Below are 41,810 nucleotides of genomic sequence, written 5' to 3'. Positions count from 1 at the left end.
AGCATCCCGCACGACCGCCTGATGGCCCGCGTCGAAGAGCGAATCAGCGACGGTCGACTGCTGGCCTTGCTACGAAGTTGGTTGAGCCAGGACATCGTCAGTGACATGAACCGATGGACACCCACGTCAGGGACGCCACAAGGCGCGATCATCAGCCCCTTGTTGGCGAATCTCTACCTGCACCCACTGGACCAGGCAATGACTCAGCACGGCTACCGCATGGTGCGGTATGCCGATGATTTCGTCATTCTCTGCCACAGTGAGCAGGAGGCCCGACAAGCCCTAGCCCATGTCCAGGACTGGGTGGCGGCGAATGGCCTGATTCTGCATCCCGACAAGACCCATATCGGCGATTGTCGGCAACAGGGGCAGGGTTTCGACTTCCTGGGCTACCGCTTTGAGGCGGATCGCCGCTGGGTGCGCAAGAAGAGCCTCAAGGCCTTCAAGGATAAAGTGAGAAGCAAGACGCGGCGGACGGAAGGCAAGAGTCTGCGTCAGGTCATTGCCTCACTGAACCCGATGCTGAGAGGGTGGTTTGGCTACTTTCGGCACGCCTACCGGACGACGTTCCGTTCATTGGACGGCTTCATTCGTCGGCGGCTGCGGGCCATGCTGCGCAAGCAGGAGAAGCGTCCGGGGCGTGGCAACACCCGGTCGGACATACGACGCTGGTCCAATACGTTCTTCGCGGCCGCGGGGCTCTTCACCCTAGCCGGAGCCTGGCGGCATGCGAGCCAATCCCGATGAGGAAACCATCGACTGGAGAGCCGTGTGCGGGAGAACCGCACGCACGGTTCGGAGGGCGGGGAGGGCTCAGCCCTTCCCGACCCCTATCAATGAGCCCGGTTTCCCACAATTAATCCCGGCCTCTCAATGCTGACTGCCGAACGGATTTACGCCAGTTTACGAAGATCCCTTTATTTGCAGGTGGCTTGTCAAGGACCAAAGGTTGACGATTCTGGGGGCATGGGAACCAGGTTTATGGTACACAGGCAGTAACGATATATGGCAAAACGGCACTGCCTCGACTGATGCGACGCATCGGATTCGGCCGTCGTTTGTAAGGGAAACACATGAATCGCAAGCTGACACTCGCCATGCTGCTCTCGCTCTCCGCCACCAGTCCCATGGCGCTGGCTGTTGGGCTGGGGGAGGTGGACGTGCGTTCGACCCTCAACGCGCCACTGCGTGCCACGGCGCCTCTGGTCGATGCCGCTGGCATTCAGCCGGAGTTGCTCAATGTTTCGGTGGCCAGCGAGCGGGCCTATGATGCGGCGGGCCTGGATCGAACACCGCTTGCCGCCAGTGTGAAACTCAGCGTTGAGCGTCGTCAGGGGCGACTGTATGTCGACCTCACCACCGATCGCGCAGTGCGTGAGCCCTGGCTCGACCTGCTGCTGCAGCTGGAGTGGCCGTCGGGTCGGATGGTGCGTGAAGTGACGCTGCTGCTCGACCCCCCCAATTACGCCGAAATGCCGGCCCTGGTGACCGCCAGCTCACGGAGCGTGGCGGCTTCCACGCCGCCTACGGTAGGTCCTCGGTCGGAGTCCTCGGCAGCCTCTTCGGAGGTAGCCCGGTCGGCCGCTTCCACAAGCAGGGGGCCTGCCTGGGTACGCAGCGGCGATACCCTCTGGGGGGTGGCGGGTCGCCTGAGGCCGGATAGCGGCGTCAGCATGAAGCAGATGATGGTGGCGCTGGTGGCGGCGAACCCCGAGGCCTTCCCTTCCGGCAATATCAATTCCATGCGTGCGGGTGTCACCCTGTCGGTGCCCGATCGCGCCGCAATCGCTTCACGCTCACCGGCGGAGGCGGAGCGTGTCGTCAGTGCCATGAATCAGGCCTGGGCCAATCGCGGCAGCGGGGCCCCGGCGCGGGTGCCGCTGGACGCCACCCGAGGCGTCGCCGAACGCGCCGTCGCCGCCACCCAGGAAGCGCCCCGGCAGACCGAGGTCGCCTCTGCGGAGGCGAGCGGATCAGCGGCGACTGCTGATGCGTCTGTCACCGATGCGTCTGCTACTGACGTCGCTCAGGCCGAGCCTGCGGCTGCCGAGGAGGGTGATTCCACCGATGAGCGCGCCGAGCCTCGCCTGACCCTGCTTACCGACGCCCAGGTGGCGGCGGAGCAGGGCGACATCGAGACGGCCGATACGAAGCCATCGGCAGAGAGCGATGGTGACGGTGTGGTTGAACCCCCGGCAACGGCCCTGGCCGACGCCTCCTCGCAGAGCGAAGTCGACTCGGCGCTCTCCGAGTCAGAGGATCAGCGCCTGGCGCGCCTGGAGGAGCGCTGGCAGCAGAGTCAGGCTCAGCTTGAGGCAGTGCAGGCGGAGCGTACTGCGCTCGAGGAGGAGCTCGGCGACATGCGCGATGAGTTGGCAACGTTGCGCGATCAGCTGGCCGCGCTGACGGCCGGCGGCGCTGGCGTCGAGGGCCCGGGTGCCGGAGGCCTGGATATCGCCTCCGTCAATGAGCAGGAGATGCCCTGGTGGGGTGGCTTCTATCCTGGCGAATGGGATCGCAACCTGGTGCTGGGTGGGGCCGGGCTGGCCGCTCTTCTGGGGCTGTGGCTGGCGTTGCGGCGCCGGCGCCCCGGTGGGAAGGAGCGTTCCTCGGAAGCCGGCGTGATACGTGTTGCCACCCCGGGGGCCGCCTCTCCGATCCAGACGCCTTCGCCGACCCAGACGGCCTCGCCGACGATAGCCGCGGCCAACGAGACCACGATGAGTGCCAACCTTCCACAGGCCGAGGCCGTCAACGAGGCCGATATCTATATCGCCTATGGTCGTTACGATCAGGCCCGCGAGTTACTGGAAAGCAATCTCGAGCGTGATCCAGAGCGCGATGATCTGCGCTTCAAGCTGTTGGGTGTCTACTTGGAACTCGGCAGCTATCAGGCGGCCGAACGCCAGGCAGAAAAGCTGATGGTGGCCGGCACCCCCGCCATGGCCGAGGAGACCGAACAGCTGATGGCGCACTATGGCCTTGCCGCTTCGAGGGGGGGCGAGGTGCCGGCTGGCGAGGAGCGAGGTGAGCGCGCCGACTTCGGTGAGGCGGCGGCACTGCCGCCGAGGCTCTTCGACCAGCCGTCCGGCGATGAAGGAATGGAGACCGCGACGTCGCCGCTTATGGTCGGCCATGAAGCGGCCCCGACGGTCAATGAGCCCCTGCCCCAGGAGCGCACGGAAATCGCCGATGACCCTGAGTTCGTAGGGATCGGTGCGCCTGCAGAGCCCCAGGGTGAGTCGTTGGCAGATTCCGACCATGACGATTTCGAGCCTGACGACTCCAGGGCTGAGTCTGTACCCGACCTCGAGTCTGAGGTTGTGCCGGAGTCCGGGCGTTGGTCAGAGCTCGAGCGGGCGAACGGAGCTGGGGCAGGGCAGCAGCCAGAGCTAAAGAAAGAGGCAGCGGAATCAACGCAGGGGCCAGCGTCAGGGCCAGAGATAGGGTTCAAGAAAGAGACGGCGGAGCCAGAGTCAGAGTCTGACGTTGTATCGAAGCCTGCTGGCGCCACCGAGCCCGAGGAGTCTTTGCCGTCGCTCGGTTTGACAAGCCGCCGTGTCGATGACGATCACGAGGTGCTCGACTATTCTCCACCGGTTCTCGACACGCCTGCCCCCTCCCGCGAGGAGACACCCATGCAGCCCAGTGTCGAGTTCACTACCCAGGGGCTCGGGGTGGCCGAGAAGGGCGCCGGCTTCGAGCAGGGCGAGAGCCTGGACCGCGGTGATGTCGAGACGCCGGTCGATCGGACATTTGCCGATGATTGGGAGGTGGAAGAGGTTTCCTTCCCTCCGCTTCAGACGGATAATAGCGAGTTTTCCGTCAGCGCTGCACAGCGCCTGTTCGAAGCCGGTGAAGCTGGTCGGGCCCGTGAACTGCTCGACGAGCTGAGTCGCAATGGCGACCCGGCGACCCGTGCAGATGCCATGGCGCTGCTTAGACGACTGGATGCCTGATCACCGCATGACCCTCTTTCAACGCCTCGACGAACGCACTCCCATGACCGGCCGCCTGGCCATGGGGGTCGAATATGACGGCAGCGCCTACTGTGGCTGGCAACGCCTCAAGCACGCCGCCTCGGTGCAGGCCTCACTCGAGGAGGCGCTGGGCAGGGTCGCAAGCCACCGGGTCAAGGTGCATGCCAGCGGGCGCACCGACTCGGGCGTCCATGCCACCCGTCAGATCATTCACTTCGATGCGCCGGTGCCGCGCTCCCAGAAGGCCTGGGTGTTCGGCACCAATGCCAACCTGCCGCGGGATATCGCCGTGCGCTGGGTGACTGAAGTGCCCGATGAGTTTCATTCACGCTTCAAGGCCCTGGCGCGCCGTTATCGCTACGTGCTGCTCAATCAGCCGAGCCGCCCGGTGCTGGAGCGTGCCAACGTGACCTGGTGCCGCGACCCGCTGGATGCCGATGCCATGCATCGAGCCGCCCAGGTTCTGGTAGGCGAGCATGACTTCTCGAGCTTCCGTGCCGCCGGCTGTCAGTCCAAGACCCCCTGGCGGCATCTGCACTTTATCGAGGTGCACCGCCACGGCCCCCTGGTGGTGGTCGATGTACAGGGCAACGCCTTCCTGCACCATATGATCCGCAATATCGTCGGTGCCCTGGTGACGGTGGGGCGTGGCGAGCGTGGCGATGACTACCTGGCCGAGTTGATGGCGCTGAAGGATCGTAGCCTTGCCGATGTGACGGCGCCGGCCTGCGGCCTGCACTTCGTGGACTCGCTCTATGACGAGCAGTGGGGGCTGCCCAGGGAGCCGCTGGGGCCGAACCTGCTGGCCTTTCTGGGGGAGTGGAGCGGCGAACGTGCGCTTCCGGACTGCCCCATGGTGGCGTATCGTCGCGGCCGCCCCCTGGCGCTCGACCAGGAGGCGACATGATGCGCCGGACCCGGGTGAAGTTCTGCGGACTGACCCGTATCGAGGATGTGGAAGCCGCGGTGGCGGCGGGCGCCGATGCTCTCGGCTTCGTGCTCTGGTCAGGCAGCAAGCGTGCCATCGATGAGCGTCATCTGGCCGAGCTCGCCGCCCGGGTGCCGGCCTTCGTCACTCGGGTGGGGCTGTTCGTCGATGCCGAGCCCGAGTGGGTCGCGTGCTGCGCCCCCCACCTCGATCTGCTGCAGTTTCACGGTAATGAAACACCCGAGCAGTGTGCCGCCGCGCCGCTGCCCTGGATCAAGGCGCTGCGCATGCGCGAGGACCTCGATCTGGCCACTGCCGCCGAGGCCTACGCCGGGGCGCGAGCGCTGCTGCTCGATGCCTATCGGCCGGGGGTGCCGGGGGGAACCGGGGAGACCTTCGACTGGTCGCGGATCCCCTCAAGCCTGGCAAAACCTGTTATTCTCGCCGGAGGCTTGAGTGCAGCCAATGCCGCCGAGGCGATTACTACGGTCGCACCCTTTGCGCTGGATGTTTCCGGTGGAATTGAGGCCGCTCCGGGCGTCAAGGATGTGGCGCGCATGGCGGCTTTCATGGTTGCTGTCCACGATGCCGACAGCCGTTGCTGAGTGCCGCGAGCCCGATTTGCCGACAATCGATTTTCTGTAATCCCCAAGCTCCTGTAACCCAAAGCCCCTATAACCCTAAGCCCAATGGCGATCTGTGAGGTGTCTTTCGTGAGCAAGTTCAGTGACCTGACCCGACTACCGGATGCCCGTGGCCACTTTGGCCCCTATGGCGGCCGGTTCGTCTCGGAGACCCTGAGCTTCGCCCTGGATGAGCTGGAGAAGACCTACATGAGTCTTCGCGATGATCCGGCGTTCCTGGCGGAATTCGACTACGACCTGGCCCACTATGTAGGCCGGCCATCTCCGCTCTATCATGCCGAGCGGTGGTCGAAGCAGCTTGGTGGGGCACAGATCTGGCTCAAGCGTGAAGACCTCAACCACACCGGCGCCCACAAGGTGAACAACACCATCGGTCAGGCGCTGCTCGCCAAGAAGAGCGGCAAGCCTCGGGTCATCGCCGAGACCGGCGCCGGTCAGCATGGCGTGGCCACCGCCACCGTGGCGGCGCGGCTGGGACTCGAGTGTGATGTCTACATGGGGGCCGCCGACGTTCAGCGCCAAAAGCTCAATGTCTATCGCATGCGCCTGCTGGGGGCCAATGTCATTCCGGTGGAGTCCGGCACACGCACCCTCAAGGACGCCATGAACGAGGCGCTGCGGGACTGGGTCACCAACGTCGACAACACCTTCTATATCATCGGCACCGTGGCCGGCCCGCACCCCTATCCGATGCTGGTCCGCGACTTCAATGCCGTGGTCGGTCGCGAGGCGCGCCGTCAGTCCTTCGAGGAGTTCGGCGCCCTGCCCGATGCCCTGATCGCCTGCGTGGGCGGTGGCTCCAATGCCATGGGGCTGTTCTATCCCTTCGTGGAGGATGATGGCGTCGTCATGTATGGCGTGGAGGCCGGCGGCGATGGTGTCGAGACCGGCCGCCACGCGGCACCGCTCTCTTCCGGGGCGCCACGCGGGGTACTCCACGGCAATCGTACCTATCTGATGTCGGATGAAGGGGGGCAGGTCTCCGATACCCACTCCATCTCGGCGGGCCTCGACTATCCTGGGGTCGGTCCCGAGCATGCGCTCTGGAAGGATCTCGGCCGCGTCAACTATGTGGCCGCCAACGACAACGACGTGCTCGAGGCGTTTCGCGAACTGACCCGCGTCGAGGGCATCATGCCGGCCCTTGAGTCGGCTCACGCCCTGGCCTATGCCAAGAAGCTCGCCCCCACCCTGCGCCCCGATCAGAATATCGTCGTCAACCTCTCGGGGCGCGGCGACAAGGACATCATGACGGTGGCAAACCTCGACGGGATCGAATTCTAGATGACGGGCCAGACCATGAATCGTATCGACCAACGCTTCGCCGAACTCAAGTCCCAGGGGCGCCGCGCGCTGATTCCCTTTATCACCGCCGGCGACCCCGGTCCCGAGCACACCGTGGGCTTCATGCATGCCCTGGTGGAGGCGGGGGCCGATGTCATCGAGCTGGGGGTACCGTTCTCCGATCCCATGGCCGACGGGCCGGTGATCCAGAAGGCCTGTGAGCGCGCGCTCAAGCGTGGTGTGCGTCTCTCTCACCTCTTCGAGATCGTGCAGGAGTTTCGCCAGAGCGACACCACGACACCGGTCGTGCTGATGGGCTACCTGAACCCCATGGAGCGTATCGGCCTGGAGGCCTTCGCCGACCAGGCCGCCGCGGCCGGCATCGATGGCGTGCTGACGGTGGACATGCCGCCGGAGGAGGCCGAGGAGCTGGGGCCACTGCTGAAATCTCGCGGCCTCGCCTCGATTTTCCTGGTCGCACCTACCACTTCCGAGGAGCGGGCCGCTACAATATGCGCTCATGGGGAGGGATATCTCTACTACGTCTCCCTCAAGGGCGTTACCGGGTCTGCCATCCTCAATGCGACGGATGTGGCCGACCATCTGGCACCGCTGCGGCGCATGACCGACCTGCCGCTGTGCGTGGGCTTCGGCATCCGTGACGGTGCCTCCGCGGCCGAGGTGGGCAAGGTGGCCGATGGGGTCATCGTCGGCTCGGCACTGGTCAGCCGCATTGCCGAGAATGCCGACACCCCGGAGGCGATTCCCGGCGAGCTCAAGGCGGTGCTCGGCGAGATGCGTCAGGCTCTGGACGCCCTGAGCGCCTAGTGATGACGCCCTGGGCGCTTGAGCAATAAGCGCCTGAGCAATAAGCGCCCGACCAATGAGCGCCTAACCAAGCAGTGGCAACACGAATCGATTCACGCGTCCGGGGGCTTCCCGGGCGCCGACACGAACACGGACCCTTTCTGACATGAGCTGGCTAGACAAGATCGTGCCCTCCATTGGGCGTATCCAGCGCCAAGACCGCCGTGCAAGCGTACCCGACGGGCTGTGGCGCAAGTGTCCCAAGTGCGAGTCGGTGCTTTACCTTCCCGAACTCGAGAAACAGCACAACGTCTGCCCCAAGTGTGATCATCACCTGCGGTTGACCGCCCGCAAGCGCCTCGACTGGTTCCTCGACAAGGAGGGGCGAGAGGAGATCGCCGCGGAGGTTGAGCCAGTCGACCGCCTCAAGTTCCGTGACTCCAAGAAGTACAAGGACCGTCTGACGGCGGCCCAGAAGGAGACCGGCGAGAAGGATGCCCTGATCGCCATGCGCGGTACCCTGGATGGTCTGCCGGTGGTAACCGTGGCCTTTGAGTTCTCCTTTATGGGGGGCTCCATGGGCGCGGTGGTCGGCGAGAAGTTTGTGCGCGCCGCGACCCTGGCCCGGGAGGAGGGGATCCCGCTGATCTGCTTCTCCGCCTCGGGCGGTGCGCGCATGCAGGAGGCGCTGTTTTCGTTGATGCAGATGGCCAAGACGTCGGCGGCGCTGGAGAGGCTCAAGGAGGCCGGGGTACCCTATATCTCGGTGCTGACCGATCCGGTCTTCGGCGGGGTCTCGGCATCTCTGGCCATGCTCGGCGACCTCAACGTGGCCGAACCCAATGCCCTGATCGGCTTCGCCGGTCCGCGCGTCATCGAACAGACGGTACGCGAGAAGCTGCCGGAAGGCTTCCAGCGCAGTGAGTTCCTGCTCGAGCATGGCACCGTGGACATGATCGTTCACCGTCGTGATATCCGCCATCGTCTGGGTCGGGTGCTGCGCAAGCTGACCCATCAGCCCGCCATCGGAGAGCCTGAGCTGGCCGTCAACCCGACTCCCGACCTGGTGCAAGAGGCCGAGCAGGGCGAGTCCCCCGTTGATGCCGAACCGGCGGTCGTCGACGCTCAGGCCGAAGTGCCCGAAACCGGTGCCGAGGACGCCTCGTCAGCGAGTGATGAGGTGCCCGCCGACTCCGCCGACGAGCGGCGCTGACGGCCCATGAACGAGGCGCTGCCCACCACTCTGGACGCCTGGCTGGCGCGTCTCGAGGCTGCCCACCCCGTGGGCATAGACCTTGGCCTCGAGCGCGTTACCGAGGTCGCCCGACGCCTGCATCTACTGGATGGCCCTCTGGCCAGGCGTGTGATCACCGTGGCCGGTACCAATGGCAAGGGGTCCACGGTGGCCATGCTGGAGGCCCTGGCCCACGCCCATGGCCTGACCACGGCGACCTACACCTCCCCCCATCTGGTTCGCTACAACGAGCGACTGCGTCTCGATGGCGAGGAGGCGGATGACGCGACGCTGATCGCGGGGTTCGAGGCGGTGGAGCAGGCACGTCAGGCGGGTGAGCCGATCAGCCTGACCTACTTCGAGGTGGGGACGCTGGGGGCACTATGGGCCATCTCCCGTCGCCCCCCCGATCTTGCCATTCTCGAGGTGGGCCTCGGAGGGCGGCTCGATGCGGTCAATATCGTCGACCCCGATGTGGCGGTGGTGACCACCGTGGCTCAGGATCATGCCGCCTTTCTCGGCACCGATCTCGAGCAGATCGGCCGTGAAAAGGCCGGGATCATGCGTGCCGGACGCCCTGCGGTGCTGGGCAGTCGCACCCTGCCGACCAGTGTGCGCGAGACCGCCGAACGGATCGGTGCCCCTATTCACGCGCTGGGTGAGTCGTTTGTCCGCGAGGGCGAGGGCGAGGGATGGTGCTGGAGGGAAGTGGGGTCAAGGGAAGTGGGGTCAGACCCCAGGGGCTCGGGGTCTGACCCCGCCACCATTCTGAGTGATCTCCCTGACCCTGGTCTTCCCCTGGATAACGCCGCCACCGCGCTACAGGCCCTCAGCCTGGCCGACGTGCCCCTGGAGCCCGATGCATGTCGCCAGGCACTGGCGAGCGTTCGGCTGCCCGGGCGCATGCAGTGGTGGGGCCGGTGGTGCCTGGATGTGGGTCATAACCCGCATGCCGCCAGCTATCTGGCCAAGCGTCTCCAGGCTCGCCCCTGTGGTGGGCGTACCCTGGCGCTGCTGGCGATGCTGGGCGACAAGGATGCCGATGGCGTGATCGCCGCCCTGGCGCCGGTGATAGATGGCTGGGTGCCGGCGAGCCTCGAGGGGCAGCGCGCCCGCAGTGCCGATGAACTGGCCGAACGACTCGCCGCCCAGGGCGAATCCGTGCTGCATCGCGCCATATCTCCCGGCGAGGCCGTGGAGTGGCTGTCGACACGGCTGGGTGACGAGGATCGTGTGCTGGTATGTGGCTCCTTCCTGACGGTAGGGGAGGTGTTGCAGCGGCTGGCGAGTCTCGATCAATCGGTACAGACTGACACGGACCAGAGCTCCAGGGAGGTAGCCCCGTGAAGTATGGTATGCGTGAGCGCCTGAGCGGCGCGGTAATCCTGATCGCCCTGGCGGTTATCTTCGTGCCCATGCTGTTCGATGAGCCGGCCCCGCGTGACGGGCGCCCCGAGCCGTCGATTAGCATCGAGGCGCCCATCGAGGTCGAGCGCCACGATGTGCCCGAGCCCAAACCGCCGGCCAGCCTGTCGGGCGGCGAAACCTCCGGCGAGATTCCAAACCCCACCCCCCGTCTCCTGCCAGACGACGATACGCGCTCATCCCGAATCGCCTCGACAGAGACGTCGGGCCAGAACGGGGCGCCATCCAGCGAACAGGTCTCTGGCGGACAGGTCTCTAGTCAGCAGTCATCTGCCGAGCAGGCCTCCACTCAGGAGCCGGCCGATGCCGCGCCTTCCGTCGATCCCATCGCCGAGCTGGCGCGGGCGGCCGACCAGCGCATGGCCGAGCGCTCCTCATCCTCCAGTCAGTCAGGCAGCGAGTCGGTGGAGCCGACCGTGGCACAGGGGGAGTGGGCCGTTCAGGTTGGCAGCTTCGGCAAGCCATCCAACGTCGAGAGGCTGCTGGCCCAGCTGCGTGACGAGGGCTTCAATGCCTATAGTCGCCCACGGGGCAACGATCTCACGACCGTCTATGTAGGCCCCTTTGCCACCTCGGAGGCCGGTGAGCGAGCGGTCGCCGAGGTCAAGTCGCGGGTCAACCTTCAGGGCCTGCTGGTCCGGGTAAAGGAGTGACATGACCCTGACCTGGCTCGACTGGATCTTTATCGCGCTGCTCGCGGTGACTGGCATCACCGGCCTGCTGCGTGGCCTGGTGCGTGAAGCGCTGGGCCTGGCGGCCTGGGTCGTGGCGCTGCTGGCGGCACGGATGTTCGCACAGCCGGTGGCCGATCTGCTGGCGGGTGTCATCGACAGTCCCGATGGCCGCCTGGTGCTGGCCTTCGTGCTGGTCATCCTCGGTGTTGTCCTGGCCTGCGGCATTATCATTCGCCTGGTGCAGGCCGCCGTGGAGTGGGTCGGCATGGGGCTCGTCAATCGTCTGCTGGGGGCGGCCTTCGGGATGGCCAAGGGAGCCGCCATCCTGGTGCTGGTGACCATCGTGATCGGCCTGACGCCACTGGCCAGGCTCGAGGCCTGGCAGGGCGCGGTGTTGCGCCCCCATCTCGAACAGTTGCGTGAGTGGGCGGTAAGCCACTTCGAGGCCTGGGATGGCCGCATCCCCGAGACGCCGACATCGCTCGATGAGCTCTCCCTGCCGGGTGGTGACGCCACCACGCAGAGAGTCACGACGTCCCCCGAGAGTTAATTTTACCGCGGCGGCCCTCAGGGTCTTCCGCGGTTCTAAAAAGCAGTTACTCATCCAGGACTATTGCAGTTGCACAAAGCAAGGGGCGCTGGGGGTAAGCCGAAGAGGAGGTCCTACGCCATGGATGGCGTCGGTAGCGCCCAGGGAAGGGTTCACAGCGCCTCCTCGCAGGCTTGCCACCAGACCAAGCCCCGAGCTACCTGCGATAGCCTGGCTACCAGTCAAGGCAAGTCCAGGAAAGCGAGGTAAGGTGGAATGTGCGGTATTGTGGGCCTGATGGCCAAGCAGGCGGTGAACCAGGGCATCTATGATGCCCTGACGGTGCTACAGCATCGCGGACAGGACGCCGCCGGCATGATGACCTGGCATGAGGGCCGCTTTCTGTTGCGCAAGAGCAATGGACTGGTACGTGATGTCTTCCATACTCGCCATATGGCGCGTCTGAAGGGCAACCTCGGCATCGGTCATGTGCGCTACCCCACCGCCGGCTCCTCCAGCGAGGCGGAGTCCCAGCCGTTCTACGTGAACTCTCCCTATGGCATCGCGCTCGCTCATAACGGCAACCTGACCAACTCCGAACAGCTCAAGCAGGAGCTGTTTTCCTCCGATCTGCGCCATATCAATACCAGTTCCGACTCCGAGGTGCTGCTCAACGTCTTCGCCCATGAGCTGGGCAAGCAGGGGCTGCATCTGGGGGCGGGTGATGTCTTCGACGCGGTGCGCCGCGTCCACCGGCGCTGTCGGGGTGGCTATGCGGCGGTATCGATCATCAATGGGGTGGGCCTGGTGGCCTTCCGCGACCCCCATGGTATTCGCCCGGTGGTGTTCGGTACCCGTGACGAGGGGGCCGGCCAGGAGGTGATGATCGCCTCCGAGTCGGTGGCACTGGACGTGGGGGGCTTCGAGCTGCAGCGGGACCTGGCCCCGGGCGAGGCGATCTTCGTCGACATGCAGGGCAAGATCTATACCCAGCAGTGCGCGGATGCTCCCCAGCTGACCTCCTGCATCTTCGAGCATGTCTATCTGGCGCGTCCCGACTCTATCCTCGATGGCGCCTATGTCTACGGTACCCGCATGCATATGGGCCGCAAGCTGGGTGATCGCATCCAGAGCGAGTGGCCGGAGCATGATATCGATGTGGTGATCCCGATCCCTGACACCTCCCGCACCTCGGCGCTGGAGCTCGCCCAGCACCTGGGGGTGACCTACCGCGAGGGCTTCATGAAGAATCGCTATATCGGGCGGACCTTCATCATGCCGGGGCAGACCCAGCGGCGTAAGTCGGTGCGACAGAAGCTCAATGCCATCGGCGTAGAGTTCAAGGACAAGAATGTGCTGCTGGTGGATGACTCCATCGTGCGAGGAACCACCTGCAAGCAGATCATCCAGATGGCGCGTGAGGCCGGCGCCCGCAAGGTCTACTTTGCCTCCGCGGCGCCGCCGGTGCGCTATCCCAATGTCTACGGCATCGATATGCCCTCGGCCGGTGAGCTGATCGCCCATGGGCGCAGCGAGGCCGAAGTGGGAGAGCTGATCGGCGCCGATCGCATCTTCTACCAGAACCTGGACGATCTGAAGGCCGCCTGCCGCGAGGCCAACCCGGCCCTGGATGCCTTCGACTGTTCGGTGTTCGATGGCAACTACGTGACCGGTGATATCGACGATGTCTACCTGGCCGCGCTCGAGGCCTCGCGCAACGATGATGCCAAGCAGCAGAGCGCCGGTGACCACGCCCTGGTCGGTACCCACAACCTCGACGATGATATCGACGACTGAGGCTGATCCGCATGCATCACGAACACGATAGCGCCTCCCCCTGGGCGCTGGAGACCCTGGCGATCCGTACCGGCCACGACCGTACCGGCGAGCAGGAACATAGCGAGCCGATATTCCCTACTTCGAGCTTCGTCTATGGCAGCGCCGCCGAGGCGGCGCGCAAGTTCGGAGGCGAGGAGCCCGGCAATATCTACTCACGCTTCACCAACCCCACGGTGCGTACCTTCGAGCGCCGCCTGGCGGCACTGGAGGGGGGGGAGCGCTGCGTGGCGACCAGTTCCGGCATGGCGGCGATCCTCTCCACGGCCCTGGCGCTGCTCTCGGCCGGTGACGAGATCGTTGCCTCACGCTCACTGTTCGGCTCGTCGGTGAGCCTGTTCGACAAGTACCTGGGCAAGCTTGGCATCACCACCCGCTATGTGGAGCTGTCGAACCTCGAGGCCTGGGAGGCGGCGATGACGCCCGCGACCCGGTTGCTGTTCGCCGAGACCCCCTCCAACCCGCTCTCCGAGGTGGTGGATATTGCCGCGCTGGCCGAGATCGCCCATCGTCATGGGGCCCTGCTGGCCATCGACAATTGCTTCCTGACTCCGGCGCTGCAGCGTCCCCTGACCCTGGGGGCCGATCTGGTGATCCACTCCGCCACCAAGTATCTGGATGGACAGGGCAGGGCGGTCGGTGGCGCCGTGGTGGGGCGCGATCAGGAGCTGGAGGAGGTATTCGGTGTGGTGCGGACCTGCGGCCCCTGCCTGAGTCCTTTCAATGCCTGGATCTTCACCAAGGGGCTGGAGACCCTGGAGCTGCGCATGCGGGCCCACTGCCAGAGCGCTCAGCTCCTGGCCGAGTGGCTGGCATCGCACCCGGCGGTAACCCGTGTCCATTACAGTGGCCTCGCCAGTCATGCCCAGCATGCCCTGGCCGCACGCCAGCAGCGAGGATTCGGCGCCGTGCTTGGGTTCGAGGTCGCGGGGGGGCGCGAGGCCGCCTGGTCGGTGATCGATGCGACCCGTCTGCTCTCCATCACCGGCAACCTGGGGGATGTAAAGAGCACCATCACCCATCCCGCCACCACCACTCATGCTCGCCTCAGCGATGCCCAGAAGTCGGCGGCGGGTATCGCCGAGGGGCTGATCCGTGTCGCGGTAGGGCTCGAGGCGGTCGAGGATATTCGTGGCGACCTGGCCCGTGGACTCGACGCCCTGATCTGATTCGGGCTGACACTCCATCATCGCGCCTGGCGCCCGTGCCGTGAGACTCGGCACGGGCGCCGTTGGCTGTGCCGGCCTTGTAATCATCGTTTTAATCGAAAGAAGCATTTGGCTTTATTCAAAAGATTCGAAGGGTGGAATCGGGTAGCCTTTATTCATCGATTACAGGCTTATGGAAATCAGGTCGGGAGGCATCATGTGGCGTAATACCCATCAGGGCTGGGGAGTCGTCAGCATTCTGTTGCACTGGACCCTGGCGGTCGCCATCATCGGGTTGTTCGTTCTTGGTTGGTGGATGACCGGTCTGGGCTACTATGACCCCTGGTATAACCTGGGGCCCTGGTGGCACCGTTCACTGGGCATGCTGGTGCTCTTCGCCACCCTGTTGCGCCTGGTTTGGCGTCTGGTGAATCCCACGCCTCTCGCCCAGGGCCGCCCCCTGGAGCGATTGGCCGCCCATCTCGGGCATGTCGGCCTCTATGTGCTGATGCTGGTGGTGTTGGTCAGTGGTTACCTGATCTCCACCGCCGATGGCAAGGGCATCGCCATATTCGACTGGTTCACGGTGCCGGCGGTGATCAGTGGCCTGCCCAACCAGGCCAGCGCGGCCGGTGAGGTGCACTGGTACGCCGCCCTGGCGCTGATGGTCCTGGCCGCCGGTCACGCCGCCGCAGCCCTCAAGCACCATCTGGTCGATCGCAACCCGGTGCTTCGCCGGATGATCGACCCCCGGCTGGGGCGGCGCTGATCGATTTCGTACGCGAGGAATATTCCTCAACGTGTCTTGTACCAACAGGAGTCAATGTCAATGTTCAAGAAGAGTGTCATTGCCGCCGCGCTGAGCGCTACCGCCGTGATGGGTGTCAGTCAGGCCCAGGCCGCCGACTACGCCATCGACAGCGAAGGGCAGCATGCCTTTATCCAGTTCAAGATCAGCCATCTGGGCTACTCCTATATCCTCGGCAACTTCGAGGAGTTCAGCGGCAGCTTCCAGTACGACCCCGAGAATCTCGAGTCCGCGAGTGCTCAGCTCGAGGTGCAGGTCGCCAGCCTGAATAGCAATCACGCGGAGCGTGACAAGCACATCAAGAGCGATGATTTCCTGAATGTCGGTGAGTATCCCACCGCCACCTTCAACTCCACCGGTTTCGAGCCGAGCGGTGAAGGCGAGGGAGTTCTGACTGGCGAGCTGACCCTGCATGGCGAGACACGGGAGATCGAGATGCCGGTCACCCTGCTGGGTGAGGGTGAGGATCCCTGGGGCGGCTACCGTGCCGGTTTCGAGGGCAGCACCACTCTGGAGCTTGCCGATTATGGCATCGATATGGGTGACTTCCCCGAGCCGATGCATGAGCTCGAGCTCTACGTCACCTTCGAGGGCGTGCGCCAGTAAGCCGCATTTCGCCGTCCTGCGCGAAATAGTCGCGCTAGATAGCTGCGCGAGACATGCCGCGTGGACGCGTGAAAAAGAACCGCCCCCGGCCGAGGCCGGGAGCGGTTCTTGCGTCAAGGGGAAGCGAGTTCCCCCTGCGGGGCAGGCCGCTCGGCCTGCGCTCAGCTACTCCTTCTTCCAGCTATTATCCGCGCGGCGAGTGCAGTACCGCCTCGGGGAAGTGACGCCGCAGGATGCGATTCTGGAACTCATCCACGAAGCGACTGTTGATGATGATGATGAAGCGCTCGAAGGGGCGCGTCTCATCGAGCTGGCGGATGCCATCCACGCTGTGATAGATGCGGTCATCTCGCAGGTGCAGCACTTCGCCAGGGGCCAGGGTGGTACGCGCGATCGGGTGTTGGCCGGCCTTGTCGAGATAGAGATGATTCTCGGCTCCGGTGACATTCTCGCGGTTGACCACCATGATGCTCAGCGCCTTGCAGCCATCGGCATGGATCCCCTGACCCTGCAGGGGATCAACCTGTCCCTTGCCGCGTACGCCGGTGATCTGCATCAGGATGGGCTCGCCCGCCCCGAGGTTCCAGAGTCCTGCCCAGCCGCGGACAAAGGCCTTGACGTCCGGGCGTGAGAGGAACTCGTCGGTCAGCGGCGCATAGTAGCGCAGCTTGTCGGCCATGCTCTCGGCATCGTTGAACGCGCCGCCCTGGGCCATTGGACATTCGCCCAGGCTTGTCACGTCTCCGGATGCTGTCAGGGCCAGCCATGACATGCGCTTCCAGCGCTGGTTGACATAGGGGTCCCGTGGCAGGTCATCAACGAACCCCTGCCAGGCCGCCAGGTCGATCTGCCCGCTGATATCGGCCTGGCTCCAGTCCTGCTGGGCAAGCGACTCATGCACCGCACGGGACCAGTAGTCTGCCTGCGCGGGGAGAGGGTGTGTACCGGTGACGTGGCTGGGCTTGAGGATGTCATGTTTCATGTTGTTTCTCCTGAGATGTTTGGCTCTATGGCCAGAAATGCCGGTCATGCTGCCGGCGGACGTGAATCGCCGCGGGTCGTGCGCACTCTCTCGAGTGGCGCAGCCCCCGCGACGAGCGGGCAGTGTAAGTTCGTACGTCTGTGGCCGGCGAAACTGGCATTGGGCAGGAGAGTGGGGATGAGATATTCTGTCCCGGTGTAGCAGATCTCTTACACGACCTCCCTTGATATTCGAATCAGGGTCGATACAGCGACGAGAGCCGGAATGAGTGGATTCCAATCACGCCTCAAGCACTGGCTGAGACGCCGGCTAGCACCTCGTCACCACCAGGGCTCTCGTTTGGCAGACGAGGTCGCGGCCTCGGTGGATGAAGCCAGGCGGGTCCGCCGGCAGTACCTGGAGAGCGAGCAGCGCTTTCGTGCCCTGCTTGAGAGCCTTCCCAAGGTGGCGGTGCAGGGCTATGACCGGCATCGACGAGTGATCTACTGGAACGAGGCCAGCACTCATCTGTATGGCTATACCGCCGAGGAAGCCTTCGGGCGGACGCTGGAGGAGCTGATCATTCCCGAGGTCATGCGTGATGACGTGATCGCGGCCCATCGTGCCTGGGTCGAGCAGGGGCAGGAGATTCCCGCCGATGAGCTGGAGCTTCGCCACAGCAGCGGTGAGCTGGTGCCGGTCTTCTCGCACCATGTGATGCTCAATGAGCACACCGATGAGCCGCTGATGTTCTGTGTCGATGTGGATCTGTCGGAGCAGAAGCAGGCCCACCGTGAGCTGGACTTCGCCAGACGCTTCGATCGCCTGACCCATTTGCCCAACCGCGAATACTTCGAGGAGCAGCTGTTCGCGGCGGTGAAGGACGCCCAGGTGCAAGGCACGCTGGTGGTGGTGGTCTATCTCGATGTCGACCGGTTCGTGGAGGTCAACGACACCCTGGGCTACCAGGAGGGCGACCGGTTGCTGCGGCAGCTGGCCACCCGGCTCGGCCAACGGCTGCGTTGCACGGATCTGATGTCGCGCGCCTCCGGCGACGAATTCCTGCTGGCTTTCTCCGGAATTAACCGCGAGGAGGATATCCCGCGGCTGGTGCTCAAGGTTCAGCAGGTACTGCGCACCCCCTTTGCGCTGGAGGAGGCGTCGCGCAAGCTGACCGCCTGCCTGGGGGTGAGTGTCTTCCCCGCCAATGGCGAAAGTGCCACCGAGCTGATCCACAGTGCCGATGTGGCCAAGAACCTCGCCAAGCTGAAGGGGCGCGGAGAGGTGGTCTACTTCGACCAGCGCCTTCACGATGAACTGCTCTACCAGCACCGCCTCTCCGACCGGCTCGAGCAGGCCGTGGAGGGAGGCGAGCTGATGCTGCACTACCAGCCTCAGGTGTCGGCGGCGAGCGGTCGGCTCGAGAACCTCGAGGCGCTGTTGCGCTGGTACCCCGCCGATGGGCCGCCGGTATCACCGGCCGAGTTCATTCCTCTGGCGGAGCGTTCCGGCTTGATTCACCGGATCGGTGACTGGGTCATGGAGGAGGCTTGTCGTCAACGTGCGGCATGGCGTAAGGCTGGCCTGGAGGTGGGGCGCATCGATATCAATTTCTCCGGCAGCCAGATGAACAGCCCGGATCTGTTCGCGCGGCTGGATGAGTGTCTCGAGCGCTTCTCCCTTGGCCCTCGGGACATAGGCCTGGAGCTGACGGAGAATGTGCTGATCGACGCCGATCAGCGCGTTCTCGATGGGTTGCAGCGGCTCCATCACCGTGGCTTTCGTATCGCCATCGATGACTTCGGCACCGGCTACTCATCGCTCAGCTATCTCAAGCGTTTTCCGGTGACGGCGCTGAAGATCGATCGTGCCTTCGTGCGTGATGCTCCGACCCAGCCCGAGGATCGTGCCATCATGGAGGCCACCGTTTTCATCGGTCATCGGCTGGGCCTCGAGGTGGTCGCCGAGGGGGTCGAGGATCTCGAGCAGCTGACCCTGATCCGCGAGATGCGCTGCGACCTGGTGCAGGGTTTCTATTTCTTCGCGCCGATGGCGGCAGGGGAGATAGAGCGCCTGGTGATCGGCATGTCCGCCTCTCCCTCGGGCCTTTCCAGCTGAGGGGCGAGCCATTCTGGCGTAGAATCCCGCCCCCCCCCATCCATCGATCCGGAGCCCGTGTGACTCGAACCGACCCTTCCATATCTTCTGACGCTTTTGGCTTTAATGACTCGCTCGGCGTGACCCTGTGGCGCCAGACCTGGCCCATGGCCATCGGTGTGCTCTCGCTGCTGGGCTTCCAGCTGGTCGACAGTGCCTTTATCGCGCGGCTGGGCACCGCTCCACTGGCGGCCCAGTCCTTCACCTTCCCGCTCAGCTTCTTGATCATCGGTGTTCAGGTGGGCATGGGGATCGCCATCGCCGCTCAGATCTCTCGCTCCCTCGGCGCCGGCGACGCCGCCCGTGCACGACGCCTGGGGAGCCTGGTGCTGGTGGTCGGCACGGTGGTCATCGGGCTGCTGGCGCTGGCTCTGTGGGCCCTTCAGGCGCCGATATTCCTGCGGTTGGGAGCCGATGCCTCGACGCTCGAGCTGATTCGCGACTACTGGGCGCCTCAGCTGCTGGCCGCCTGGCTGGGGGCGGCCATCTATTTCGGGTATAGCCTGTTTCGAGCCCATGGCAATACGCGCCTGCCCGGCAGCATGATGGTGATGACCAGCCTGGTGAACCTGCTCCTTGATCCCTTGCTGATCTTTGGCATCGGCTCCTGGGAGGGGCTGGGGTTGCCGGGTGCCGCCTGGGCCACGGTGATCGCCTTCGGCACCGGCCTGCTGGTGCTGGGGTGGCAGGTTGGCCGCACGGACTGGCTGAGCCGGGAGGGGCTTCTCGAGGAGCTGCGCGTATCGGCGCGGCCCTTCGCCGGCATCGCCGGGCCGGCCATGATCAGCCAGCTGATGCCGCCACTGGCGGCGATGCTGGCGATCGCCGTGGTGGCGAGCCAGGGGGAGGCTCAGGTGGCCGCCTGGGGGCTGGCCAGCCGTCTGGAGACACTGTCGTTGATGGTGGTGCTGGCCATGACCATGTCGCTGCCGCCCTGGCTGGGGCGTTGCTATGGTGCCGGAGACTGGTGCCAGATACACCGTTTGATGCGCCTGGCGCTGCGGGTCATCGTTGTCTGGCAGCTGGCGCTTGGCCTGCTGATGGCCGCGGCCGCCCCCTGGGTGGCGCTGGCACTGTCCGGCAACCCCGAGGTGCGCGATGATCTGGCGCTGCTGATCCGCTTCCTGCTGCCCAGCTATGCGGCCCTTGGCATCTGCATGATCGTGGTCTCGGCGGGCAATGCCCTGGGCTGGCCGCTGCGTGCCATGCTGATGTCGGGGGCGCGGCTGTTCATCTTCTACCTTCCCTGCCTGGCGCTGGGGGCCTGGCTGGGTGGGTTCCTTGGGCTTGCCGCCGGGGCTGCCATCGGCAATCTGATGGCGGGCTTCGCCGCCTGGTGCGTGTTACGACGCATCCTGGCCAGCCCCCGGCGGCGCCCACGGGCGGCGTGAGCCTCATGCGTGGTGAACGTCATACATGATGGATTTCCTGGCCGCCATCCGAGAAGCCGGGCGGGGTGTTGGCGCTGACGATCACGCACTCCTCCTCGCCCAGGTTGCGGAAGCGGTGGGGGAGGCGGGACTCGAAATAGTAGCCGTCGCCCGCCGCGAGAACCCTGCTCTCGCCATTGACGGTGATCTCGATCTCGCCCGAGACGATAACGCCTCCCTCTTCACCTTCGTGCTCCAGCATCTCCTCCCCAGTATCGGCCCCCGGGGGGTAGCGCTCATGGATGATCGAGAGCTGTCGCTCGGGTCGGCGTGCCGCGACCAGACGGAATGACAGGTGGCCGTCGCCGATCTCGGTAAGCTCCTCGGCGCGGTAGAACATCTGGGTGGCACCTGGCTCATCGCCGGCGAAGAAGGTGCTGATCGATACCGGCAGGGCGTCTAGTATTTTCTTCAGTGAACTGACCGAGGGGCTGACGCTGTTCTGCTCGATCAATGAGATGGTGCTGTTGGTCACGCCGGCGCGCTTGGCCAGTTCACGTTGCGAGAGGCCATTTGCCAGTCGTATCTGGCGAAGGCGTCCGCCCACGTCGAATCCGCTTTCCGCTTGCATGAGGCATCCTGTCAAGAAAACTGCACATATGATAGCGGTTATCGCCTTCGTCGATAAGGGCCGTCCGACGATGCTGGCCCTGGCGCAGTGAGGTGCTTTTGATGCCCGTCAAGACAATGACTTGCGCCACGCTTCGACATGGCGTCCGGGTCCGGGGTCAGGCATCATGGTGGATGGATAAGGAGGCCTTCGATGACCCCGTTACACGACCTTACCGGATTGATCCTGGCCGGTGGCCAGGGACGCCGCATGGGTGGCGTCGACAAGGGATTGGTGCCATTCGCCGGTCGTCCGCTGGTCGCCCATGTACGCGATCGCCTGGCGGGCCGGGTGGCCGAGCTGCTGGTCAATGCCAACCGCAGCCTTGCTGATTATGACGACTTTGCCGACCGCGTTATCGAAGACGCCGAGGATGGCTATCAGGGGCCATTGATGGGCATCTACAGCGGCCTGCGGGCGGCGCGTACCCCCTGGCTGCTGGTGGTGCCCTGCGATACCCCGAGACTGCCCGATGATCTGGTGAGCCGCCTGGTGACCGGTATCGGCAAGGCCGATATCGCCGTGGCCGGCGATGGCCAGCGCCTGCACCCCGTGGTGGCCCTGATGCGCACGTCACTGGCCGATGACCTGGCCGCGGCATTGGCTGCCGGCGAGCGCAAGATCGACCGCTGGTATGCTCGCCATGACTGGGTACAGGTGGATTTCGCCGAGGGGGAAGACGCTTTCGCCAATCTGAATACTCAAGAGGAAAAGCGCCGCCTGGAGTTGGCGCTTGCCGAGGAGCCGGCCAAGCGATGAGTGAGCCTGTTGACACCCTTACCCTGGACGAACATCTGCCGCTGCTCGGCATCGCCGCCTGGAGTGGTACCGGCAAGACCACCCTGCTCGAGGCGCTGCTGCCACGCCTACGTGAGCTGGGGCTGCGCGTGGCGGTGGTCAAGCACGCGCATCACACCTTCGATGTCGACCAGCCCGGCAAGGATAGTCACCGACTGCGCCAGGCCGGTGCCAGCCCGATGCTGGTGGCCTCCAGGGAGCGACTGGCGCTGATGATGGAAACCCCGAATCAGGAGGAGGCGGATCTTCAAGCGCTGCTCGCCATGGTGGCAACCCAGCGCCCCGACCTGGTGCTGGTGGAGGGCTTCAAGGCCTGGCCGCTGCCCAAGCTGGAGCTGCATCGACCGACCCTGGGCAAACCCCTGCGGGTGGCCGAGGATCCCTGGGTGCGTGCCGTGGCCACAGATGCCCCGCTGGTGTTGCCCGAGGGGGTCGAGCGGCTCGACCTCAACGATCTTCCCGCCCTAACCGAGTGGATCGCCGCCTGGCCGGCGCGCTGGCCCGCCGAGCGTCAGCCGCGCTTGATGGGGGAGGTAACGTCGTCATGACCCTTTCCTGCTTCGAGTTGGGCGAGCGTATGCTGGCCGTGGAGGAGGCCCGTGAAGCAGTTGTGGCCCTGGTTTCGGGACCGCTGCCCGCCGAGCGGGTGGCGCTCGCGTCACTGCGTGGTCGGGTGCTGGCCGAGCCGCTGATGGCCCTCATCGATGTGCCCCAGAACACCAACGCCGCAATGGATGGCGTGGCCTTGGCCTGGCGGCCGGAGGCACTGCCCTCCAGCGGCTTTCGACGGGTCGCCGAGGTGCTTGCGGGACACTCGCTCGAGCGGCCTCTCGCGCCCGGCGAGTGTGCCGGGATCACCACCGGCGCGCCGCTGCCGCCCGGTGCCGATACCGTGATCATGCGCGAGCAGTTGAGTGTCGACACCGACATCGATGGCGAGGTACGCGTCCGGGTCGAGCTCCCCGATCGCGTGCGCCGTGGCCAGAACGTGCGCCAGGCCGGCGAGGACATTCCCCGAGGCGCACAAGCGTTGGCGGCCGGAACTCGCGTGGGGGCCGCCGAGCTGGGACTGATCGCCTCCCTGGGATTCGGCGAGGCGAGGGTGGTGCGTCGGCCGCGGGTCGCGGTGTTCTCCACCGGTGACGAGGTGATGGCGCCTGGTGAGGCACTGCCGAGCGCTGGGATCTTCGATGCCAACCGCTTTGCCCTGATGGCGCTGGTGGAGGAGCATGGTGGCGAGGTGCTCGACCTGGGGATTCTCCCCGACACTCGTGATGCCATTGCCGACGGGCTGTCGCGTGCCGCACGCGACGCCGACCTGGTGCTCTCAAGCGGTGGTGTCTCGGTCGGGGATGCCGACCATACCCGGGCGGCGCTGCTCGAGCAGGGCGAGCTGGGCTTCTGGAAGATTGCCATTCGGCCCGGACGCCCGCTGGCCTGCGGTCGCCTGGGCCCGCGTGGCGTGCCCTTTCTGGGGTTGCCGGGCAATCCCGTGGCCAGCATGGTGACCTTCCTGCAGTTCGCCGCGCCGTTGCTGGCGCGGCTGCAGGGGCGTGACGATGCCTGCCCGCCGCGGCTGATGGCGGTTGCCGAGCAGTCGCTGAGGAGCCGCGAGGGGCGTGTCGACTACCTGCGTGGCCACTACGCCAGTGCCAGCGATGGCCGTCTGATGGTGAGTGATATCGGTGCCCAGGGGTCCGGTATCCTCTCCTCCATGGTGCGAGCCAACTGCCTGATCGAAATAGACGAAGCCCGCGGCAGTGTGGCCGCGGGTGAAAGCGTCACCATTCAACCCCTGTTCCGACTTCCATGAGGTGTCGACCCATGTCTTTGACTCATCTCAACGCGCGCGGCGAGGCCCATATGGTCGATGTTGGCGACAAGCCGGAGAGTCGCCGCGAAGCCACGGCCTCGGGACACATTCGCATGCGCCCCGAGACCTTGGCGCTGCTCGCCGATGGCGGACTCCCCAAGGGGGATGTGCTGGCCACGGCACGCATCGCCGGGATTCAGGCGGCCAAGCGTACCCATGAACTGATCCCGCTGTGCCACGCCCTGGGGCTGTCGAAGGTGGCGGTCGACTTCCACCTTGACGAGGCTGAGAGCTGCGTCACCGTGACGGCCACCTGCCGTCTCAACGGCCGCACCGGCGTGGAGATGGAGGCACTCACCGCGGTATCGGTGGCCTGCCTGACGCTCTACGACATGTGCAAGGCGGTAGACAAGTCGATGGAGATCGGTGCCATCCAGCTCGATACCAAGCGCGGCGGTAAGTCCGGCGACTACCGGCGTGATGCCTTCGCGCCGCGGCCGGCTCCCATTGTTACCGGCGAGGGACAGGCCGGCGAGGTCAGTCTCGGAAGCCGCTGTGATGTCGCCACGCCGTGCATCCGCGTCAAGTGTCTGGCCGAGCTGCGCGAGCGCCTCGGCGTGGGCGAGGTTGCCGTGGAGCTGGATAGCCTGGAAAGCTTCGATGTTGCCGGTCTCAAGGCGGCCCTCAAGGCGCTCGATCCGCGCTTCTCGCGGCTCGATGAGGGGCGGGTGCTGTGCGCCGTCAACCAGGTAATGGCCTCGGACACCACGCCGGTGACCAACGAGGATGAGGTCGCCTTCTTCCCACCGGTTACCGGAGGCTGAACCATGATTCGAGTACAGGAGGCCCCCTTCGATGCCGGCACCGAGCAGCAGACGCTGTTGGCCGGGCGAACCGATATCGGGGCCGTGGTCAGCTTTACCGGCCTGGTACGTGACTTCAATGAGCACCCCGAGGTGTCGGCACTGACCCTGGAGCACTATCCCGGGATGACCGAGTCGGCACTGGAGGCGATTGTCGAGGAAGCGCGTGGGCGCTGGTCCCTGGATGCGGTCACGGTGATTCACCGGGTTGGACGCCTGGCCCCGGGAGACCCTATCGTGTTGGTAGTTGTCGCCAGTGCCCACCGCCGTGCCGCTTTCGAGGCCTGTGACTTCATCATGGATTACCTCAAGACGCGGGCCCCCTTCTGGAAGAAGGAACACTCCGGCGACGGTGACTACTGGGTATCGGAGCGGGATTCCGATCACTTGGATGCCCGCCGTTGGGAAGCTTGAATCGGGAGATTGCACCATGACCACTCTGCCCCGCGAATTGATCGACGACTTTGGCCGGCGCGTCAACTACGTGCGCATTTCGGTCACCGATCGCTGTGACTTTCGCTGTGTCTACTGCATGAGCGAGGAAATGACCTTCCTGCCTCGCGCCCAGGTGCTTACCCTGGAAGAGCTGGCGATGGTGGCGCGTGCCTTTGTCGAGCTGGGTGTGGAGAAGATACGCTTGACCGGGGGAGAGCCGCTGGTCAGACGCGATATCGGCTCTCTGGTCGAGCAGGTCGGCGAGCTGCCGGGGCTCAATGACTTCGCCATGACCACCAATGGGGCCAGCCTGCGCAAGCATGCCAGGCAGCTTCGCGAAGGGGGCCTGAAGCGGCTCAATATCAGTCTCGACTCCCTGGACCCCGAACGTTTCCGTCGCCTGACACGCACCGGAGATCTCGAGCGGGTCATCGATGGCATTCATGCCGCTCGCGAGGCGGGGTTTGAGCGCATCAAGCTCAACGCGGTCATCCTCAAGGGTCGCAACGATGACGAGGTGCTCGACCTGGTCGAGTTCGCTCGCCACGAGAAACTCGATATCAGCTTTATCGAGGAGATGCCGCTGGGCGATGTCTCCGACCACAGCCGTGCCGAGACCTTCTGCTCCAGTGACGAGGTGCAGGAGATCATCGAGAGCCGTTATCCGTTGATTCCGACCACCGAGTCGACCCCCGGGCCGTCACGCTACTTCCGCATGGGTGACAGTGATTCGCGGATCGGTTTCATCTCGCCCCATAGCCACAACTTCTGCTCGACCTGCAACCGTGTCCGGGTGACGGTAGAAGGGCGGCTGCTGCTGTGTCTCGGCAATGAACACTCGGTCGATCTGCGCCGCGTGCTGCGCTCCCACCCCGGCGACATGGATGCCCTCAAGCATGCCATCGTCGCGGCCATGCCACTCAAGCCCGAGCGTCATCACTTCACTACCGATGGTGATGTGCAGGTGGTTCGCTTCATGAACATGACTGGAGGTTGAGGTTCCAGCGAGCGTTTTGACGTTGCCTGCACTTCCTTTAGCGGCGCCCTCGGGCGCCGCTTTTTAAAGATATTATCCGCCGATGAGCGTCGGGTTTTTCTGTCCAGGACGATAGAAATGCTATCGATTTTTCTTGCAACTTTTCCTGCAACTTTTCTTGCCAAGCGGTGGCGACTGCATATACTTTTCACTGCGTAAGGTAACGTTACCGTCTCATTAATTCGGCTCAGGAGGGACTGATGTCCAGCGAAACCCTGGAACGCATCGCTCGAAACAAGAACGTGGCACGCGCCGCGGCACGTCAGCTCAGCATGGAGCAGCTGCACAAGCTCGCCGAGGTGATCGAGGAGGTCATCGAACAGAAAAAGGGTGAGGAGCAGCAGCGTCAGCAGGAGGAGGCCGAGAAGGAGCGCAAGCGTTCCGAGATCCTCGAGGCGATCAACGAGGCGGGGCTTTCCGTGGATGATCTGGTGGTGGAGCCACCGCGTCGCAAGCGGGGACGTCCGCCCAAGAGTGCCAGCAAGGAGTAAGTCATCCCGGGAGGAATCGACCGGGCTGATGGGTTCCCGTCAGCGGGAGTAACGAAGCCGCTCTTGATGAGCGGCTTTCCTATTCATATCAGGGGGAGGTACTACTCCGACTGGCTGGCCGTCGGCGTCTCCATGGCGAGAATCTGCAGGTGAATTTCGGGCAGGCGTCGTAGACGGTCGGCAAACCAGCCCATCAGGCGTGGTTGCAGGGCCAGGCGCAGGTCGGCCAGTGTTTCGACTCGTAGTGAGTTTAGGACATCATCGAGCCATTCACACAGGTCGGTCTCGTCGAAGGCCTGGCTTTCGCTGGCATCGAGCATCAGCCGTCCGATGCGTGTCCAGCCGCCCTCGTCGGTGGCGGCTACCGATAGCGCAAGATAGAGGCTGCCATGGCGGCTCTCCCTTCCTTGCTGGCCACCCAGCCCGGGGAGCGGTGCCACGGCATTCTGATCGACGATGCAGGGGGGCTGCGGGTAACGGCTCTCCAGGGTGAGGCCATCGGCATCGAAGCGGATCATGTCTCCGTTCAGGGGCGACAGCGGCGCCTGGATACCGAGCGCCTCGGCAAGCTCGCGGTGAGCCTGTTGATGGCGGGGTTCGCCATGAACCGGCAGTAGATGGCGGGGTTTCACCCAGCCATAGAGGGTGCGCAGCTCCTCCTGGGCGGGGTGGCCCGAGGCATGCAGCTCGGGGTGGTTGAATTCATCGAGTACCTCGACGCCTAGCTGACGCAGCCCTCTCTTGAGGCGTTCGATCAGCAGCTCGTTGCCGGGAATCGCCTTGGCCGAGAAGATCACGCTGTCGCCGGAGCCCAGCTCCAGGGAGCGATGTCGGCCCCTGGCCAGTCGCTGCAGGGCGGCGCGTGGCTCCCCCTGGCTGCCGGTGGCGATCACCAGTACCTCCTCGGGGGGCAGGTAGCCGAGATCGCTGGTGGGCACCAGGGGCGGGAAGTCATCCAGATAGCCGAGTCCCCGAGCGATGGCCACCATGCGCTCCATAGAGCGCCCCATCAGGCTAACCCGGCGACCACAGCGTTCGGCGGCACGGCCGATGGCGAGCACCCGAGCCAGGTTGCTGGCGAAGCAGGTCACCACCACGCGGCCCCTGCAGCGGGCGATGGTGTGATCCAGCGCCTTGGCCACCTCGCCTTCGCTGCGTGACTCGCCGGGCAGCGGGGCGTTGGTGGAGTCGCCGACCACCAGGTCCACCGGGGCCAGGGCGCGGAAGGTGGCCGGTGATATCGGGGCGCCGAGCAGCGGGTCGGGGTCCAGCTTCCAGTCACCCGTGTGAAGCACGCGATGCTCGCCGGCGGCGATCAGCAGCGAGCAGCTCTCGGGAATCGAGTGGGGCACCGGCAGGAAGCGCAGGGTAAAGGGTCCGGTCTCCATGGCCTCGCCGGGCTCGATCACCTGGATGGCGTCGCTGGCGAGCCCTCGTTCATGGAACTTGGCACGCAGCAGGCCGGCCGCCAGCGGGGTGGCGTAGATGGGGCAGCCCCATTTCGGCCACAGCCAGGCCGCGGCGCCGATATGGTCCTCGTGGCCATGGGTGATGATCAGCGCTCTGGGCGCGATGCCGAGCGTTTCCAGGCTGGCCAGGTTGGGCACCTGAAGTGGCGAGTCGGGAAGGTCCTGGCGAATCATCATGCCGCAGTCCACCGCGATCCAGGCCGCATCCTGGCCTTCCCCATGACCGTAGAGGCTGAGGTTCATGCCGATTTCGCCACAGCCGCCCAGCGGCAGAAAGCGCAGGGGAGGGCGGCGGCGAGGGCGGATCTGGACTCGAGACTTGAGCATCACGAAGGAGGCTTCCTGGTATATGACAGTTTCACTATACGGGAAGGCCCCCGGAGGTCACAACGCGCCCCCCGGATACAGGCGTCAGCTCGAGCCGTCCAGCGACACCTGGTTGGCGAGCACCTTGCGCAGGAAGTTGCGGGTGCGCGGGTCCCGGGGAGCACCGAAGAGCTGGTCGGGTGGTCCCTGCTCGACGATGCGCCCTCCTTCCATGAAGATCACCCGGTCCGCCACGTCCCGGGCAAAGCTCATCTCGTGGGTGACCACCAGCATGGTCTGGCGCTCTGTGGCCAACTGCTTCATCAAGCCGAGGACTTCCTCGACCCACTCCGGGTCCAGCGATGAGGTCGGCTCGTCGAAGAGTATTACCTCGGCCTGGGCCGCCATGGCGCGGCCGATGCCGACACGCTGTTGTTGGCCACCGGACAGCGAGGCGGGATAGGCGTCGGCCTTGTCGGCCAGCCCGATGCGCTCCAGGATCTCCCTGCCGCGCGCCAAGGCCTTCTCCTTCGGCCAGCGGTTGACCACGATCAGCCCTTCGGCAATGTTCTGAAGCGCCGTCTTGTTGGCAAACAGCGCATAGTTCTGGAACACGAAGGCGGTTCGCCGGCGTGCCGTGAGGATATCGGCACGGCTGGCCCGGGTGACATCGACATCGAGGTCCCCGATGGTCAGCCGGCCGGCATCCGGCCTCTCGAGGAAGTTGAGGCAGCGCAGCAGCGTCGACTTGCCGGTTCCCGAGGGGCCGATGACCACGATGATCTCGCCCTGTTCGATGGCCAGGTCGATGCCGTCGAGCACGGCGACTCCACCGAAGCGCTTGATGAGTCCCTCTACCTTGATCATCGCCGATATGCCTCGTTGAGCCGGGTCTCCAGGCGCCGCTGAAACCAGGCCAGCAGCTCGACGATGACCCAGTAGAAGAGTGCCACGGTGATAAAGGCCTCGAAGTAGAGGAAGCTGCCGGCGGCCTCCTTCTGGGTGGCGCCCATCAGCTCGGTCACCCCAAGCGTAAACGCCAGGGAGGTGGCCTTGATCATGTCGATGAAGTAGTTCATCAGCGTGGGCACCGCGACGCGGGTCGCCTGAGGCAGCACGATGCGTCGCATCAGCTGGCCATTGGTCATGCCAATGGAGAGTGCCGCTTCGGTCTGGCTGCGATCGACCCCGACGATGGCGGCGCGGATCGACTCCGCCATATAGGCCGAGAAGTGCAGGGTCAGGCCCATGATGGTGGCGGTAATGCCATTGATCTGGGTCAGGAAGGCCAGCAGCTGGGGCAGGCCGTAGTAGAACAGGAACAGCTGCACCAGCAGCGGTGTGCCGCGAAAGAAGGAGATGAACAGCAGGGTAGCGGCGTTGAGCCCCGGGATCCGCAATACGCGGATCACGGCGAGGCCACAGGCGAGCACCAGGGCCAGCGCCATGCCTGCGGCTGCCATCTGCAGGGTCAGCGGCAGATAGCGCAGCAGGACGGGGACCAGCCCCAGCATGTAGTCGAGATCGAGTACGGGCATGGGGGCGGCTCAGCGCATCACGGGGTGGTGATGTCGGTGCCGAACCACTGTTGCGAGATCGTGCGCAGCTCGCCCGATTCACGCAGGGTGGCCAGGGCCGCGTCGACCCGGTCACGCAGGGCGCGATCCTCCTCGGTGTCACGGAAGGGCAGGGCATTGCGAATCTGCGAGAAGGGCTTGCCGGCCAGTGCCAGGGGCATGGGTTTCTCCTTGATGACCTGGCTGGCACTCACCCGGTCCATGATAAAGGCGTCGACGCGGCCCAGGGCGGTATCCTGCTCGATATTGCTCTCATAGGTACGGATGTCGATCTCGTCGGCGTAGGGCAGCTCGCGCAGCAACTCCTCATAGTTGGAGCCGAGATTGACGGCCACGGTCTTGCCCTTCAGATCCTCGACGGACTGGATCGCGTCATTGCCCTTCTTGACCACGACCTGAGCGCCGTCATAGACGTAGGGCTCGGTAAAGGCGTACTTGGCGGTGCGCTCTTCGGTAATGGTGATCTGGTTGGCGATGGTGTCGATGCGGCCGGACTCGAGCATGCCGAACAGGCCCGAGAAGTTTGCCGTGATGAACTCGACCTCGGCCCCCATCTCGTCGGCCACGGCTTCCATGACATCGACCTCGAAGCCCTGAAGCTTGTCCTGTTCGACGAAGGTGAAGGGGAAATAACCGCCGGACATGCCCACCTTGATGGTGTCATCGATAGTGTCATCGTCGGCCTGAGCCAGGCCGGCGGTCACGATACCTGCGGCCAATGTGGTAAGGACAATGCGCTTGAGCATGATGTGCTCCCGTATGGTGTCTGGAGTAGCGCTAAGACGACGTAGCGTAATGGCTTTTCAGGATGCCCAACCTAGAGAATATAGTCGCGGAGCTCCAATAGCGGTTAGTTATATATTGGTAATCGAATCAGGCATGGCGTCGATTATGGGGCAGTTTCTGACGCGTGCCGGAATCCGTTGTTTTCGCTACACTGTCGCGCCCGTTACGCCCAGCCTGGAGCCTGTGATGTCACATTACTATCGTCTGGTGGTTTCCTGTCCCGATCGAGTGGGGATCGTTTCCCGCGTCTCCGGCTTTATCGCCGGACACGGCGGTTCGATCACCGAGGCCAGCCAGCACTCCGATCTCGAGTCGGGGCGTTTCTTCATGCGCTACGAGATTCTGGCCGACTCCATCGGCATGCCGCCCGAGACGCTGCGCGAGGCGTTTCGCCCCATTGCCGAGGAGTTCGACATGACCTGGGCGCTGGCCGATACCCGGCAGCGGCGACGGGTGGTGCTGATGGTGTCGAAGGCGTCACACTGCCTGGTCGACCTGCTCTACCGCTGGACCGCCGGGGAGATCGACTGCGAGATCGCGGCGGTGATCTCCAATCACGAGACCATGCGGGGCCTGGTCGAGTGGCACGGTATCCCCTATTACCATGTGCCGGTACCCTCGGATGAGAAGCAGGCCGCCTTCGATGAGGTGGAGAGCATCGTCGAGGAGGTGCGCGCCGACTGTGTGGTGCTGGCGCGTTATATGCAGATCCTCCCGCCGACGCTGTGCGAGCGCTATGCCGGCCGGGTGATCAATATCCATCATAGTTTTCTGCCCAGCTTCGCCGGCGCCAAGCCGTATCATCAGGCCCATCAGCGGGGGGTCAAGCTGATCGGTGCCACCTGCCACTATGTCACCGCGGAACTCGATGCCGGGCCCATCATCGAGCAGGATATCCATCGTGTCAGCCACTGCCATACCCCCGACGACCTGGTGCGCTTCGGTCGCGATGTGGAGAAGGCGGTGCTGGCGCGAGGGTTGCGCTGGCACATCGAGGATCGCGTGCTGATCCACGGCAACAAGACCGTGGTCTTCGCCTGACCGGGAGACGTCATGTCCTTCTCCGAACCGGTGTTGGCGCCCTGGCTGCTGGTGAGTGCCAGCCTGGTCGCCCTTGTTCTGCTGGGATTGGCCCTGGCCCAGCGCCCGTGGCGGATGCTGCTGGCCGATAGCGGGTTGCAGCATCGCTGGCTGGCCGCCACCGTGGCGGTACTGTTGATGTGGCAGCTGCGCGCCCAGGCGGTGGACTGGCTGACCCTGCACCTGATGTTTACCGCGCTGCTGGTGTTGGTGTTCAAGGCGCCGCTGGCGCTGCTCTCGCTGCTGCTGGTCAATCTGGCGATGGTGGTGACCGGTCGGGTGGATTGGACCCTGCTGGGGGTCAACCTGCTGGTGACCGGTGTCATGCCGGCGCTGACCATGGTGCTTGTCTGGCGGCTGGTGGATCGTTACCTGCCCGACAACCTGATGGTGTTTCTGTTTGTCTGCGGCTTCTTCGGTGCCGCGCTGTCCTCGCTGGCCGCCGGTCTCTCCGCGGTAGGCTTGATGCTGCTCGGCGCCAGTGATGTCCATGCCCTCTATCAGGCCCTGGAGTACGCCCGCTTCCTGCCACTGCTGATGCCCTCGGAGGCGTTCATCACCGGCATGCTGATGAGCATACTGCTGGTCTACCATCCGCACTGGGTGGCGACCTTCAATGATCACCGTTACATCGATACCAAGTAGGCCCCATGAGTGCATCCTCTAGCGTGGCGCCGCGTCGACCGGCTCGCCGCGAGCTGCTGGAAGGTCCCATCGCCGCTACCTTGCTGAGAAAGACCCTGCCGGTGATCGGCGGCATGATCGCCATGCTCAGCTTCAATCTGGTGGACACCTGGTTTATCTCGCGGCTGGGTACCGAACCCCTGGCGGCGGTGTCGTTCACCTTTCCGGTGGTCTTTACCGTGATCAGCCTGGCCATCGGGCTGGGCATCGGCACCTCCGCCGTGGTGGGGCGGCGGCTGGGGCGTGGCGAATTCGAAGTGGTGCGACGGCGTGCCACCGATGCCGCCCTGCTGGGGCTGATGGTCGGCCTGGTCATGACCCTTCTGGGGTTGGCGAGCCTCGAACCGCTGTTTCGGCTGTTGGGGGCCGATGACGTGCTGATGCCGCATATTCGCGACTATATGGGGGTCTGGTACTTCGGGGCCGCGGCGATGATCGTGCCACGCGTGCTCAACAGCCTGCTGCGGGCCCACGGCAATACCGCGACCCAGGGCGTGATGATGGCGCTGGCCGCCGTGATCAATGTGGTGCTGGACTGGTGGCTGATCTTCGGCGCCGGGCCGCTGCCGGCCATGGGAGTCTCCGGGGCGGCCCTGGCCACGGTGCTGAGCTGGGGGCTGATGGCGGTGGCCCTGCTCTTCCAGCGCGAGCTGCGTGGCCTCATCGATATCCGCGGCATGACCCGCCGTGGAGTGCTCGAGTCGTGGCGGGAGCTGGGGCGCATCGCCGGGCCCGCGGCGCTGACCAGTGTGTTCACTCCGCTGGCCATGGGGTTGCTGACGCGTATCGTCGCCGGCCATGGGCACAATGCCGTGGCCGGCTTCGGTGTCGGCACGCGCCTCGAGGCGTTCGCCCAGATCGCCGTGCTGGGCCTCTCCATGACTCTATCGCCCCTGGTCAGTCAGAACGCCGGTGCCGGCCAGTACGTTCGGGTGCGTCGTGCCATCTTCGGCTGCTTCGTGTTCGTGCTCGCCTGGCAGCTGCTGGTCTGGATGGTACTGCAGGCGCTGGCCCCCTGGCTGGTGAGTGCCTATGCCGAAAGCCAGGCCGTGGGCGAGGTGCTGCGACACTTCCTGTGGCTGGTGCCGCTGGGGCTGGGTGCCCAGGGCGTGGTGATCCTGGCGGTATCTTCCTGCAATGCCCTGCATCGCCCTTCCCGGGCCATGCGGCTCTCGGTGTTGCGGCTGTTCGTGCTCAGCGTGCCCCTGGCCTGGGTGGGAGGGCGCCTGGCCGGCACTACCGGCGTTTTCGCCGGCATGCTGATGGCCAACCTGCTGATGGCAGCGATCGCCTGGTGGCAGACGCGGGTGGTCCTCTCCCGTTACCGGTAGATTTTTTTATCGCCAAGGGGCTTGGCAGGCTCGTGGTTCTGCACTACATTTGATGAAAATGTAGACATTAAAGCCCGATCACGCCACCGAGGACACCCCATGAGCCAGATCACCCCCCTTACCTGGGACGACCCCTTCCGCCTCGTCGACCAGCTCTCGGAAGAGGAGCGCATGGTCCAGCAGACCGCCCAGGATTATTGTCAGGAGAAGCTCCTGCCGCGGGTGCTGGAGGCCAATCGCCACGAGATCTTCCATCGCGAGATCATGAGCGAGATGGGCGAGCTGGGCCTGCTCGGTGCGACCATCGATGGCTATGGCTGTGCCGGCCTCAACTACGTCAGCTATGGGCTGATCGCCCGCGAGGTGGAGCGGGTCGACTCCGGCTATCGCAGCGCCATGAGTGTGCAGTCCAGCCTGGTGATGTATCCGATCCATGCCTTCGGCAGCGAGGAACAGCGCGAGAAGTATCTGCCCAGGCTGGCGACCGGCGAGTGGGTCGGCTGCTTCGGCCTGACCGAGCCTGACCACGGCTCGGACCCGGGTGGCATGTCGACGCGCGCCGTTCGCACCGAGAATGGCTGGCGCCTCAACGGCACCAAGACCTGGATCACCAACTCGCCCATCGCCGATGTCTTCGTGGTCTGGGCCAGGGATGAAGAGGGGGTGATCAACGGCTTTATCCTCGAGAAGGGCATGCCGGGTCTGACTGCGCCCAAGATCGAGGGCAAGTTCAGCCTGCGCGCCTCCATCACCGGTCAGATCGCCATGCAGGACGTGGAGGTCTCCGATGCGCAGCGCCTGCCCCACGTCAAGGGGCTGAAGGGACCGTTCTCCTGTCTCAACCGGGCCCGCTACGGCATCGCCTGGGGCGCCATGGGCGCCGCCGAGGCGTGCTGGCACGCCAGCCGCGACTACACCCTGGAGCGCAAGCAGTTCGGTCGCCCCCTGGCCGCCAACCAGCTGATCCAGAAGAAGCTCGCCGACATGCAGACCGAGATCACCCTGGGCCTGCAGGCGGCGCTGCGGGTGGGCCGCATGATCGATGATGGCCAGCTGGTGCCCGAGACCATCTCGCTGATCAAGCGCAACAACTGCGGCAAGGCCCTGGATATCGCCCGGGTGGCCCGCGATATGCACGGCGGCAACGGCATCTCCGATGAGTATCATGTGATTCGCCACGTGATGAACCTCGAGGCGGTCAACACCTACGAGGGCACCCACGACGTCCACGCCCTGATCCTGGGCCGTGCTCAGACCGGTCTGCAGGCCTTTACCGGCTGACGTAGCACAACGAAGCTGAATAACGATAACGAGGGGCGCCGGGAGCCAGCCGAAGGGGAGGTCCGAGGACCATGGATGGCCGAGGTAGTGTACAGGGAGGTATTCATAGCGCCTCCCTGCAGGCTGGCTACCGGATCAGCGCCGAGTGAGCAAGGAGCTGCAGATGAGTGGACCGCTTGAGGGCATCACGGTGCTCGATATGTCACGGGTGCTGGCGGGCCCCTGGGCGGGCCAGCTGCTGGCCGATCTGGGTGCACGGGTGATCAAGGTCGAGCACCCCGAGCGGGGCGACGACACCCGCGGCTGGGGACCGCCCTGGCTGGCCGAGGAGAGCGAGCGCGACCGAGTCGCCGCCTACTACCTATGTGCCAACCGCGGCAAGCACTCCCTGGCCGTGGATATCGCCTCCGAGGAGGGTCAGGCGCTGGTGCGCAGGCTGGCGGAAGGCGCTGACATCCTGCTGGAGAACTTCAAGGTCGGTGGTCTCGCCAAGTACGGCCTCGACTATGCCAGCCTGCACACGCTCAACCCGCGCCTGATCGGTTGCTCCATTACCGGCTTCGGTCAGGATGGCCCCTATGCCCACCGCGCCGGCTACGACTTCATGATCCAGGCCATGGGTGGGCTGATGAGCCTGACCGGGGAGGCCGATGGCCTGCCGATGAAGACCGGGGTGGCGATCACCGATGTGATGACCGGTCTCTACGCCACCGTGGGTGTCCTGGCCGCGCTGCAGGAGCGTGAGCGCACCGGTGTGGGGCGCCATGTGGATGTGGCACTGCTCGATGTTCAGGTGGCCACCCTGGCCAACCAGGCACTCAATGTTCTCGTCAGCGGGAAGAACCCGGAGCGTCATGGCAACGCCCATCCCAATATCGTTCCCTACCAGGTCTTCGCCTGCGCCGACGGGTATCTGGCCTTGACCGTCGGCAACGACGCCCAGTTCGCCCGCCTGGCCGCATTGCTGGAACGCCCGGAGTGGGCTCGCGACCCGGCCTATGCCACCAACGCTGCCCGAGTCGGCAATCGCGAAGTGCTGGTGTCGTTGATCCGGGCGATTCTCGTCACCCGCCCCCGGGATGAGTGGCTCACCGAACTGGAGGCCCGCGGCATCCCGGCCGGGCCCATCAATACCCTCAGTGAGGTGTTCGAGGATCCCCAGGTGCAGCATCGCGAGATGTATCGCACCCTGAGGCGAGGTGAACTCGAGGTGCCCCAGGTGGCCAATCCGTTGCGCTTCGATGGTGCCTCCGCCACCAGCGAACTGGCCCCGCCGCGCCTGGGCCAGGACAGCGACGCCCTGCTTGCCGAGATGGGGCTGACCGCCGATGATATTGCCAGATTAAGACGGGCAGGAGTCGTCAGGTAGGGACGTGGTTCGAGGTTCGAGGTTCGAGGGGCGAGCCGGCCCCTCGAACCTTGTTTCTTGTTTCTCAGCGCGGTGAGAATCGCCGTACCAGCCCCATCTCGGCGATCATCCGGGTGGAGATCTCCTCTACCGAGAAGCGGGTGGTGTCGATAAAGGGGATATGCAGCTGGCGGTAGACCCCCTCGGCCTGACTCACCTCTTGAACACACTGATCCATGGAGCTGTAGCGGCTGTTGGGCCGGCGCTCGTGGCGGATTGCCGCCAGCCGTCTGGGATCGATGGTCAGGCCGAACAGCTTGCGCTGGTAGGGGGCCAGCACCCTGGGGAGCTTGAGGGTGCCGTCCTCATCGAGGTCATCCTCGGTGAGCGGGTAGTTGGCCGCGCGGATGCCGAACTGCAACGCCAGATAGAGTGAGGTGGGGGTCTTGCCGCAGCGCGACACGCCGATCAGGATCACATCGGCCTTGTCGTATTGATGGGTGCGCGCGCCATCGTCATTGTCCAGGGCGAAGTGCACCGACTGGATGCGGTCCATGTAGGCCTCATCCTTGCCGATGGAGTGGGTTCGCCCCACGGTGTAGCTGGAGTGGGTCTTGAGCTCCTGCTCCAGGGGCTCGAGGAAGGTCGAGAAGATGTCGATGTTGAAGCCGTCGGAATCGCTGATGATCTGACGAATATTGCTGTCGACGATGGTGTCGATGATGATCGGTGACTCGCCGTCACGCACCGCCACCCCGTTGATCACCTCCACCAGTTCGTGAGCCTTCTCGAGGGTGTCGATATAGGGCTTGGTGATCATGCGGATCTCGAGGTTCTCGAACTGCGCCAGCAGGCTGCGGCCCAGGCTCTCGGCGGTGATGCCGGTGCCGTCGGAGATAAAGAAGGCGGTACGGGTCATGGTGGAATCGCTTGGTCGATAAAAGCCTCATTGTCGGCCTCCATGCCTTCCACGACAAGCCGCCCCAGCGCCCGTAGGGTTAGCGCAGATAGCAGCACCGCTCAAGGCTATTCCGGCGACAGGCCGTCGAGGGGGCGCTACGAGTACTTCCTTGTAGGCTACCTCGGCCATCCCTGGTCCTCGGACCCCCTCTCCGTCCTATCCCCGGCGCCTTTCACTATCATCCTGTCGGTAACTGCGGTATCCCTACAGTGCCCCGTGATTTTTGCAGCAGACTACAGAATCGCTCGGAAAGTGGACGGTGTTGTAAAAATCCTCCAGTGACTTCGCTATTAGACCAATGGCGAATATTGCGATCGCTTGGTAGAGTCGCCAGCATTCCGTCATGCCCACTGGCATGACGACTCTTCGTCGCTAGCCAAGGGGGTCCCGTGGACGATTACATTCTGTGGTTCGATGAGCTGGGCATGGACGATGTGGAACGCGTGGGGGGCAAGAACGCTTCCCTCGGCGAGATGATCTCCAACCTGGCTGGCGCGGGGGTTACCGTACCCGGTGGCTTCGCCACTACCGCCCACGCCTACCGCGAATTCCTGTCCCACGAGGGCCTCAACGAGCGGATCAACCAGGCGCTGGCCACCCTCGATGTGGATGATGTTGCCGAGCTGGCTCGGGTTGGCGCCCAGATCCGTCAATGGATCATCGACACCCCTCTGCCCCCGACCTTCGAGCAGCACCTGCGCAGCGCCTACGAGACGCTGCTTGCCCGGCATCCCAACCTCAAGGCGGCGGTGCGCTCCTCGGCCACCGCCGAGGACCTGCCCGATGCCTCCTTCGCCGGCCAGCAGGAGACCTTCCTCAATATCGAGGGCTTCGACAATATCAAGCGCGCCGTGCATGAGGTGTTTGCCTCGCTGTTCAACGACCGCGCCATCTCCTATCGCGTGCATCGTGGCTACGCCCACGAGAACGTGGCGCTCTCCGCCGGCGTCCAGAAGATGGTGCGCTCCGAGACCGGTGCCTCCGGCGTGATGTTCACCCTCGATACCGAGTCCGGCTATCGCGATGCGGTCTTCGTCACCGCCTCCTGGGGCCTCGGTGAGACCGTGGTGCAGGGGGCGGTGAACCCCGACGAGTTCTACGTGCACAAGCCGACCCTGGCCGCCGGCCGGCCCGCCGTGCTGCGCCGCAACCTGGGCTCCAAGCTGATCAAGATGGTCTACGGCCAGGAGGCCAGTGCCGGCAAGTCGGTGGAGACCGTGGATGTGCCGCTCAAGGAGCGCGGCCGCTTCTGTATCGATGATGAGCAGGTGATGGCGCTGGCTCGCCAGGCGGTGACCATCGAGCAGCACTATCAGCGTCCCATGGATATCGAGTGGGCGCTGGATGGCGATGACGGCAAGCTCTATATCGTTCAGGCGCGTCCCGAGACCGTGGTCTCCCAGCAGCAGGGTGGCAAGCTCGAACGCTTCCAGCTCAAGGAGAAGGGGCGCAACCTGGTCAGCGGCCGAGCCATCGGCCAGCGCATCGGCAGCGGTACCGTCAAGGTGGTGTTCTCGCCGGATGACATGGAGAAGGTCAACGCCGGCGATGTGCTGGTCACCGACATGACCGATCCCGACTGGGAGCCGATCATGAAGCGTGCCTCGGCCATCGTCACCAATCGCGGTGGCCGGACCTGCCACGCGGCGATCATCGCCCGTGAGCTGGGCATCCCGGCGGTCGTGGGCTGCGGTGATGCCACCGAGATACTCGCCGATGGTCGCGATGTCACCGTCTCCTGTGCCGAGGGCGATGCGGGGCATGTCTACGAGGGGCTGCTGGCGTTCGACCGCCAGGTCACCAGCGTCGATGCCATGCCCGAGATCCCCTTCAAGATCATGATGAACGTCGGCAACCCCGACCGTGCCTTCGGCTTTGCCAGCCTGCCGAATGCCGGTGTGGGCCTGGCACGCCTGGAGTTCATCATCAACCGCATGATCGGCGTGCACCCCAAGGCGCTGCTTGATTTCGACACCCTGCCCGAGGAGCTGCAGCAGACCATCGAGCTGCGCACCGCCGGCTACGACAGCCCGGTGGAGTTCTATGTCGACAAGCTGGTGGAGGGGATCTCCACCCTGGCCGCGGCCTTCTACCCGGAGCGGGTCATCGTGCGCCTGTCTGACTTCAAGTCCAACGAGTACGAGAACCTGATCGGTGGCAAGCTCTACGAGCCGGGGGAGGAGAACCCGATGCTCGGCTTCCGCGGCGCCTCTCGCTATATCTCCGACAGCTTCCGCGAGTGTTTCGAGCTGGAGTGTCGCGCCCTCAAGCGAGTCCGCGAGGTGATGGGCCTGGACAACGTCGAGATCATGGTGCCCTTCGTGCGCACCACCGAGGAGGCCAGCGAGGTGATCGACCTGCTGGCCGCCAACGGCCTCAAGCGTGGTGACAATGGTCTCAAGGTCATCATGATGTGTGAACTGCCGGCCAACGCCCTGCTGGCCGAGGAGTTCCTGGAGTACTTCGATGGTTTCTCCATCGGCTCCAACGACCTGACCCAGCTCACCCTGGGGCTGGACCGTGACTCCGGTATCGTGGCGCACCTGTTCGAGGAGCGGAACCCGGCGGTGAAGAAGCTGCTGGCCATGGCCATCCAGGCCTGCAAGGCTCAGGGCAAGTATATCGGCATCTGCGGCCAGGGCCCCTCGGACCACCCCGATCTCGCCAAGTGGCTGATGGAGCAGGGTATCGATTCGGTATCGCTCAACCCCGATGCCGTGCTCGAGACCTGGTTCATGCTGGCCGGAGAAACCATCGGCTAGGTGTTGAGAAGGAATAAGTGCTAGTTGCGACAATGCCCGGCTTTTGGCCGGGCATTGTCGTCGTAGTGTGCCGTTCTGCCGTTACTTTCGATTCATCGCAGACTGATGTGAAACCTGTAGGTGGGGGATGCTCCGCTACCCACTGGTGGGTTCGCCACCCTGTGGGAGGCCGGGTTCCCCGGGCGATGGCGCCGACAGGCGCCTTGGTAGTGTTGCCCAGTACTGTGCCCTTACCGGGAGGCCGTTGGCCTCCATTCGCCCGGCCGAGCCGGCCTCCCACAATTTACCCTGGCCTCCCAATGCTCACTGCCGAACGGATTCATACTAGTTTGCGATGAACCTTATTTTCGGGACGGGGCGGACGGGAGTCTCAGTCCTCTTCGCTCGGACTCTCTTCCAACCGCTCTCCCAACCACTCTGCGACAAGCTCGGGGTGTGCCTCGACCCAGGCGCGGGCGTTGGCCTCGTAATCGCCGTTGGCCTGGTTGGCCTCCATCAGCTCCTGAACGTCATCGGCGCTCCAGGCGAAGCGGTCCAGGATGGCGGCGGCCTCCGGCTTCTCCTCGGCGAGGCCCAGGCGCGTGATGGTGTGGATGCTCTCCTCCTGGGAGTAGAGGCCCTGGGGGTCCTCGAGATAGCGCAGCGACTGACCCGCGAAGACCGGGTGCGGGGCCCAGGCGGTGACGACGATGGGGTCCTGGCGCTCCGTCGCCGCTTCCAGGGTCTTGCTCATGGTCGCATCGCTGCCGGCGACCAGCCGCCAGTCGTCGAGGCCGTAGGCCGCCATGGCTTGCTCGGTCAGGGCCATGATGCCGGCACCCGGATCGATGCCGTGGATGCGCCGATCGAAGGCGTCGCCGGCCTCGGCCAGATCCGCAATGGAGCTCGCCTCGACATAGCTGGGAACGGCCAGGCCGACTCGGGCATCACTGAGGTTGGGGCCGAGATCCTCGACCTTGTCGCCCACGGAGGCGCGGTAGCTGGCCTGGGTCACCGGCAGCCAGGCGCCGGTAAAGGCATCCAGCTCGCCGACGGAGAGGCCCTGCCAGATGGCGGCCAGGCTTACCGAGCGGATCTCCACCTCATGGCCGGCGTCCTCGAGTACCGCCTTGAGCACATAGGTGCTGGCCTGCCCGGTGGCCCACTCACCGATGCCCAGGCGCAGGGTGTCGGCCTGGGCCATCGGGCTGATGGCGCCGAGCAGCAGGCCGGTGGAAGCGAGCAGCGAACGCAAAGTCATTACAAACATCTCCAGCAGAGGACAGGGGAAGCGGTCGTCGGTCCCTATGATACCTGTTCTCGTGCGATGACGAATCCGCTGGGGTACCTGGAGTGGCATCTCGGCAGCGACAGGGGCGTCGCATGGATCTCCTTCGGCTATGCTGACAGACTCTTTGATCCATCCGATGACAAGGAGCCGTCCCATGGGCACTTCAGCAGCCACGCCCTTCCGCCGCCGACTGCTGTTTCGGCTTGCCATCTCGCTGCTGGTCGGTCTGCCGTTCACCGTCCTGGGTGAGACGGAGTTCGAATATCAGCGTCCTGAGGTCGCGCCGGAAACCAGCTCGGGAAGCGAGGAGAAGCCCGGCTGGGCTACCCGGAAGTTCGCCGTGGCTGCCGCCAACCCGTTGGCCGCCGACGCCGGCTACCAGATTCTCGAGGCCGGCGGCTCGGCCATCGATGCCGCCATCGCGGTGCAGATGGTGCTGACCCTGGTGGAGCCTCAGT

38 protein-coding genes (1 of these 38 only partly in view) are annotated in these 41,810 nt (G+C 64.7%); 30 read left to right on the top strand and 8 right to left on the bottom strand.

The window, feature by feature from the left end:
* The 14 genes from Q0894_RS11540 to Q0894_RS11475 all read left to right on the top strand — a co-directional run.
* Window positions 1–747: reverse transcriptase domain-containing protein (locus Q0894_RS11540; protein WP_299235443.1), on the top strand; the 747-nt coding region annotated here is incomplete at its 5' end.
* Window positions 748–1,073: 326 nt separating this feature from the next.
* The gene (locus Q0894_RS11535) at window positions 1,074–3,959 is read left to right on the top strand and encodes a FimV/HubP family polar landmark protein (protein ID WP_299235439.1); all 2,886 of its coding nucleotides are present in this window, start codon (window positions 1,074–1,076) and stop codon (window positions 3,957–3,959) included.
* Window positions 3,960–3,966: 7 nt separating this feature from the next.
* Window positions 3,967–4,887: a tRNA pseudouridine(38-40) synthase TruA gene (truA, locus tag Q0894_RS11530; RefSeq protein ID WP_299235436.1), complete on the top strand. Its 921-nt coding sequence runs from the start codon at window positions 3,967–3,969 to the stop codon at window positions 4,885–4,887.
* The gene (locus tag Q0894_RS11525; protein WP_299235434.1) at window positions 4,884–5,513 is read left to right on the top strand and encodes a phosphoribosylanthranilate isomerase; all 630 of its coding nucleotides are present in this window, start codon (window positions 4,884–4,886) and stop codon (window positions 5,511–5,513) included. Before truA ends, Q0894_RS11525 begins: the two co-directional genes overlap by 4 nt.
* 84 nt (window positions 5,514–5,597) lie before the next feature.
* The gene (trpB, locus tag Q0894_RS11520; protein WP_299235431.1) at window positions 5,598–6,836 is read left to right on the top strand and encodes a tryptophan synthase subunit beta; all 1,239 of its coding nucleotides are present in this window, start codon (window positions 5,598–5,600) and stop codon (window positions 6,834–6,836) included.
* A 15-nt stretch (window positions 6,837–6,851) separates the two neighbouring features.
* A complete protein-coding gene (gene trpA / locus Q0894_RS11515) occupies window positions 6,852–7,664 on the top strand; it encodes a tryptophan synthase subunit alpha (protein WP_299235428.1) in 813 nt (270 codons plus the stop codon).
* A 145-nt stretch (window positions 7,665–7,809) separates the two neighbouring features.
* Complete coding sequence (gene accD, locus Q0894_RS11510) at window positions 7,810–8,856, top strand: acetyl-CoA carboxylase, carboxyltransferase subunit beta (RefSeq protein ID WP_299235425.1); 1,047 nt, start codon at window positions 7,810–7,812, stop codon at window positions 8,854–8,856.
* Window positions 8,857–8,862: 6 nt separating this feature from the next.
* On the top strand, window positions 8,863–10,224 hold the full coding sequence (folC, locus tag Q0894_RS11505) for a bifunctional tetrahydrofolate synthase/dihydrofolate synthase (protein WP_299235422.1): 1,362 nt from the start codon (window positions 8,863–8,865) through the stop codon (window positions 10,222–10,224).
* On the top strand, window positions 10,221–10,955 hold the full coding sequence (locus Q0894_RS11500; protein ID WP_299235419.1) for an SPOR domain-containing protein: 735 nt from the start codon (window positions 10,221–10,223) through the stop codon (window positions 10,953–10,955). Before folC ends, Q0894_RS11500 begins: the two co-directional genes overlap by 4 nt.
* Before the next feature lies 1 nt (window position 10,956).
* Window positions 10,957–11,526, top strand: a complete 570-nt coding sequence (locus tag Q0894_RS11495; protein WP_299235417.1) for a CvpA family protein — start codon at window positions 10,957–10,959, stop codon at window positions 11,524–11,526.
* A 255-nt stretch (window positions 11,527–11,781) separates the two neighbouring features.
* Window positions 11,782–13,302, top strand: a complete 1,521-nt coding sequence (purF, locus tag Q0894_RS11490) for an amidophosphoribosyltransferase (RefSeq protein ID WP_299235414.1) — start codon at window positions 11,782–11,784, stop codon at window positions 13,300–13,302.
* 11 nt (window positions 13,303–13,313) lie between these two features.
* The gene (locus tag Q0894_RS11485; RefSeq protein ID WP_299235411.1) at window positions 13,314–14,510 is read left to right on the top strand and encodes an O-succinylhomoserine sulfhydrylase; all 1,197 of its coding nucleotides are present in this window, start codon (window positions 13,314–13,316) and stop codon (window positions 14,508–14,510) included.
* Between the two features lie 196 nt (window positions 14,511–14,706).
* On the top strand, window positions 14,707–15,258 hold the full coding sequence (locus Q0894_RS11480) for a cytochrome b (RefSeq protein WP_299235408.1): 552 nt from the start codon (window positions 14,707–14,709) through the stop codon (window positions 15,256–15,258).
* Between the two features lie 60 nt (window positions 15,259–15,318).
* A complete protein-coding gene (locus Q0894_RS11475) occupies window positions 15,319–15,903 on the top strand; it encodes a YceI family protein (RefSeq protein ID WP_299235406.1) in 585 nt (194 codons plus the stop codon).
* Between the two features lie 184 nt (window positions 15,904–16,087).
* Here the strand turns inward: Q0894_RS11475 and Q0894_RS11470 are convergent, their stop codons facing one another.
* Complete coding sequence (locus Q0894_RS11470; RefSeq protein WP_299235403.1) at window positions 16,088–16,885, bottom strand: 2OG-Fe dioxygenase family protein; 798 nt, start codon at window positions 16,883–16,885, stop codon at window positions 16,088–16,090.
* Between the two features lie 264 nt (window positions 16,886–17,149).
* Here Q0894_RS11470 and Q0894_RS11465 point away from each other — a divergent pair, with 264 nt between their 5' ends.
* Window positions 17,150–18,982, top strand: a complete 1,833-nt coding sequence (locus Q0894_RS11465; RefSeq protein ID WP_299235400.1) for a GGDEF domain-containing phosphodiesterase — start codon at window positions 17,150–17,152, stop codon at window positions 18,980–18,982.
* A gap of 146 nt (window positions 18,983–19,128) precedes the next feature.
* Complete coding sequence (locus Q0894_RS11460) at window positions 19,129–20,412, top strand: MATE family efflux transporter (protein ID WP_299235455.1); 1,284 nt, start codon at window positions 19,129–19,131, stop codon at window positions 20,410–20,412.
* Window positions 20,413–20,431: 19 nt separating this feature from the next.
* Here Q0894_RS11460 and Q0894_RS11455 read toward each other — a convergent pair whose 3' ends face one another.
* Window positions 20,432–21,022, bottom strand: coding sequence for a cupin domain-containing protein (locus Q0894_RS11455; RefSeq protein ID WP_299235397.1), 591 nt, complete (start codon window positions 21,020–21,022; stop codon window positions 20,432–20,434).
* 192 nt (window positions 21,023–21,214) lie between these two features.
* Here Q0894_RS11455 and mobA point away from each other — a divergent pair, with 192 nt between their 5' ends.
* From mobA to Q0894_RS11420, 7 genes are all read left to right on the top strand, one after another.
* On the top strand, window positions 21,215–21,820 hold the full coding sequence (mobA, locus tag Q0894_RS11450; protein ID WP_299235394.1) for a molybdenum cofactor guanylyltransferase MobA: 606 nt from the start codon (window positions 21,215–21,217) through the stop codon (window positions 21,818–21,820).
* On the top strand, window positions 21,817–22,407 hold the full coding sequence (gene mobB / locus Q0894_RS11445; RefSeq protein WP_299235391.1) for a molybdopterin-guanine dinucleotide biosynthesis protein B: 591 nt from the start codon (window positions 21,817–21,819) through the stop codon (window positions 22,405–22,407). The genes mobA and mobB overlap by 4 nt, the downstream gene beginning before the upstream one ends.
* On the top strand, window positions 22,404–23,672 hold the full coding sequence (gene glp / locus Q0894_RS11440; protein ID WP_299235388.1) for a gephyrin-like molybdotransferase Glp: 1,269 nt from the start codon (window positions 22,404–22,406) through the stop codon (window positions 23,670–23,672). Before mobB ends, glp begins: the two co-directional genes overlap by 4 nt.
* 11 nt (window positions 23,673–23,683) lie before the next feature.
* Entirely contained in the window at window positions 23,684–24,496 is an 813-nt protein-coding gene (gene moaC / locus Q0894_RS11435; protein WP_299235386.1) for a cyclic pyranopterin monophosphate synthase MoaC, read from the top strand.
* 3 nt (window positions 24,497–24,499) lie between these two features.
* Window positions 24,500–24,949 carry a molybdopterin synthase catalytic subunit MoaE gene (gene moaE / locus Q0894_RS11430; RefSeq protein ID WP_299235383.1) on the top strand — a complete coding sequence of 150 codons (450 nt, stop codon included), beginning with the start codon at window positions 24,500–24,502 and terminating at the stop codon, window positions 24,947–24,949.
* Window positions 24,950–24,974: 25 nt separating this feature from the next.
* Entirely contained in the window at window positions 24,975–25,967 is a 993-nt protein-coding gene (moaA, locus tag Q0894_RS11425) for a GTP 3',8-cyclase MoaA (protein ID WP_299235452.1), read from the top strand.
* Window positions 25,968–26,206: 239 nt separating this feature from the next.
* Complete coding sequence (locus tag Q0894_RS11420) at window positions 26,207–26,497, top strand: hypothetical protein (protein ID WP_299235381.1); 291 nt, start codon at window positions 26,207–26,209, stop codon at window positions 26,495–26,497.
* A gap of 101 nt (window positions 26,498–26,598) precedes the next feature.
* Here the strand turns inward: Q0894_RS11420 and Q0894_RS11415 are convergent, their stop codons facing one another.
* From Q0894_RS11415 to Q0894_RS11400, 4 genes are all read right to left on the bottom strand, one after another.
* Window positions 26,599–28,209, bottom strand: a complete 1,611-nt coding sequence (locus tag Q0894_RS11415; RefSeq protein WP_299235449.1) for a ribonuclease J — start codon at window positions 28,207–28,209, stop codon at window positions 26,599–26,601.
* 168 nt (window positions 28,210–28,377) lie between these two features.
* The gene (locus tag Q0894_RS11410) at window positions 28,378–29,139 is read right to left on the bottom strand and encodes an amino acid ABC transporter ATP-binding protein (protein WP_132042577.1); all 762 of its coding nucleotides are present in this window, start codon (window positions 29,137–29,139) and stop codon (window positions 28,378–28,380) included.
* Complete coding sequence (locus Q0894_RS11405) at window positions 29,136–29,810, bottom strand: amino acid ABC transporter permease (RefSeq protein ID WP_132042579.1); 675 nt, start codon at window positions 29,808–29,810, stop codon at window positions 29,136–29,138. The genes Q0894_RS11410 and Q0894_RS11405 overlap by 4 nt, the downstream gene beginning before the upstream one ends.
* A 17-nt stretch (window positions 29,811–29,827) precedes the next feature.
* Window positions 29,828–30,595: an amino acid ABC transporter substrate-binding protein gene (locus Q0894_RS11400; RefSeq protein ID WP_161422398.1), complete on the bottom strand. Its 768-nt coding sequence runs from the start codon at window positions 30,593–30,595 to the stop codon at window positions 29,828–29,830.
* Window positions 30,596–30,821: 226 nt separating this feature from the next.
* Here Q0894_RS11400 and purU point away from each other — a divergent pair, with 226 nt between their 5' ends.
* From purU to Q0894_RS11375, 5 genes are all read left to right on the top strand, one after another.
* On the top strand, window positions 30,822–31,676 hold the full coding sequence (gene purU / locus Q0894_RS11395; RefSeq protein WP_132042582.1) for a formyltetrahydrofolate deformylase: 855 nt from the start codon (window positions 30,822–30,824) through the stop codon (window positions 31,674–31,676).
* Window positions 31,677–31,688: 12 nt separating this feature from the next.
* Window positions 31,689–32,360, top strand: coding sequence for an energy-coupling factor ABC transporter permease (locus Q0894_RS11390; protein WP_132042584.1), 672 nt, complete (start codon window positions 31,689–31,691; stop codon window positions 32,358–32,360).
* 5 nt (window positions 32,361–32,365) lie between these two features.
* Entirely contained in the window at window positions 32,366–33,730 is a 1,365-nt protein-coding gene (locus Q0894_RS11385; RefSeq protein WP_299235369.1) for an MATE family efflux transporter, read from the top strand.
* Window positions 33,731–33,829: 99 nt separating this feature from the next.
* On the top strand, window positions 33,830–35,011 hold the full coding sequence (locus Q0894_RS11380) for an acyl-CoA dehydrogenase (RefSeq protein WP_161423535.1): 1,182 nt from the start codon (window positions 33,830–33,832) through the stop codon (window positions 35,009–35,011).
* A gap of 163 nt (window positions 35,012–35,174) precedes the next feature.
* On the top strand, window positions 35,175–36,380 hold the full coding sequence (locus Q0894_RS11375; protein WP_299235364.1) for a CaiB/BaiF CoA-transferase family protein: 1,206 nt from the start codon (window positions 35,175–35,177) through the stop codon (window positions 36,378–36,380).
* A gap of 64 nt (window positions 36,381–36,444) precedes the next feature.
* On the opposite strand, the gene Q0894_RS11370 is transcribed toward Q0894_RS11375, so the two are convergent.
* On the bottom strand, window positions 36,445–37,278 hold the full coding sequence (locus tag Q0894_RS11370; protein WP_132042592.1) for a pyruvate, water dikinase regulatory protein: 834 nt from the start codon (window positions 37,276–37,278) through the stop codon (window positions 36,445–36,447).
* A gap of 431 nt (window positions 37,279–37,709) precedes the next feature.
* Here Q0894_RS11370 and ppsA point away from each other — a divergent pair, with 431 nt between their 5' ends.
* Window positions 37,710–40,082: a phosphoenolpyruvate synthase gene (ppsA, locus tag Q0894_RS11365; protein ID WP_299235359.1), complete on the top strand. Its 2,373-nt coding sequence runs from the start codon at window positions 37,710–37,712 to the stop codon at window positions 40,080–40,082.
* A 370-nt stretch (window positions 40,083–40,452) separates the two neighbouring features.
* On the opposite strand, the gene Q0894_RS11360 is transcribed toward ppsA, so the two are convergent.
* The gene (locus Q0894_RS11360) at window positions 40,453–41,322 is read right to left on the bottom strand and encodes a glycine betaine ABC transporter substrate-binding protein (protein ID WP_299235356.1); all 870 of its coding nucleotides are present in this window, start codon (window positions 41,320–41,322) and stop codon (window positions 40,453–40,455) included.
* Between the two features lie 184 nt (window positions 41,323–41,506).
* Here Q0894_RS11360 and ggt point away from each other — a divergent pair, with 184 nt between their 5' ends.
* Window positions 41,507–41,810, top strand: the 5' end (the start) of a protein-coding gene (gene ggt, locus Q0894_RS11355) for a gamma-glutamyltransferase (RefSeq protein WP_299235353.1). 1,532 nt of this gene lie beyond the right edge of the window; only the first 304 of its 1,836 coding nucleotides appear in the window; it begins with the start codon at window positions 41,507–41,509; its stop codon lies beyond the right edge, outside the window.

The sequence above is a fragment of the uncultured Halomonas sp. genome (assembly GCF_947501415.1).
Classification (GTDB): domain Bacteria; phylum Pseudomonadota; class Gammaproteobacteria; order Pseudomonadales; family Halomonadaceae; genus Halomonas.
This window is presented reverse-complemented; position numbering and strand designations above follow the sequence as displayed.

What these genes read in the sequence shown, in the direction of transcription:
- Q0894_RS11390 (WP_132042584.1), top strand. Translation starts at nt 31,689, where the DNA reads ATGTCCTTCTCCGAACCGGTGTTGGCGCCCTGGCTGCTGGTGAGTGCC.
- Q0894_RS11485 (WP_299235411.1), top strand. Translation starts at nt 13,314, where the DNA reads ATGCATCACGAACACGATAGCGCCTCCCCCTGGGCGCTGGAGACCCTG.
- Q0894_RS11470 (WP_299235403.1), bottom strand. Translation starts at nt 16,885, where the DNA reads ATGAAACATGACATCCTCAAGCCCAGCCACGTCACCGGTACACACCCT.
- Q0894_RS11410 (WP_132042577.1), bottom strand. Translation starts at nt 29,139, where the DNA reads ATGATCAAGGTAGAGGGACTCATCAAGCGCTTCGGTGGAGTCGCCGTG.
- Q0894_RS11405 (WP_132042579.1), bottom strand. Translation starts at nt 29,810, where the DNA reads ATGCCCGTACTCGATCTCGACTACATGCTGGGGCTGGTCCCCGTCCTG.
- trpB (WP_299235431.1), top strand. Translation starts at nt 5,598, where the DNA reads ATGGCGATCTGTGAGGTGTCTTTCGTGAGCAAGTTCAGTGACCTGACC.
- truA (WP_299235436.1), top strand. Translation starts at nt 3,967, where the DNA reads ATGACCCTCTTTCAACGCCTCGACGAACGCACTCCCATGACCGGCCGC.
- Q0894_RS11370 (WP_132042592.1), bottom strand. Translation starts at nt 37,278, where the DNA reads ATGACCCGTACCGCCTTCTTTATCTCCGACGGCACCGGCATCACCGCC.
- glp (WP_299235388.1), top strand. Translation starts at nt 22,404, where the DNA reads ATGACCCTTTCCTGCTTCGAGTTGGGCGAGCGTATGCTGGCCGTGGAG.
- trpA (WP_299235428.1), top strand. Translation starts at nt 6,852, where the DNA reads ATGAATCGTATCGACCAACGCTTCGCCGAACTCAAGTCCCAGGGGCGC.
- accD (WP_299235425.1), top strand. Translation starts at nt 7,810, where the DNA reads ATGAGCTGGCTAGACAAGATCGTGCCCTCCATTGGGCGTATCCAGCGC.
- Q0894_RS11480 (WP_299235408.1), top strand. Translation starts at nt 14,707, where the DNA reads ATGTGGCGTAATACCCATCAGGGCTGGGGAGTCGTCAGCATTCTGTTG.
- Q0894_RS11380 (WP_161423535.1), top strand. Translation starts at nt 33,830, where the DNA reads ATGAGCCAGATCACCCCCCTTACCTGGGACGACCCCTTCCGCCTCGTC.
- Q0894_RS11375 (WP_299235364.1), top strand. Translation starts at nt 35,175, where the DNA reads ATGAGTGGACCGCTTGAGGGCATCACGGTGCTCGATATGTCACGGGTG.
- mobB (WP_299235391.1), top strand. Translation starts at nt 21,817, where the DNA reads ATGAGTGAGCCTGTTGACACCCTTACCCTGGACGAACATCTGCCGCTG.
- Q0894_RS11455 (WP_299235397.1), bottom strand. Translation starts at nt 21,022, where the DNA reads ATGCAAGCGGAAAGCGGATTCGACGTGGGCGGACGCCTTCGCCAGATA.
- Q0894_RS11420 (WP_299235381.1), top strand. Translation starts at nt 26,207, where the DNA reads ATGTCCAGCGAAACCCTGGAACGCATCGCTCGAAACAAGAACGTGGCA.
- Q0894_RS11465 (WP_299235400.1), top strand. Translation starts at nt 17,150, where the DNA reads ATGAGTGGATTCCAATCACGCCTCAAGCACTGGCTGAGACGCCGGCTA.
- Q0894_RS11535 (WP_299235439.1), top strand. Translation starts at nt 1,074, where the DNA reads ATGAATCGCAAGCTGACACTCGCCATGCTGCTCTCGCTCTCCGCCACC.
- Q0894_RS11400 (WP_161422398.1), bottom strand. Translation starts at nt 30,595, where the DNA reads ATGCTCAAGCGCATTGTCCTTACCACATTGGCCGCAGGTATCGTGACC.
- Q0894_RS11525 (WP_299235434.1), top strand. Translation starts at nt 4,884, where the DNA reads ATGATGCGCCGGACCCGGGTGAAGTTCTGCGGACTGACCCGTATCGAG.
- purF (WP_299235414.1), top strand. Translation starts at nt 11,782, where the DNA reads ATGTGCGGTATTGTGGGCCTGATGGCCAAGCAGGCGGTGAACCAGGGC.
- mobA (WP_299235394.1), top strand. Translation starts at nt 21,215, where the DNA reads ATGACCCCGTTACACGACCTTACCGGATTGATCCTGGCCGGTGGCCAG.
- folC (WP_299235422.1), top strand. Translation starts at nt 8,863, where the DNA reads ATGAACGAGGCGCTGCCCACCACTCTGGACGCCTGGCTGGCGCGTCTC.
- Q0894_RS11475 (WP_299235406.1), top strand. Translation starts at nt 15,319, where the DNA reads ATGTTCAAGAAGAGTGTCATTGCCGCCGCGCTGAGCGCTACCGCCGTG.
- Q0894_RS11495 (WP_299235417.1), top strand. Translation starts at nt 10,957, where the DNA reads ATGACCCTGACCTGGCTCGACTGGATCTTTATCGCGCTGCTCGCGGTG.
- Q0894_RS11415 (WP_299235449.1), bottom strand. Translation starts at nt 28,209, where the DNA reads ATGAACCTCAGCCTCTACGGTCATGGGGAAGGCCAGGATGCGGCCTGG.
- moaE (WP_299235383.1), top strand. Translation starts at nt 24,500, where the DNA reads ATGATTCGAGTACAGGAGGCCCCCTTCGATGCCGGCACCGAGCAGCAG.
- Q0894_RS11460 (WP_299235455.1), top strand. Translation starts at nt 19,129, where the DNA reads ATGGCCATCGGTGTGCTCTCGCTGCTGGGCTTCCAGCTGGTCGACAGT.
- Q0894_RS11360 (WP_299235356.1), bottom strand. Translation starts at nt 41,322, where the DNA reads ATGACTTTGCGTTCGCTGCTCGCTTCCACCGGCCTGCTGCTCGGCGCC.
- moaC (WP_299235386.1), top strand. Translation starts at nt 23,684, where the DNA reads ATGTCTTTGACTCATCTCAACGCGCGCGGCGAGGCCCATATGGTCGAT.
- Q0894_RS11385 (WP_299235369.1), top strand. Translation starts at nt 32,366, where the DNA reads ATGAGTGCATCCTCTAGCGTGGCGCCGCGTCGACCGGCTCGCCGCGAG.
- purU (WP_132042582.1), top strand. Translation starts at nt 30,822, where the DNA reads ATGTCACATTACTATCGTCTGGTGGTTTCCTGTCCCGATCGAGTGGGG.